The organism is Citrobacter sp. Igbk 16 (assembly GCF_028069755.1).
GTDB lineage: Bacteria > Pseudomonadota > Gammaproteobacteria > Enterobacterales > Enterobacteriaceae > Citrobacter.
Genome location: NZ_JANEWJ010000006.1, coordinates 113,925 through 154,833 on the forward strand (window position 1 = coordinate 113,925; position 40,909 = coordinate 154,833).

46 protein-coding genes are annotated in these 40,909 nt (G+C 49.6%); 16 read left to right on the plus strand and 30 right to left on the minus strand.

Features of this window, described 5'->3' with window-relative positions:
* Positions 1-133 precede the first annotated feature (133 nt).
* The 7 genes from NNO03_RS06510 to NNO03_RS06540 all read right to left on the minus strand — a co-directional run bounded on the left by NNO03_RS06510 (position 134) and on the right by NNO03_RS06540 (position 7,383).
* Positions 134-892: a DeoR/GlpR family DNA-binding transcription regulator gene (locus NNO03_RS06510; protein ID WP_137383429.1), complete on the minus strand. Its 759-nt coding sequence runs from the start codon at positions 890-892 to the stop codon at positions 134-136.
* Positions 893-1,031: 139 nt separating this feature from the next.
* Positions 1,032-2,015 (minus strand): aldo/keto reductase, encoded by a 984-nt coding sequence (locus NNO03_RS06515; RefSeq protein ID WP_137383430.1) that lies wholly within the window; start codon positions 2,013-2,015, stop codon positions 1,032-1,034.
* Between the two features lie 9 nt (positions 2,016-2,024).
* Complete coding sequence (locus NNO03_RS06520) at positions 2,025-2,972, minus strand: carbohydrate kinase family protein (RefSeq protein WP_271449115.1); 948 nt, start codon at positions 2,970-2,972, stop codon at positions 2,025-2,027.
* A gap of 4 nt (positions 2,973-2,976) precedes the next feature.
* Complete coding sequence (locus tag NNO03_RS06525) at positions 2,977-3,813, minus strand: ketose-bisphosphate aldolase (RefSeq protein ID WP_271449116.1); 837 nt, start codon at positions 3,811-3,813, stop codon at positions 2,977-2,979.
* 24 nt (positions 3,814-3,837) lie between these two features.
* Positions 3,838-4,881, minus strand: coding sequence for an NAD(P)-dependent alcohol dehydrogenase (locus NNO03_RS06530; protein ID WP_003832485.1), 1,044 nt, complete (start codon positions 4,879-4,881; stop codon positions 3,838-3,840).
* A gap of 18 nt (positions 4,882-4,899) precedes the next feature.
* A complete protein-coding gene (locus tag NNO03_RS06535) occupies positions 4,900-6,279 on the minus strand; it encodes an MFS transporter (RefSeq protein WP_271449117.1) in 1,380 nt (459 codons plus the stop codon).
* Between the two features lie 27 nt (positions 6,280-6,306).
* Positions 6,307-7,383 (minus strand): zinc-binding dehydrogenase, encoded by a 1,077-nt coding sequence (locus NNO03_RS06540; RefSeq protein WP_271449118.1) that lies wholly within the window; start codon positions 7,381-7,383, stop codon positions 6,307-6,309.
* A 296-nt stretch (positions 7,384-7,679) separates the two neighbouring features.
* On the opposite strand from NNO03_RS06540, the gene NNO03_RS06545 reads away from it, so the two are divergent.
* Together NNO03_RS06545 and yajD are read left to right on the plus strand one after the other, a co-directional pair.
* The gene (locus NNO03_RS06545) at positions 7,680-8,933 is read left to right on the plus strand and encodes a glycoside hydrolase family 18 protein (RefSeq protein WP_271449119.1); all 1,254 of its coding nucleotides are present in this window, start codon (positions 7,680-7,682) and stop codon (positions 8,931-8,933) included.
* A gap of 94 nt (positions 8,934-9,027) precedes the next feature.
* Positions 9,028-9,372, plus strand: a complete 345-nt coding sequence (gene yajD, locus NNO03_RS06550) for an HNH nuclease YajD (RefSeq protein WP_003832478.1) — start codon at positions 9,028-9,030, stop codon at positions 9,370-9,372.
* A gap of 44 nt (positions 9,373-9,416) precedes the next feature.
* On the opposite strand, the gene NNO03_RS06555 is transcribed toward yajD, so the two are convergent.
* Positions 9,417-9,692, minus strand: a complete 276-nt coding sequence (locus NNO03_RS06555) for a YeaC family protein (RefSeq protein WP_271441150.1) — start codon at positions 9,690-9,692, stop codon at positions 9,417-9,419.
* Between the two features lie 42 nt (positions 9,693-9,734).
* Positions 9,735-10,148: a peptide-methionine (R)-S-oxide reductase MsrB gene (gene msrB, locus NNO03_RS06560; RefSeq protein WP_040233651.1), complete on the minus strand. Its 414-nt coding sequence runs from the start codon at positions 10,146-10,148 to the stop codon at positions 9,735-9,737.
* A 341-nt stretch (positions 10,149-10,489) separates the two neighbouring features.
* Between msrB and gapA the strand changes: the two genes are divergently transcribed.
* Positions 10,490-11,485 carry a glyceraldehyde-3-phosphate dehydrogenase gene (gapA, locus tag NNO03_RS06565; RefSeq protein WP_003030697.1) on the plus strand — a complete coding sequence of 332 codons (996 nt, stop codon included), beginning with the start codon at positions 10,490-10,492 and terminating at the stop codon, positions 11,483-11,485.
* Between the two features lie 199 nt (positions 11,486-11,684).
* The gene (locus tag NNO03_RS06570) at positions 11,685-12,569 is read left to right on the plus strand and encodes a D-hexose-6-phosphate mutarotase (RefSeq protein WP_271449120.1); all 885 of its coding nucleotides are present in this window, start codon (positions 11,685-11,687) and stop codon (positions 12,567-12,569) included.
* An 81-nt stretch (positions 12,570-12,650) separates the two neighbouring features.
* On the opposite strand, the gene NNO03_RS06575 is transcribed toward NNO03_RS06570, so the two are convergent.
* The 4 genes from NNO03_RS06575 to NNO03_RS06590 form a co-directional block, all read right to left on the minus strand.
* Positions 12,651-13,505 carry an aldo/keto reductase gene (locus NNO03_RS06575; protein ID WP_271449121.1) on the minus strand — a complete coding sequence of 285 codons (855 nt, stop codon included), beginning with the start codon at positions 13,503-13,505 and terminating at the stop codon, positions 12,651-12,653.
* A gap of 178 nt (positions 13,506-13,683) precedes the next feature.
* Entirely contained in the window at positions 13,684-14,034 is a 351-nt protein-coding gene (locus NNO03_RS06580) for a hypothetical protein (protein ID WP_271449122.1), read from the minus strand.
* A 10-nt stretch (positions 14,035-14,044) separates the two neighbouring features.
* Positions 14,045-14,287, minus strand: a complete 243-nt coding sequence (locus NNO03_RS06585) for a hypothetical protein (protein ID WP_271441154.1) — start codon at positions 14,285-14,287, stop codon at positions 14,045-14,047.
* A gap of 581 nt (positions 14,288-14,868) precedes the next feature.
* Positions 14,869-15,615, minus strand: coding sequence for a MipA/OmpV family protein (locus tag NNO03_RS06590; protein WP_048212595.1), 747 nt, complete (start codon positions 15,613-15,615; stop codon positions 14,869-14,871).
* A gap of 433 nt (positions 15,616-16,048) precedes the next feature.
* On the opposite strand from NNO03_RS06590, the gene yeaG reads away from it, so the two are divergent.
* Together yeaG and NNO03_RS06600 are read left to right on the plus strand one after the other, a co-directional pair.
* Complete coding sequence (gene yeaG / locus NNO03_RS06595; protein ID WP_005120355.1) at positions 16,049-17,983, plus strand: protein kinase YeaG; 1,935 nt, start codon at positions 16,049-16,051, stop codon at positions 17,981-17,983.
* 122 nt (positions 17,984-18,105) lie between these two features.
* Positions 18,106-19,389, plus strand: a complete 1,284-nt coding sequence (locus NNO03_RS06600; protein ID WP_271449123.1) for a YeaH/YhbH family protein — start codon at positions 18,106-18,108, stop codon at positions 19,387-19,389.
* Positions 19,390-19,481: 92 nt separating this feature from the next.
* Here NNO03_RS06600 and NNO03_RS06605 read toward each other — a convergent pair whose 3' ends face one another.
* Together NNO03_RS06605 and NNO03_RS06610 are read right to left on the minus strand one after the other, a co-directional pair.
* Positions 19,482-19,892, minus strand: a complete 411-nt coding sequence (locus NNO03_RS06605) for a hemerythrin domain-containing protein (protein ID WP_271449124.1) — start codon at positions 19,890-19,892, stop codon at positions 19,482-19,484.
* Positions 19,893-19,905: 13 nt separating this feature from the next.
* Positions 19,906-20,676 carry a class I SAM-dependent methyltransferase gene (locus NNO03_RS06610; RefSeq protein WP_271449125.1) on the minus strand — a complete coding sequence of 257 codons (771 nt, stop codon included), beginning with the start codon at positions 20,674-20,676 and terminating at the stop codon, positions 19,906-19,908.
* 178 nt (positions 20,677-20,854) lie between these two features.
* On the opposite strand from NNO03_RS06610, the gene dgcJ reads away from it, so the two are divergent.
* From dgcJ to NNO03_RS06625, 3 genes are all read left to right on the plus strand, one after another.
* Positions 20,855-22,345 carry a diguanylate cyclase DgcJ gene (gene dgcJ / locus NNO03_RS06615; RefSeq protein WP_271449126.1) on the plus strand — a complete coding sequence of 497 codons (1,491 nt, stop codon included), beginning with the start codon at positions 20,855-20,857 and terminating at the stop codon, positions 22,343-22,345.
* A gap of 44 nt (positions 22,346-22,389) precedes the next feature.
* Positions 22,390-22,893 (plus strand): YbaK/prolyl-tRNA synthetase associated domain-containing protein, encoded by a 504-nt coding sequence (locus NNO03_RS06620; RefSeq protein WP_271441159.1) that lies wholly within the window; start codon positions 22,390-22,392, stop codon positions 22,891-22,893.
* 139 nt (positions 22,894-23,032) lie between these two features.
* A complete protein-coding gene (locus tag NNO03_RS06625; RefSeq protein WP_199146690.1) occupies positions 23,033-23,479 on the plus strand; it encodes a DUF441 domain-containing protein in 447 nt (148 codons plus the stop codon).
* Here the strand turns inward: NNO03_RS06625 and NNO03_RS06630 are convergent.
* Positions 23,436-24,254 carry a helix-turn-helix transcriptional regulator gene (locus tag NNO03_RS06630; RefSeq protein ID WP_271449127.1) on the minus strand — a complete coding sequence of 273 codons (819 nt, stop codon included), beginning with the start codon at positions 24,252-24,254 and terminating at the stop codon, positions 23,436-23,438. The genes NNO03_RS06625 and NNO03_RS06630 overlap by 44 nt on opposite strands.
* A gap of 99 nt (positions 24,255-24,353) precedes the next feature.
* On the opposite strand from NNO03_RS06630, the gene NNO03_RS06635 reads away from it, so the two are divergent.
* Complete coding sequence (locus NNO03_RS06635) at positions 24,354-25,541, plus strand: CynX/NimT family MFS transporter (protein ID WP_271449128.1); 1,188 nt, start codon at positions 24,354-24,356, stop codon at positions 25,539-25,541.
* A gap of 36 nt (positions 25,542-25,577) precedes the next feature.
* Here the strand turns inward: NNO03_RS06635 and NNO03_RS06640 are convergent, their stop codons facing one another.
* Complete coding sequence (locus tag NNO03_RS06640; RefSeq protein WP_271441163.1) at positions 25,578-26,285, minus strand: CTP synthase; 708 nt, start codon at positions 26,283-26,285, stop codon at positions 25,578-25,580.
* A 185-nt stretch (positions 26,286-26,470) separates the two neighbouring features.
* Between NNO03_RS06640 and NNO03_RS06645 the strand changes: the two genes are divergently transcribed.
* A complete protein-coding gene (locus NNO03_RS06645; RefSeq protein WP_202038860.1) occupies positions 26,471-26,818 on the plus strand; it encodes a DUF488 domain-containing protein in 348 nt (115 codons plus the stop codon).
* A 7-nt stretch (positions 26,819-26,825) separates the two neighbouring features.
* Here the strand turns inward: NNO03_RS06645 and NNO03_RS06650 are convergent, their stop codons facing one another.
* Positions 26,826-27,074 (minus strand): DUF333 domain-containing protein, encoded by a 249-nt coding sequence (locus NNO03_RS06650; protein ID WP_271441164.1) that lies wholly within the window; start codon positions 27,072-27,074, stop codon positions 26,826-26,828.
* A gap of 186 nt (positions 27,075-27,260) precedes the next feature.
* Here NNO03_RS06650 and NNO03_RS06655 point away from each other — a divergent pair, with 186 nt between their 5' ends.
* From NNO03_RS06655 to yoaJ, 3 genes are read left to right on the plus strand one after another with little or no spacing between them, the layout of a single operon-like run.
* Positions 27,261-28,286 (plus strand): sensor domain-containing diguanylate cyclase, encoded by a 1,026-nt coding sequence (locus tag NNO03_RS06655; RefSeq protein WP_271449129.1) that lies wholly within the window; start codon positions 27,261-27,263, stop codon positions 28,284-28,286.
* A 47-nt stretch (positions 28,287-28,333) separates the two neighbouring features.
* Positions 28,334-28,432 (plus strand): YoaK family small membrane protein, encoded by a 99-nt coding sequence (locus tag NNO03_RS06660; protein WP_086523648.1) that lies wholly within the window; start codon positions 28,334-28,336, stop codon positions 28,430-28,432.
* A 2-nt stretch (positions 28,433-28,434) separates the two neighbouring features.
* On the plus strand, positions 28,435-28,509 hold the full coding sequence (gene yoaJ, locus NNO03_RS06665) for a protein YoaJ (RefSeq protein WP_099530266.1): 75 nt from the start codon (positions 28,435-28,437) through the stop codon (positions 28,507-28,509).
* A gap of 49 nt (positions 28,510-28,558) precedes the next feature.
* Here yoaJ and NNO03_RS06670 read toward each other — a convergent pair whose 3' ends face one another.
* Entirely contained in the window at positions 28,559-28,807 is a 249-nt protein-coding gene (locus tag NNO03_RS06670) for a GlsB/YeaQ/YmgE family stress response membrane protein (protein ID WP_137382921.1), read from the minus strand.
* Between the two features lie 360 nt (positions 28,808-29,167).
* Here NNO03_RS06670 and fdhF point away from each other — a divergent pair, with 360 nt between their 5' ends.
* Positions 29,168-31,315 (plus strand): formate dehydrogenase subunit alpha, encoded by a 2,148-nt coding sequence (gene fdhF / locus NNO03_RS06675; protein WP_271449130.1) that lies wholly within the window; start codon positions 29,168-29,170, stop codon positions 31,313-31,315.
* A gap of 55 nt (positions 31,316-31,370) precedes the next feature.
* Here the strand turns inward: fdhF and NNO03_RS06680 are convergent, their stop codons facing one another.
* From NNO03_RS06680 to leuE, 4 genes are all read right to left on the minus strand, one after another.
* A complete protein-coding gene (locus NNO03_RS06680) occupies positions 31,371-32,015 on the minus strand; it encodes a hypothetical protein (protein ID WP_271449131.1) in 645 nt (214 codons plus the stop codon).
* A 228-nt stretch (positions 32,016-32,243) separates the two neighbouring features.
* Positions 32,244-32,426 (minus strand): DUF1869 domain-containing protein, encoded by a 183-nt coding sequence (locus NNO03_RS06685; protein WP_003030733.1) that lies wholly within the window; start codon positions 32,424-32,426, stop codon positions 32,244-32,246.
* A gap of 3 nt (positions 32,427-32,429) precedes the next feature.
* Positions 32,430-32,792 (minus strand): DUF1971 domain-containing protein YeaR, encoded by a 363-nt coding sequence (gene yeaR / locus NNO03_RS06690; RefSeq protein ID WP_045441926.1) that lies wholly within the window; start codon positions 32,790-32,792, stop codon positions 32,430-32,432.
* A gap of 174 nt (positions 32,793-32,966) precedes the next feature.
* Complete coding sequence (gene leuE, locus NNO03_RS06695; RefSeq protein ID WP_137382924.1) at positions 32,967-33,605, minus strand: leucine efflux protein LeuE; 639 nt, start codon at positions 33,603-33,605, stop codon at positions 32,967-32,969.
* Between the two features lie 246 nt (positions 33,606-33,851).
* On the opposite strand from leuE, the gene ycaC reads away from it, so the two are divergent.
* A complete protein-coding gene (ycaC, locus tag NNO03_RS06700; protein WP_005120379.1) occupies positions 33,852-34,478 on the plus strand; it encodes an isochorismate family cysteine hydrolase YcaC in 627 nt (208 codons plus the stop codon).
* A 70-nt stretch (positions 34,479-34,548) separates the two neighbouring features.
* Here the strand turns inward: ycaC and zinT are convergent, their stop codons facing one another.
* The 7 genes from zinT to NNO03_RS06735 form a co-directional block, all read right to left on the minus strand.
* On the minus strand, positions 34,549-35,193 hold the full coding sequence (gene zinT / locus NNO03_RS06705) for a metal-binding protein ZinT (RefSeq protein WP_271449141.1): 645 nt from the start codon (positions 35,191-35,193) through the stop codon (positions 34,549-34,551).
* 83 nt (positions 35,194-35,276) lie between these two features.
* Positions 35,277-35,792 carry a phospholipase D family protein gene (locus tag NNO03_RS06710; RefSeq protein WP_271449132.1) on the minus strand — a complete coding sequence of 172 codons (516 nt, stop codon included), beginning with the start codon at positions 35,790-35,792 and terminating at the stop codon, positions 35,277-35,279.
* A 20-nt stretch (positions 35,793-35,812) separates the two neighbouring features.
* Positions 35,813-36,418, minus strand: coding sequence for an ATP-binding cassette domain-containing protein (locus NNO03_RS06715; RefSeq protein ID WP_271441169.1), 606 nt, complete (start codon positions 36,416-36,418; stop codon positions 35,813-35,815).
* Entirely contained in the window at positions 36,402-37,196 is a 795-nt protein-coding gene (locus NNO03_RS06720) for an ATP-binding cassette domain-containing protein (protein WP_271449133.1), read from the minus strand. Before NNO03_RS06720 ends, NNO03_RS06715 begins: the two co-directional genes overlap by 17 nt.
* A complete protein-coding gene (locus tag NNO03_RS06725; RefSeq protein ID WP_271449134.1) occupies positions 37,190-38,002 on the minus strand; it encodes an ABC transporter permease in 813 nt (270 codons plus the stop codon). The genes NNO03_RS06720 and NNO03_RS06725 overlap by 7 nt, the downstream gene beginning before the upstream one ends.
* Positions 37,992-38,966 (minus strand): ABC transporter permease, encoded by a 975-nt coding sequence (locus NNO03_RS06730; protein WP_271441172.1) that lies wholly within the window; start codon positions 38,964-38,966, stop codon positions 37,992-37,994. The genes NNO03_RS06725 and NNO03_RS06730 overlap by 11 nt, the downstream gene beginning before the upstream one ends.
* A complete protein-coding gene (locus NNO03_RS06735) occupies positions 38,966-40,552 on the minus strand; it encodes an ABC transporter substrate-binding protein (RefSeq protein ID WP_271449135.1) in 1,587 nt (528 codons plus the stop codon). The genes NNO03_RS06730 and NNO03_RS06735 overlap by 1 nt, the downstream gene beginning before the upstream one ends.
* Positions 40,553-40,909: the final 357 nt, after the last annotated feature.

A 40,909-nucleotide genomic window follows, 5' to 3' on the forward strand; every position in this document is an offset into this window, starting at 1 on the left:
CTCAAATGCAGCAAAATATAATAAACTTGTTATGGCAATAGGCGACAGTGTAAATCTGTCGCATTTCCCATCATCATTTTTATTTGGCATTAACCGGATGCAATCTAAAAAATATCGACTACTTAGCCCTGCATTAGTACACAAGCTGGATATTATTTTTCTTGCAAAATTCAACCCACTCAGCACCCGGTGCTTTATCTGTTATAATGTAATTAATATGGCTAAGATCCACTAACTGGACAAATGCTTTACGATCAAACTTTGAGTGATCGACTAACAGAGCGACCTCTGCCGCCTGACGAATCATTGTTTTTTTGATCTCAGCTTCTGCTTCGTTTGAATCAAGCGCACCGCTTGTAATGTCCAGCCCTTTGCAGCTCATCACCATGATATCTACGTGATAGCGGCTGATAATCTCTTTGGTGATACGGCCCTGAAGTGACAGTGTATTCTTATTTAACTCTCCCCCAGTCGAAACCACATTAATCTCAGATTGCGCTAATTCATGAAACGCTTCCGCTGAGTTCGTCAGCAACGTCAGATCGTTTCTTTCCTTCAATAGCTTTAATAATTCCATCGCAGTACTGCTGGAGTCGGCAGCCATCGTGGTCTTATTTTTAATAAACGGTAACGCATTACGGGCAATGATCTGCTTCTCTTCGAAGAAAGATTTTGCACGCTTATAAAAATGAATATTGTCGGACAACGCGGTAGTATTGAGCACTGCACCGCCATATGTTCGGGTCAGAAAACCTTCATCTTCCAGTTTTTCAAGATCGCGGCGAATCGTTTCCTCAGTTACCTGAAAGATTGAACTTAAATTAGATACCGCCACTTTCTTATCATTAGCCACCATTTGCTTAATGGCCTGAATCCTGTCTTTTGCCGCCACGATGACACCTCTGTTTCCTGCAAAGTAATAATAAGACCCTAGTATCTCACAGGCTATGTTTATTTTCAAAAGAACATGTCTGAATCACAGATTTCAATACTCTTTTACACAGAAACAGAGGTCAATCCTATCTGCTGGCTTATTTGCTATCCAACGCCTCTGCCATTTGCCTCATCAATAATGAATCATCATCTGTCAGAGGAATGGTCAACGCCTCGACATTCTCGCGAACCTGTTCAGGCGCGGTTGCGCCGCTCAGTAAGGTAATTAAATCGCTTTGCTTTAAAATCCATGCCAAGGCCAGCGCGGGGATTGTGCAGCGGTATTTCTCGCACAGTGGCTGCCATTGCTCAAGCATGTCAATCACCCGCAGCATATTGTCCCGTTGGAACCAGACTTTGTTGGCCCGCGCACCGCTAGGGACATAATCTCGATCAATAGTCCCGGTCAGGAGTCCCTGCTCGAGTGGGGAATAAACCTGCACAACAATGCCATTCTGCTGGCATAACGGCAGCAGTTCAGTTTCCAGCGCGCGATCAAGAATGCTGTACTTGGCCTGCACGATATCCAGCTCGCCATACTTGAGGTACTCCCTGACATGCCCGGCATCCACGTTGGCGGCGCCGATAGACCGAATTTTCCCTTCTTTCTTTAGGGCGTTTAGCGTATTAACGGTTTCCGCTATCGGCGTAAAACAGGGTTCAACCGACTGCCAGTGGGTCATATAGATATCAATACTGTCGATACCCAATCTTTGCAGGCTGGCATCAACCTCTTCGCGAATAGACTCAGGCGAGAGGTTTTTATACAGCTGGCGATCACCTACTTTGTTAAACAGGCTGCCTGTTCGCTCCCATACGATGCCGCATTTGGTTTCAACCACGATCTCGCTGCGCGGCAGCTTTTTCAGCGCCTGCCCGACAATCACTTCGCTATTACCGAAGTTGTACCCCGGAGCGGTATCAATCAGATTAATGCCGCAACGGTGTGCTTCAAGAATGGTGTCGATACAAACCTGCAAATCAAGATCGCCATTCCATGCCGGACCGCCGCCGATGGCCCAGGTGCCCAGCCCCATACGGGAGAGCGTAATATCCGTAATGCCTAAAGGAATCATTTTCATCTGCCGCTATTACCCTTCATATTCGTCGAGAAGTTGTTCAACCAGCTTTCTGTTCTTCACGCCCGTCGTGGCGCCCACGCTGAGGACCGATATTGCTGCCGTTGCATTAGCAAATAACGCACACTCGCGCAGCGGTTTGCCTTCAAGCAGCGCGGAGATAAACCCCGAGGCGAAATTGTCTCCCGCGCCGATGGTGTCGATGGCGGTAATTCCTGACACCGCCGGGACCTCCATTTTCATATCGACACTTTTGATAAAACAGCCTCTCTTGCCGGTCTTAATGACTACCGTTTTCACGCCGCAGCCCAGAAAACTATCGGCTATTTCATCCAGCGTCTCTTTCCCGGTGAGCAGTTTTGCCTCCTCAAAATTGGGAAACAGATAATCCACGTAGCTCAGCGCTTCACGGATATCGTCCAGCGTTTCATTCAGCCGCGGTTTAATCATATCCGCGCAGATAATGAGCTTATGCGCTTTCGCCTGCGTGAAAATGGCCGTTAACGCCTGACCATCAAGCAGCGGACTGTTAAAAATACTCGCCAGCGACAGCAGCTTTGCCTGCGAGAAACGGTCAAAATCAACATCGTTAATATTCAGTTTCCACAGGCTGCCGTTGCGGTTGGTGACAAAGGTGCGTTCACCATCGGCTGTGACCAAACCCACGTTAATGGAAGTATCAATATCCGCATCCTGTTTCAGGCTCTGAATATCAATATTCTCCCGACGACAATGGTCGACAATAAAATGTCCCGCAGCATCGTCACCGACCCGGCTTATTAATGCAGTACGATGTCCGAGACGAGAAATAATCGTCGCTTCATTAATCGCATCGCCTCCCGTCGTCATCGCAATACGTTCTAAAGGATAAGAATCTACATCAAAGATATTTTTACTTACTGGCTGCAAGGGAATATCAACAATAGCCGCCCCGATACAAATAACCTCGATATTATCCATATTGTCATTCCGCTTTACCGTCAGAACCAAACAGTTTAATTTTCTCCAGCGCGCGCTCTTTTACCGCTTTGCGAACTTCACGCTCAACGTGCAGGAACGGCTGATTCTGGTTCTCCTGCACCGCCGCCATTGCCGCCTGGCACAGTTCGGTATGAATATTGATTTTCGAAATACCTAATGAAATGGCCTTTTTGATATCCGCATCGCTAATGCCGGACGCGCCGTGCAGCACCAGCGGAACGGATACCGCCTCGCGCACGCGTTTGACCACGTCGAAATTCAGTTTCGGCTCTGAAGTATAGACACCGTGCTGGTTACCAATCGCTACCGCCAGAGAATCGCAGCCGGTACGCTCGACAAATTCCGCCGCCTGGCTCGGGTCGGTATAGTGATAGCCCGCCAGCGCTTCTTCATAAACCGTTTCATTCCCCACGTGGCCCAGTTCAGCTTCAACCGGCACGCCCAGCGGATGGAAAAAATCCACAGCCTCTTTTGTCAGACGAATATTCTCTTCAAAATCAAAGGCAGAGGCATCGCGCATCAGCGAATTCATGCCGTGGGTCCAGGCGTTATGGATAATTTCCATGCTGCGCCCGTGGTCCCAATGGGTAATAACCGGCACCGAGGCTTTTTTCGCCATCGAAACCATCATATGCGAAAAATCTTCAAACGAGGTATTACCGACAAAACCGGTGCCGAAGGAGATAATCACCGGCGATTTAGATTCTTCCGCCGCATCGATCACCCCCATTAACATTTCCGCATTCCACACGTTAAAGTGGGCAATCGCATAATGTTTATTCTGGGCATCATTTTCCCAATATTTAATATCTGCCAGCATAGTTGTTTCTCCCTTTTCAATAAATTAATGGTTAACTTTAATAACGCCTTTGATAATTTCGCGTTTATTGTTGACTGACTCATCAAACGCGCGCTGAACATCTTCATAATCATAAATATGTGTCACCATCGACTTGACATCGAAACGCCCGGAGGAAATGGCTTCAATAGTGACCGGATAGCGGTTGGCGTAGCGAAAAACGGTCTGAATGGAGACTTCACGGTTAATTTTGAGGAAATTAATCGCCGAATCACCGGGAACCGTCCCAACGATCATGATTTTCCCGCCGCGCATCACCAGGTACGGAGCCTGCTTAACGGTGATCGCCGAGCCGGCAGTTTCAAAAACAATGTCAGCCCCCATATCGCCGGAGAACTGCTGACAGCGGGCAACGGTGTCCTCTTTCGCTCCGTTGATCACCGTCGTCGCACCAAGCTGCTCGGCCATGGCCAGACGTTTTTCCAAAACATCAACAACGGCGATGTCGGTAGCACCCAAACATTTACAGGCTTGCAGGGTCATTAAACCAATACAGCCCGCCCCCAGAATGACAATTTTCTTGCCCGGTTTAACGTCTGCCAGCATTGCGGCATGCATCCCTACCGCCGCAGGCTCTACCAGCGCGCCTTCCATGGTGTCCATGTTATCGGGCAGCTTGTAAGTGAAGCTCTCCGGATGGCACAGATAGTGGGTTAGCGCGCCGCGATAATTAGGCTGCGTGGCCATAAAGTCGACATCAGGACAGATGTTGTATTTGCCCTCCAGACAGTAGCGGCAGTGACCGCACGGCACGCCGGGTTCAATGTTCACCCGGTCGCCCGGTTTAAATTTACTGACGCGGTTTCCTACCGCCACCACCGTACCGGCACATTCATGTCCGAGGCCAATTTCCTGGTTTGGGTCTTTTGGCGGAATAAAGGGACCTGATTCGAAACCGTGAACATCTGAACCGCAAATACCTACATATTCAATTTTGATCAGTACTTCATGCTCTTTGGGTACCGGGATATCGGCGGCAATAATTTTCATCGTGCCCGGCGTTTTTAATATCGCTTTTGAATTTTTCATTTTATTTCCCCATCAATATTATTTGCTGGTAACTGCATCAATACCGAGGCTTTCGACAGAGACGCCTTTGGTTTCAATTCCGATGGTAGCAATGGCGACAGCGACAATAATGGAGACCGCACCCAGCAGGACAAACACCCCCGTTACGCCATAACCGTTAAGCAATACCGCGACCGCATAAGGCGCGGCGATACCGCTGATACGCCCTACCGCATTCGCCAGACCAGAACCGCGAAGTTTCGCTTCGGTCGGCCATATTTCCGGTACATACACCGCCGAAGCGTAGCAAACGTACATATAGACAAAAGTAATCAGGAAGAAGCCAATTAGCGTAATCAGCAGCATGCTGGTTTGCAGCGAGTAGATATATCCCAGCACGGCGATTAATACTAATAAGCCCACTCCCATGGTCTTTCTGGGAATTTTATCCATCACCAGCATGGCGATAAAAATCCCAAACGGCGCACCGAACATACTCATGGTATTTAAAACAATGGAATCTTTCAGGTTAATACCCTGAGTCATAAATATGGTCGGCAGCCAGTTAATTAAGGTGTACTGCACAACGTTCATGGCAATCAGGACAAAGGAACCTAAAATAACGCGCTTCAGTAACACACCCGTTAATAAGGCCGAATAAGGTACCGTGCGCGGGGCTTTGCCATCATCTTCAATTACCACAGGCGGCAGCGGCTTGCCGGTCTGCTGAACAACCCCTTCTTCAATGGCCCGCATCACCTTTTCAGCTTCAGCGTAGCGTCCGCGGGATTCCAGCCAGCGGGGCGACTCAGGGAACCAGCGCCAGGCAATAACGGTCGCCACCAGCGACAGTACGGCCGGGATCAGCAACTGCACGCGCCAGTTCCATTCGGCGCTGATTAACGGCGTCAGTCCCATCGCAATCAGCGAGCACAGCGGATAAGACCAATTACCGATAAACGAGACCCTACTGGACCAGGTACCGCGATTTCTGCCAGGCATATATTCGGTGAACCCGGCAAACAGAGTCACCAGCAGCGCACCTAATCCCACCCCCATCACAAAACGGCAGGCAATAAGGAAGGTCATATTTGGCGAAAACGCACCAACGATCATAGAAATAATATGAATCGCTTCATACAGGATAAAGGCATTTTTGCGCCCGGTTTTATCCCCGATAATTCCCCCGGCAAGCGCACCAAGAAACATTCCCGCCGTCGTAATGGCAGAAAACGTGGCGGTAGTGGAATTATCGGTCCAGCCGAGTTCTTTTAACTGCGCAAGAATTAATCCGCCAACGGCATTACTCCAACAAACCAGTAATCCAAAGGCAACCATCGCAAACATCGACGTGTGCCAACGGCAGTCAGGCAGCCTGTCCAACCTCGCGCCGCAGTACGGTTTTGCTATCTGTTCCATCCGGGAACCTTCCTTTAATAAATGAGGTTATTCATCAAAGTCGTAGGTCATGATGACCTTAATCGCGGTTTTATCGACCATGGCGTCAAACCCTTCGCGCCATTGCGACAGGCCGATACGGTGAGTGATCATCGGTTTAACTTTGATCGCGCCGCTGGCCAGCAGGCGGATGGCGTTGCGCCAGGACGTGGAGTCATAGGCCATATGACCAATGATGCTTTTGTTCCACGCGGTGATGTCGTTGATGGAGAAATCGAGAGGTTTAAAGCCCATGCCAACGCGGACGACTTCACCGTTTGGACGCAGCATTTCAATAGATTGTTTAAGGGCGATATTGGCACCGGAGCATTCGATGACCAGCCCCAGATTGTCTTTACCGCAGATTTCCTGGCAGCGCGCGACCACATCTTCGGTGGAACCGTTGACAACCGCAGTCGCCCCCAGCTCTTTGGCGATCGGGAAGCGTACGGCGACGTCCTCTTCCAGCCCGACCATCACGATATTGACGGCCCCCATAATGCGCGCCATCTGGACCGAAAAGAGTCCCAATGGACCGGTGCCGAAAACCACAACGTCCTGGCCGGGAAGGAATTTGGATTGCTGAGCGATAGATTTGTAGGCGTTACAGATAGGATCCAGCACCGCCGCTTCTTCATAATCAACGCCTTGTGGGATTTCCCACAGCGCATGGCGGTGAATTTTGAGGATTTCCCCCGGCACCAGGCAATATTTCGAGAACCCTCCGCCCCATGTGTTGTTGTCGAGACCTAAGTTCACTTTTTCTGTACAACACAGAAAATCGCCTTGTTCGCAGGCTGGGCAAACGCCGCAGACATGTCCACTATTGTCAGAAACCACCCGCTGACCGACTTTCCAGTCCTTAACTTTGTCGCCAACGCGGACAATTTTACCGGCGAACTCATGGCCGCGGATGGAGTTAAACTGATCGGATCCGCTATCAGCATTGTAGTGTTTCATGTCCGCGCCGCAGATAGCCGCCGCTTTGATTTCAATCACGATGTCATCCGGGCCACAAACCGGTTCCGGTACATCAATCATCTTATAGCCGCCAAAGGCCTTGCCAAATCTTGCCAGTGCTTTCATTGAATTTTCCTTTGTGTTTAGTTTTGCATCAGTGGTCATCATACTTATCCATATAATTTTTGAGGTCAACATCAAATCTTTACAACGCAGATAAAATTCTGTATTTCACAACTCAGATCACAAATAAGTGCAACGATGAACTGAAAAACAAAGGAACATGGCAGTCGCTTCGCTAAAGTGACGTGAACCCCTTCGCATTTTTCCTGTTATGAAACTGTTAACCTACAAGAGCTGTTTTTTTCGCCACGCCATTTCCGTGGCGTGTTTGCTTTTTTAATTGTCAAAGAGGAACTCCGATGAAACTTTTGCCTTTGTTGGCAGCATTACCCCTGCTCTGTGCCAGCGTTGTTTCCGCTAACTCACTGATGTCTGTCGGCTACTTCAACGGCGGCGGCGACGTCACTGCCGGTCCTGGCGGCGATATCGACAAACTGGATGTTCGCCAGATAACCCACCTGAACTACTCATTTGGCCTGATCTATAACAACGAGAAGGACGAAACCAATGACGCGCTAAAAGATGCCAGTAAGCTGCATCAAATTTGGCTTTCAGAAAAAGTGCAGTCTGATCTGCATAAGATCCCGGAATTGCGTAAACAGAACCCGAATCTTAAAGTTCTGCTTTCCGTTGGTGGTTGGGGGGCGCGTGGATTCTCAGGCGCTGCGGCCACAAAAGAATCCCGGGCGGTATTTATTCAGTCGGTGCAAGACATCATTGCGAAATATGGCCTGGATGGTATCGACCTCGACTGGGAGTATCCGGTAAACGGTGCATGGGGGTTAGTTGAAAGTAAACCGGCCGATCGTGCGAACTTTACTTCGCTGCTGAAGGAGTTACGTGCCGCAGTGGGGCATAAAAAACTGGTGACCATCGCAGTCGGTGCAAACGCTGAAAGCCCGAAAAGCTGGGTAGACGTCAAAGCCATTGCGCCATTACTCGATTACATCAATCTGATGACCTACGATATGGCTTACGGCACTCAGTACTTCAACTCAAACCTGTACGATTCGACGACGTGGCCAACGGTCGCCGAAGCGGATAAGTACAGCGCCGATTTTGTCGTCAATAACTACCTCGCAGCAGGGCTAAAGCCCGCTCAGATGAACCTGGGTATTGGGTTCTACGGTCGCGTGCCTAAACGCGCCGTTGAGCCAGGGATTGACTGGAGCAAACCCGACGCACAGAAAAATCCAGCCACTCAGCCCTATTTTGAGCCACAACACATTGCGCTGTTCAAATCACTGGGCGTTGATCTGAGCAAAGATACCTATGTGAAGTACAACGACATTGTGGCGAAGCTCATCAACGATCCACAAAAACGCTTTACCCAACACTGGGATGATGAAGCAAAAGTGCCGTGGTTGTCGGTGCAGTCTGCCGACGGAAAAGCACTTTTCGCCCTCTCCTACGAAAACCCGCGCTCTGTTGCCATCAAAGCGGACTACATCAAAAGCAAGGGACTGGGAGGCGCTATGTTCTGGGAGTATGGTGCGGATGATAAAAACCAGTTAGCGAAGCAGTTGGCCGATTCATTGGGTATCAAACACTGATCCCAACGCTTGCCACAATAGGTTATGATTATCGCAATCCGCTGCGCCATTCTCTGGCGCAGCTTTTCATCTTCTACTGGAGGCATGAGCTGGTATGGCTTTCATCCCTAAAAATTACGCCCGTCTGGAAGTCGGTTATCGGGAAAAGGCACTTAAGCTCTTTCCCTGGGTCTGTGGACGTTGTTCCCGCGAGTTCGTGTACTCAAATCTGCGCGAATTGACCGTACACCATATCGATCACGACCACTCTAACAACCCGGAAGATGGTAGCAACTGGGAGATGTTGTGCCTGTACTGCCACGATCATGAGCATTCCAAATATACGGAAGCGGACCAGTATGGTTCAACAGTGGTTGCCGGAGAAGACGCGCAGAAGGCCGTCGGCGAAGCGAAATATAATCCGTTTGCTGACCTTAAAGCGATGATGAACAAAAAGTAGTCTACTGCATATGCCCGGCATAAACGCTCACCGGGCATCTACCATCAGGATTTAAACGTCGCAATCGGCTCAGGCGTAATGCCAAACTCCACTTTTAGTTGCTGCTTACTCTTCATCACCATCTCACCGTTGGTATCGATAGTCATGTGTTGCGCATTCGTGTTGTTACGTGCCTGCCATAACATCACCAGTTGCAAACTGTTCTCTTTTTGTTCTGCGGTCAGCGCGACGCCATCCGGCCATTTTCCCAGTTCAACGGCTGTCGATAAGCGCTGATAAACTTCCGGCGTCATGCTGTCGATCATCTCATCAAGATTCATGTTAAATCCACTCTCCGTAGAATAATTAGCTGAATCGTTTCTTCAGCCTTTCGTTTGCTCACCGTTTTCGCCGTCTGTGAAGTTCAATGACGCTGAATTAACGCAGTAGCGCTCGCCTGTGGGCTGAGGCCCATCCGGAAAGACATGCCCCAGATGCGCATCACAGTTTCCACAGCGGATTTCAATGCGCTGCATGCCATGAGACGTGTCTTTTATGTAACGGATAGCCTCTTCGCTCACCGGCTCGTAAAAGCTAGGCCAGCCGCAGCCAGAATCGTATTTTGTCTCTGAACGAAACAAGGGATTATCGCAGATAAGACAGTGGTAGATGCCATCACGCTTATTGTGCAGCAAACGCCCGGTAAATGGCGGTTCTGTCCCATGATTTTGTGTCACGTAAAACTGCATTTCGGACAAATTTTTTTTCAGTTCTTCTGGGGAAGGTTGCTTAGCCATTTGCTCACATCTCGCTTTATCTAAACTCACATCGCGAGACAGATTCTAACAAAACATTAACACCGTAGTGCGAACTTTTGTTCTAAACTTGATCCGTGCGAAATGGCAGCCCAGGAATCGTGATCAACATCACGTTTTTATCTTGATTGCCCTTTAAAATTCGGGCCGCCGCCCCCATGTGGTTTCAAGCCCAAAGGAAGAGTGAGGCGAGTCAGTTGCGCAAAGCTTAAGCAGCAGTTTGATTTGTCGCAATGATTGACACGATTCCGCTTGACGCTGCGTAAGGTTTTTGTAATTTTACAGGCAACCTTTTATTCACTAACAAATAGCTGGTGGAATATATGACTATCAAAGTAGGTATCAACGGTTTTGGCCGTATCGGTCGCATTGTTTTCCGTGCTGCTCAAGAACGTTCTGACATCGAGATCGTTGCAATCAACGACCTGTTAGACGCTGACTACATGGCTTACATGCTGAAATATGACTCCACTCACGGCCGTTTCAACGGTACCGTTGAAGTGAAAGACGGTCATCTGATCGTAAACGGTAAAAAAATCCGTGTTACCGCTGAACGTGATCCGGCTAACCTGAAATGGGACGAAGTTGGTGTTGACGTAGTAGCTGAAGCTACTGGCCTGTTCCTGACAGATGAAACCGCTCGTAAGCACATCACTGCTGGCGCGAAAAAAGTTGTTCTGACTGGTCCTTCCAAAGACAACACTCCGATGTTTGTTAAAGGCGCTAACTTTGACAAATACGAAGGCCAGGACATCGTTTCTAACGCTTCCTGCACCACTAACTGCCTGGCTCCGCTGGCTAAAGTTATCAACGACAACTTCGGCATCATCGAAGGTCTGATGACGACTGTTCACGCGACCACCGCTACTCAGAAAACCGTTGATGGCCCGTCTCACAAAGACTGGCGCGGCGGCCGCGGCGCATCCCAGAACATCATCCCGTCCTCTACCGGTGCTGCTAAAGCTGTAGGTAAAGTACTGCCAGAACTGAATGGCAAACTGACTGGTATGGCGTTCCGCGTTCCGACCCCGAACGTATCTGTTGTTGACCTGACCGTTCGTCTGGAAAAAGCTGCTTCTTACGAAGAAATTAAGAAAGCAATCAAAGCTGCTTCCGAAGGCCCGATGAAAGGCGTTCTGGGTTACACCGAAGACGACGTTGTATCTACCGATTTCAACGGCGAAGTTTGCACTTCCGTGTTCGATGCTAAAGCAGGTATCGCTCTGAACGACAACTTCGTGAAACTGGTTTCCTGGTACGACAACGAAACTGGTTACTCCAACAAAGTTCTGGATCTGATTGCTCACATCTCCAAATAAGTTGAGATGAGACAGTAATCTGTAAGAGCGACTCAGGTCGCTCTTTTTTTTGCCCGAAGATACCCGTCATACTTCAAATTGCAGGTGTGTTGGCTACGCTCTCTCACCCGAATCACTTACTACAGTAAGCTCATCGGGGGTTCGTTCACTTGCCGCCGTCCTGCAACTCGAAATATTTAGGGTTAAAAAGGATTGCGTAATGATTAATAAAATTTTTGCACTTCCAGTAATCGAACAAATTACCCCTGTCCTCTCCCGCCGCCAGCTTGATGAGCTGGAGGTTATTGTTGTCGATCACCCTCAGGTTAAAGCCTCTTTCGCACTGCAGGGCGCGCACCTTCTGTCCTGGAAACCAAACAGCGAGGACGAAGTTCTCTGGTTAAGCAATAACACACCGTTTAAAACTGGCGTAGCGCTGCGGGGTGGCGTACCGATTTGTTGGCCGTGGTTTGGCCCGGCGACTCAGCAAGGTCTGCCTTCTCACGGCTTCGCGCGTAACCTGCCCTGGACGCTGAAGGCGCATAACGAAGATGACAACGGCGTGGTTCTGACGTTTGAGCTGCAAAGCAACGCTGAAACGCGTCAGCTTTGGCCACACGACTTTACCCTGCTTGCCCGTTTCAAAGTCGGCGCAACCTGTGAAATCGAGTTGGAAGCACACGGCGAGTTTGAAACTACCTCCGCACTGCATACCTACTTCAACGTGGGTGATATTGCCGCAGTGAAAGTCAGTGGTCTTGGCGACCGCCTGATCGATAAAGTGAACGATGCAAAAGAAGATATGCTGGCCGATGGTATCCAGACCTTCCCGGATCGTACTGACCGCGTTTATCTGAACCCGGAAGCATGCAGCGTCATCCATGATGGTTCGCTCAAGCGTAATATCGATGTCGTGCACCACCACCATCTGAACGTTGTGGGTTGGAACCCGGGTCCGGCGCTGTCGGTCAGCATGGGTGACATGCCGGACGATGGCTACAAAACGTTTGTTTGCGTAGAAACAGCATACGCAACCGCACCGCAGAAAACCACCGAAGAGAAACCTTCTCGTCTGGCGCAAACTATTCGTGTTGCGAAACGATAAGATTTTGCCTGTTGCCTGATGGCGACTTATCCGGCCTACCGACGCATTGCATAGGCCGGATAAGAGAAGTAAACATCGCTATCAGGCCATATCCAGCGCTGTTTTGCCTGCTGGAGCAGGCCAGGCCTTATCTAATAACCTTAACTCATCAGCAGAAAGCGTTATCTCTAACGCAGCCGCATTCTGTTCGACGTGCGCCACACTCGCCGCTTTTGGAATCGCGATCACACCCGGTTGACGAATGACCCATGCCAGCAGGATCTGGGCGGCACTGGCATCATGTGCACGTGCAATGTCGTTAATCACCGAATGAGTGAACAGACCACTGCGCAACCGTCCTGCCTGTGCCAACGGGCTATAGGCCATAACCGGTATCTGCTGTTGCTGACACCATGGCAGCAAGTCATATTCAATGCCGCGCGACGCTAAATGATATAGCACCTGGTTAGTGGCGCATTGCCGTCCACCCGCAACCTGCCATAGCGCCTGCATCTCGTCATAATCAAGATTTGAAACACCCCATCGACGAATTTTCCCCTGAGCGATGAGTTTTTCCATGGCGCTGACGGTTTCTTCATAAGTAAAGTCACCCGTCCAGTGCAGCAAATAGAGATCCAGATAGTCGGTTTTCAGCCGGCGCAGACTGCCTTCACAGGCAGCAATCGCTTTCTGGCCACCAGCATTCCATGGATAAACTTTTGAAACCAAAAATGCACCATCGCGCCGTCCCGCTAATGCTTCGCCAACAATCTCTTCTGCTGCACCATCAGCATACATTTCAGCCGTATCAATCAGGCGCAGCCCCAGATCCAGGCCAGCCTGCAACGCCGAGACTTCATCACAGCGACAGTGCGGCCTCTCCCCCATGTTCCATGTTCCCTGCCCTATAGCAGGAAGTGAAACCTGCTCGGTAAACATCACCTGTTTTACTGTCATAGTTCCCCCCCGAGTACATGCACCACAGTAAAGCAAAACACGGGTGATGTGTCCTGTGATGGTGCACAAATTGCACCATCTTCGTTTGGAGGGTTCGTCGTTAATCAGATGCAATAAAAAACCCGGGAACAGTATTTATTCCCGGGCTTAGACAGATAACTTGTTAGTTGTGCAGAGATTATTTTAAACGGCCTAAATATTTACCTTCTTGCATGGCGTTTATTTTTCCATTCTTATATACAATAACCGAAATCAAGCCTGCACTGTAGGTTTGCGCATCTGCATTATTTTCATCATTTGCTGCCGGGCTACCATTAATATAGGCAATGCCATCGGTGCCACGTTTAAAATCAACTCCCAGTTTCTTTACATGTATGGGTTTTACCGTACTGGCGTTAACCGGAGCATTCGCTTCGCTAACCATGGTTTTATGATCATGTTGTAACTGGCGGCGGTAAGCCTCGCTAATAGCATGAGCAGGTGCAACAGTTGATGCCACCAGCGCAGCGATAATAATTAATTTTCTCATGAGGAAAACCTTAATATTTATTGTGATTATGATGATGACTGGAGTTACCATCATTTGTGCTGTACAGGCTCTGTGCATTTTCCATAGCCTGTTTTTCCGCTGCAGCATTAATTGTAGCCTGACGATTCTGCTCAGCAACGTAGCATGCGTCCCGACTGACGCCCTTGTTCTCACAGTCATTCATGCGAGAGGCCTCGGTAGAACAACCCGCCAGAACCCCGCCCATCACAGCTATCATGATTAACTTTTTCATTATCTATACCAGGTTTATTCTCAAAAAACCTTCATCGCAGATTATATTTCTGCAAGGAAGAATTACTCTCGCTACTTTTTAAGTTTGAGTAATATCTGCAATAGAATATTTAATGTCAATTTTAATTTTTTCAGATAATTACCTAAAGAATGTAAAATAAAAATTAAACGCTTTGATTTTTACTTTTCACATGAAAGATGACTTTCATGGTTAAGTTAGACGCTCAAAATAATTGTCAGATATTTGCAACACCCCTTGCAAGGTTAATTGAGGTCCAGGCGTCATAACAAAACAGTGCATTTTCAGTATATTGCCGCAGTAGATTTTGTTAGTCGCTAACGACGATGGGTTCTGGGACACCTGTATTTCTTACTCTGGAAGAAAATCGATATCAAACTAATTAAATAATACGTTCCTTTTTGGTAACTACACCAGGTAAAACACGTTAATTATTCGTTACAGCAGCGCATAAGGCAGAATCAGCAGAAATCGTGAATTCTCATGCTTTAGATCAACATTCATTCCCGTCAGGCATAAAAAAGCCCGCATAACGCGGGCTCATGTTCAGCATTGGAAATGCATCAGAACTTATAGGTGATACCCGTTGAGATCAGACCCGTCCAGGATTTGTCTACCATCGGGCTGTCTGTCACTTCATCAGACAAACGGGTGTAACGCGCAGTGCCGTACACGCTCCAGTCGCCTAAGAAATTATAGTTGGCGCTGAGTTCAAGGTACGGGTTCCAGCTGCTTTCAGGATCGTAGCTGCGTAAACCACTGCGAGACGATTCGTGGCGCGATACACCATAGTAGTACTGGTTCTGGTTTTCGCTGTTCCACTCAACACCAATCCCCGGTGTCAGCGTCAGGCCTCCGTTGGTATAACGGTACAGCCATGCCAGATCCCATACGATACCATTACTGTTATCCAGTGCGTCTCCCGCGAGGCTGGTACGCAGGAAACCATATTGCGTGTTATGCACGTAAGAAAGCCCGGCCATCATGGTGCTCTTACGTTTATCAAGATTGCGCAGACGGCTATCGTCGCTGTCGCCCGGCTTGAAGTACAGTGGCGACCAGTACGCCATCACAGATAATTTATCTGTATTGTCATTCCACAGGTAGTAACCGCCGCCCAGACCACGGAACCAGAAGTTGTCGCTTTCATAGGTCACAACAGGGACCGGGTAAACGTCACTATCGTAGTTTTTGTAAGGGTGTTCAACCACACCAACGCCTGCGCCCAGCGTCAGGTTGCTTTCTGCTTGCGCGACGCTCGCGGACGTGGCAATGAGCACGCCAAGTGCCAGAAGTTTGAGTTTGGTCACAATCCATAATTCCTTATTCAAATGTTTAGCGACGAAAGTGTAACCGCCAATACGCTTCAGCCCAACTATTTTACGTATTACCTGCCCAATGTAACCCCCTAATTTCTCAACGAGTGATGACATTTTGCTTGCAGTACGGTGAACAGCACATGAATTCAGCCCCATTTCTTTACATAACATGTGCTTTTTTTGCTGATGAGTTATTGATATGCCATTGAAATTCATTTGCGCGTACAGGCAAGTTTTGCAAATGCCATCTACGCTTAAATTTAGAAGGTGTATCACCGAATACGTTGATCTCCTGACCATCGAAATGGCATGAGAGTTGCTTATTTCTTCAGCAGCGACGTCGTTCAGTTTACCTCTTCAGGGGCCTCTACTATTCATATGAACGGCTCTTAACATGTGCTAAAAAACGAAAGGACGGCATACCATGAATATATTCGATCACTATCGCCAGCGTTATGAAGCTGCCAAGGACGAAGAGTTCACGCTGCAGGAGTTTCTTACCACTTGTCGGCAAGATCGCAGTGCTTATGCCAACGCGGCAGAGCGGCTATTAATGGCTATTGGTGAGCCTGTCATGGTTGACACTGCCCACGAACCTCGACTTTCTCGACTCTTTTCGAATCGGGTGATTGCACGTTATCCCGCTTTTGAAGAGTTTTACGGCATGGAAGACGCAATTGAACAGATTGTTTCTTATCTGAAACATGCGGCTCAGGGGCTGGAAGAGAAGAAACAGATCCTGTATCTGCTGGGGCCGGTGGGAGGGGGAAAATCATCGCTTGCAGAGCGACTGAAGTCGCTGATGCAAAGAGTGCCCATTTATGTCCTCAGCGCCAATGGTGAACGTAGCCCGGTTAACGATCATCCGTTATGCCTGTTTAATCCGCAGGAAGATGCACAGATCCTGGAAAAAGAGTATGGGGTCCCGCGTCGCTATCTCGGTACGATCATGTCGCCGTGGGCTGCGAAGCGTTTGCATGATTTCGGCGGGGACATCACTAAATTCCGCGTCGTCAAAGTCTGGCCGTCCATTCTGGAGCAAATCGCCATCGCTAAAACGGAGCCTGGTGACGAAAACAACCAGGACATTTCCGCTCTGGTCGGGAAAGTGGATATTCGTAAACTCGAACACCATGCACAAAACGATCCTGATGCCTACGGCTACTCAGGTGCGTTGTGCCGCTCCAACCAGGGGATTATGGAATTCGTAGAGATGTTTAAAGCACCGATTAAAGTGCTGCATCCTCTGCTGACTGCAACCCAGGAAGGAAACTACAACGGGACAGAAGGTATCTCTGCCCTGCCGTTTAACGGGATTATTCTCGCCCACTCGAACGAATCTGAATGGGTGACGTTCCGTAACAACAAAAATAACGAAGCCTTCCTCGACCGTGTATACATCGTGAAGGTCCCGTATTGCTTACGTATCTCTGAAGAGATCAAGATCTACGAAAAACTGCTTAATCACAGTGAGTTGACCCACGCACCATGCGCGCCGGGCACGCTGGAAACGCTGTCGCGTTTCACCATTCTTTCGCGTCTGAAAGAACCTGAAAACTCGAGCATATATTCGAAGATGCGCGTTTATGACGGTGAAAGCCTGAAGGATACCGATCCTAAAGCAAAATCGTATCAGGAGTACCGGGATTACGCCGGAGTTGATGAGGGGATGAACGGTCTGTCCACGCGTTTCGCGTTTAAGATCCTCTCCCGCGTGTTCAACTTTGACCATGCCGAAGTCGCAGCAAACCCAGTGCATCTGTTCTATGTGCTTGAGCAGCAAATCGAGCGTGAGCAATTCCCGCAGGAGCAGGCTGAACGTTATCTTGAGTTCCTGAAGGGCTATCTGATCCCGAAATACGCCGAGTTTATTGGCAAAGAGATCCAGACGGCTTACCTTGAGTCCTATTCAGAATATGGACAGAACATTTTCGATCGTTATGTTACCTATGCGGATTTTTGGATTCAGGATCAGGAGTACCGCGACCCGGATACCGGTCAGCTGTTCGATCGCGAGTCACTGAACTCCGAACTGGAGAAAATTGAGAAACCGGCGGGTATCAGTAACCCGAAAGACTTCCGTAACGAGATCGTCAACTTTGTTCTGCGTGCCAGAGCAAACAACAGCGGTCGCAATCCAAACTGGACCAGTTACGAAAAACTGCGCACGGTTATTGAGAAGAAAATGTTCTCGAATACCGAAGAGTTGCTGCCGGTCATTTCGTTTAACGCTAAAACCTCGACTGACGAGCAGAAAAAGCACGACGATTTTGTCGACCGTATGATGGAAAAAGGCTATACGCGTAAACAGGTACGTTTACTGTGCGAATGGTATTTGCGCGTACGGAAATCGTCTTAACATAAGTGCCCGGTGGCGCATGCGCTTACCGGGCTTGCAAAATAATGTTCCGTAGGCCGGATAGCGCCAGCGCCATCCGGCACTTACAGACATGGCGAACAGTTGGCAGTACGGGGGGGCATATGACCTGGTTTATTGACCGGCGTCTTAACGGCAAGAACAAGAGCACGGTAAACCGCCAACGCTTCTTGCGCCGTTATAAATCGCAAATTAAACAGTCGATCTCCGAGGCCATTAACAAGCGTTCGGTGACCGACGTAGATAGCGGCGAATCTGTCTCTATTCCGACCGATGATATTAGCGAACCGATGTTTCATCAGGGGCGTGGTGGCCTGCGTCATCGCGTGCATCCGGGTAACGATCATTTTGTACAGAATGACCGTATCGAACGTCCGCAGGGGGGCGGCGGTGGTTCAGGAAGCGGACAAGGCCAGGCCAGTCAGGATGGAGAGGGTCAGGATGAGTTCGTCTTTCAGATATCTAAAGATGAATATCTTGATCTGCTGTTCGAAGATTTAGCACTGCCAAACCTGAAGCAGAATCAGCAGCGTCAGTTAACGGAGTTTAAAACGCACCGTGCAGGATTTACCTCCAACGGTGTGCCCGCCAACATCAGCGTGGTGCGCTCCTTGCAAAACTCACTGGCGCGCCGCACAGCAATGACGGCGGGTAAACGTCGTGAGCTGCATGCGCTTGAGGCCGATCTGGAAACCATCGCCAAAAGTGAACCCGCGCAGTTGCTGGAAGAAGAGCGATTACGCAAAGAAATTGCTGAATTACGGGCAAAAATTGAGCGCGTACCGTTTATTGATACCTTTGATTTGCGCTACAAGAATTATGAGAAACGACCCGATCCTTCCAGCCAGGCCGTGATGTTCTGCCTGATGGATGTCTCTGGCTCAATGGACCAGTCGACTAAAGATATGGCAAAACGGTTTTATATCCTGCTGTATCTGTTCTTAAGCCGCACTTACAAAAACGTGGAGGTTGTCTATATTCGCCATCATACTCAGGCAAAAGAGGTTGATGAACACGAGTTCTTCTACTCTCAGGAAACGGGGGGAACCATAGTTTCCAGCGCCCTGAAGTTAATGGATGAAGTGGTAAAAGATCGCTACAACCCTGCCCAGTGGAATATCTATGCCGCTCAGGCATCGGATGGCGATAACTGGGCGGATGACTCACCACTGTGTCATGAAATTTTGGCGAAAAAGCTGCTGCCGGTGGTGCGATATTATAGCTATATTGAAATCACCCGACGTGCACACCAGACCCTGTGGCGTGAGTATGAGCATCTGCAATCTACCTTTGATAACTTTGCGATGCAGCATATCCGCGACCAGGATGATATTTATCCGGTTTTCCGCGAGCTGTTCCATAAGCAAAGTACCTCCAGCAATAGTTAGCAATTAGTAACGTAAAAAGTCAGCCAGATTTTCATCTCTGGCTGATTTTTTCTTGCCGGGTGCGGTGCGTTCCGTTCATGCGTAAAATGGCGCTACATTCTCTCCACCAGCGGATAGAAGTCTTTATTTTCCCGTTGCATACGCTCATACACTTTACGCAAAACAATGTTGGCATCACGTCTGAACGCGTCATCGTTGCCCATCAACTTACTGGCAATATTCCAGCGGCGGGAGAAAACCTCATATTCACTAACGATGTCCGCCATTTCACGCTTAAATTGTGTGCTGACTTGCCGAAGTACGTTATTACCATCTTGCTCAATATGCGGATAAAGGAACTGATCTTCAGCAGATAAATGCGTTTTAATGATCGCGCTCATGCTCACAATCGCAGTAGCGATTTCCTGAGCATTGGCTGAGACGCCAGCGAGGCTTAACTTACGCAAGAATGATATTTTTTCCAGTATATCAACATGCTGACTTTTCATTTTATCAATATTCATCCGTTTATCCTTTTTATTTTCCTTTGATGGAACAGCAGGCAATGTAGTTTAGTTGGTGACGTTGCGAGTGGAAGAAACGAAACATTTTCAAGAATCGGCGACGATTTTCGTACGTTCGCATACCGTTAAACGCAATTTTAATCGCACCCTTTACTCCTTCGTCGCGAATTAATCCGCGCGGTGACATCAACGACATTTTGCCATTCTGTTGCAGGACCTGTTCAAACCCCGCACTCATCAACAGGTCACTCCATCCTTGTTTGGTCAGCGGACTGACGTTTGATTTCACCACCTGAACCAACTGATATTGTTCGCCTTCTTCCAGTTTTTGCGCTGTGAACATAATGTCGTGGGTCAACAAACGTCCACCGGGTTTCAGCACCCGATGATATTCCGCAATCAGTTTCGCTTTAACTTTGTCTGCATACATTGTCAGCATGGCTTCGTTAATCACGACGTCGAAGCTGTTATCCGCAAAAGGCAGAGTATTGGCGTTTGCCGCCATGACATGAATGTGATTTTCCAGTCCGTTGTGCGCCACATTACTTCTGGCCTTGTTCAGCGCATTTTTATCCATATCAATGGCATAGACCGTACATCCAAAGCGCTGTACCAGCTCAATGGCCGTTGTAGCCATATTGCAGGCAACTTCAAGGACCTGGCTGCCAGGCGTCAGTTGGGACTGCCGGAACAACCATTCTGTCGCTTCAACCCCACCTGGGCGCAGGCGGGTTTTTCCCAGGCTGGCTAAAAATGTATGGCCCGCTTTTTCAGTCGCGCTCATTCGCGGTCTCCTTTTTTATAAGTTGCATTATAAATACAACAATAGAGGTTAAAGGTGAAGAGCACGAATGATTTTTATTACAAATAATGCGCAATCCTGCAGGATTTTCCGTACTGTTAGAGTGGATGTATACCGTGTGATAGACTGATGTATCTGACTTACAGGGTTGTAAATCATTATGAAATTGCATCATAAAGCGCTCCGGCACTTTATCTCCGTAAGCGTTATTGTTTTGACATCTTCTTTTTTGGTTTATGAACTTGTTGCCAGCGATCGGGCAATGAGCGCGTATATGCGCTACATCATAGAGAAAGCAGATTCATCCTTTCTCTATGATAAATATACCAATCAGAGCATTGCCGCCCATATGATGCGCCAATTTTCATCCCCGAAAAAGCCCATCACAGTTGAACAACGAAAAGCGCTGTGCACCGCTTTTGAAACCGTCAACGGCATACATGGATTCAATCTCACTGCCCATGATTATCTTCCGTTACGCGGCACGTTACAGACCCACTCGCCGAGTTGTATTGAACAACTTGACGATATTTTTCTACTCCCCGCCTTCGATCAGGCCGTAAACGCAAATCGTGAACGGGTAGATTATGGTCAGGGATTAGGCACCATGGAATACAAGTTTCGCTATTACATTGACCTGAAAAACGACTACATCTATTTCTATAGTCTGGTAAATTCATATCAATTTGCCATGAATCACTGGTCTTTTTTACAGAAAGGTACACTGGGAATTAACCAGAGCGATATTGATGATATTTTTACTGGCCGAACCGTCATTTCCAGTATTTATCAGGACGATCTCACCCAGGAGAAAGTGATGAGCTTTTTGACCCCGGTCTACTATACCGGCAAGCTAAAAGGCGTTGTCATGGTGGATGTTAACAAAGACAATTTAAAGAACATATTTTATACCAACGACCGTCCCCTCGTCTGGCGCTATCTCAATGTGACTTTATCTGATATCAACTCAGGTGAAGAGATTATCATTCACCAAAGCGAGAGCGACTTGTTTCAGTATGTTCATTATATTAATGACATCCCAGGCGGAATGCGCATCACATTATCGCTTGATTTTATGTATTTTATTGTTGCTTCCTGGAAGATATTTGCCTTCTATTTACTGGCAACGGCACTGCTGCTGAACATGGTCAGAATGCATTTTCGTTTGTATCACAACGTCACACGCGAAAATATCAGTGATGCGATGACCGGGCTTTATAACCGTAAAATATTAACGCCCACGCTTGAGCAGCGTTTGCAGCAGTTGGTCAACGCCGGAACCTGCGTAACTTTTATTGCTATTGATTGCGATAAACTAAAGACAATTAATGACACGCTCGGGCACCAGGAAGGCGACCGCATTATCACCATTCTGGCCAAAGCTATTCAGGCCTCTATTCGCAAAAGTGACTATGCCATCCGTCTTGGCGGAGATGAGTTTTGTATTATCCTTGTCGATTATGCCCCTGAACTTACCCCCCAACTACTGGATCGTATTCGCGATAACTTACACACTATTGCTCCGGATACCTCCGTCAGTTTTTCCGCGGGGATTTATAACATGCAGCCAAACGACACCATTGATGACGCTTATAAGGCATCAGATGTACAGCTTTATCTGAACAAACAGAAAAAACACCACCGTGAGTGATACTGTATTCGTCAGGATGTTCATCGTAGTACCAGGAGTAAGAAATGACAGATGTAAATAAAGGCAACGTGACGCACCAACGTTTAATTTCGCTGTTGTCAGAACAAGGCGCAACGTATCGTGTACTCAGCCATGAGGCCGTTGGCAAATGTGAAGCTGTCTCGGAAATTCGCGGTACAGCGCTGGGTCAGGGGGCAAAAGCCCTCGTCTGTAAAGTAAAAGGCAACGGCGTTAATCAGCATGTGCTGGCCATTCTCCCGGCTGACCAACAGGCTGACCTGAACCAGCTTGCCGGACATATCGGCGGTTTACGCGCATCACTTGCCAGCCCGGCGGAAGTGGATGAACTGACCGGCTGCGTGTTTGGCGCTATCCCACCGTTTAGTTTCCATCCAAAACTCAAGCTGGTTGCCGATCCGCTGTTGTTTGAGCGCTTTACTGAAATTGCGTTCAATGCCGGACTGCTGGAAAAATCCGTGATCATGGACACCCAGGATTATTTGCGCATTGCACAACCTGAATTAATTCCATTCCATCGCGCACAATAGCAAGCCCGTAACATCAGTATCAAAACGCGATATTATGCGTTCGCCCAAAAATAATAATAATCAATAAAAAAGCCTGTTCCGTCACGCATTTACGCGTACAGTAAGCAGGCTTATTTTTTCTTTTGGCAAGGAAACTACGATGTTTGATGTCACACTGCTGATCCTGCTTGGACTGGCAGCTCTGGGCTTTGTCAGCCACAACACCACTGTCGCCGTTTCAATTCTGGTGCTGATAATCGTCCGTGTTACTCCGCTGAATACATTCTTCCCGTGGATTGAAAAGCAGGGGCTTACCGTTGGGATTATTATTCTGACGATCGGCGTCATGGCGCCCATCGCCAGCGGGACGCTGCCCCCCTCCACGCTTATTCACTCCTTTGTAAACTGGAAGTCTCTGGTCGCCATCGCCATCGGCGTTGTTGTCTCCTGGCTTGGCGGGCGCGGCGTCACGCTGATGGGTAGCCAACCTCAACTCGTCGCCGGTTTACTGGTGGGCACAGTATTGGGCGTTGCCCTCTTTCGCGGCGTGCCGGTGGGTCCGCTTATTGCGGCCGGTCTGGTGTCGCTGATTGTTGGGAAGCAGTAGCCAACCCTGCCAGATAGCGACCGGGTGTTTGACCCAGGCCTTTCTTGAACATGGTGATAAACGCGGTCGTTGAATCGTAACCGAGCATTTGTGCGACCTGCTGTACATTGTGCCCGTCGATCAGTGCCTGCAGCGCCAGGATCAGTTGCAACTGATGACGCCAACGGCGAAAACTTAGCCCCGTTTCTTTGACGACCAGACGGGCAAGATTACGCTCGCTCATGGCAAACACATTGGCCCACTGCCCCAGTGTTTGCCATTGCGCAGGCTCCCGCGCCATCGTCGCCACCATCTTGCGAATTTTCGGGTGATCGGATACCGGTAACTGCATTTGCTCCTGTGGCTGTTGCGGTAGTTCGTCAAACAACACCTGCGTTAACCGCTGGGTAGCTGGTTCACAGAGCTGGGCATCCGTTTTGCTCGCCAGCGCAAGAATAAGTTCCCGGCATAATGGCGCTATTTTCAGCGTACAACAGCGATCCGGCATCACTACTGCATAAGGTTCAATGAATAAAAAGCACAATTGCGCGCCAACGGTAACGTGGTTGCTGTGCGGGATTTCACCTGGTATCCACACCGCATATTGCGGCGGCACCATCCACATGGCGTTCTCAACTTCGCAAGTAATTGCGCCATGCAGCGCCAGAATTAACTGACCTTTGCGGTGTTGATGCAGTGGGCTGAAAAGTTCGTCTTCCTGAGCCTGAATACAAAAAGCCACGGCAGCATCGTGGTAAAGATCGGGTTGATACCCGTCCAGCCTCAGTCCAAACATAAGAATGTCCGATTTTAGCGATAAACTGTCATTTTAGCTTGATTCATCCACAGAGTAAAAACGCTAAGGTAACGCCTCGCCTGACGATATGAGAAAAAAATGACTAACTCCCCTTCTTCCCGCGGTAAAAACGGTGCGCTGTTAATTGCGGGTATCCTGATGATCGCGACCACACTACGCGTTACGTTTACCGGCGCAGCCCCTTTACTGGACGCGATTCGCACTGACTACGGTCTGACCACCGCCCAGACGGGACTCCTGACCACGCTACCACTGCTTGCTTTTGCGCTGGTGTCGCCTCTGGCGGCAACCGTCGCTCGCCGTTGGGGTATTGAGCGCAGTCTGTTAGCCGCCATGCTGCTGATCTGTATGGGTATTGCTATACGTTCACTCCCTTCATCCGGAGCCCTATTTGGCGGGACGGCAGTCATTGGCTGTGGCATAGCACTGGGAAATGTCCTTTTGCCGGGCCTCATTAAGCGTGATTTTTCACAGCATGTGGCAAAGCTCACCGGGGCGTATTCGTTAACGATGGGTGCTGCGGCAGCGCTGGGATCGGCAATGGTCGTGCCGCTGGCGTTACATGGCTTTGGCTGGCGCGGCGCGCTGATGATGTTAATGGTCTTTCCGCTGCTGGCGTTATTGATCTGGTTACCTCAGTGGCGCCAGACGGCCAATGCCAGCCTCAGCAATTCGCGAGCGTTGCACTCCCGCGCAATCTGGCGCTCCAGTCTCGCCTGGCAGGTCACGCTGTTTTTGGGCATCAACTCGCTTATTTATTACGTCATTATCGGCTGGCTACCCGCCATTATGATCAGTCACGGCTACAGTGAAGCACAGGCGGGGTCGCTGCATGGTTTGCTACAACTGGCGACCGCAGCGCCTGGGCTACTGATCCCCCTCGTTCTGTATCGGTTTAAAGATCAGCGTACTATCGCCGCACTGGTCTCAATAATGTGCGCTGTTGGCGCTGCCGGGTTTGCTGTCATGCCCGGCCAGGCGGCCCTGTGGACCGTGTTGTTTGGCTTTGGCTCCGGTGCCACGATGATCCTCGGCCTCACCTTCATCGGGCTACGTGCAAGCTCGGCGCATCAGGCCGCCGCACTATCAGGCATGGCGCAATCTGTCGGGTATTTACTGGCCGCATGTGGGCCGCCAATGATGGGGAAAATTCACGATCTTAACGATAGCTGGCAGATCCCGCTGGTTGGCGTTGCGCTGCTAGCCCTCGTCATGGCCGTGTTTGGCGTCTGTGCAGGACGCGAGAAAGAGATCGCCTGCGCGTAATACACCGGGCAGGCGAATAACCAACCGGCTCAGTTGTTATCCTCTGGCCGCGCGCAGCAGTGCCTGGACGAGGGGCACAGGCTTTCCTGCCAGCGCCCCTCGTTCGTGCTGAAAAAGCGTCCCGACATAAAACGGATGTGTCACCAGTTCAATAGCGCGAACGTCACCCGCGTCATCCCAGCCCGTCACTCGCAGATCGCCGCTTTCAAGCTCAGCGGCAAAACCTTCCGACACGCCATAGTTACAGTGATACCCCTCTGTAATGACATCCCGTCCGTAGGCTCTGGCGATCAGCGTATTCGCACGCAGTTCAATATCATCCGTCTTTTCGACCAACGAGCAGGTCAGCGGTGCAATCACCATACGACCCGTGGTCTCTGTTTCCGCATGCGCGGCATCACGCCAGCCCAGCACATTGCGAGCATACTCAAGAATGGCATGCTGAAAGCCGCCACAAGTGCCCAAAAATGGAATACTGTTTTCGCGTGCGTAACGTATTGCCGTCAGCGCGCCTTCCGGATGCTGGTAAGGACTGCCGGGGACCACCCAGATGGCATCATAGCCGACTAAATCTTCACCACTGCTAATATCAGATGTGGTGAGCCAGTCATAATCAGCCACTAATTCCAGAACGGCAGCAGCATCATCGATAGCAAGGGGAATAGCCTGGTGCGCCACAATATCGGGGCTGTAATCACCCACCAGCGCAATGCGAAGCGTATCTTTAACAGGGGAAATTTCCATTAACTTTCCTTATGTCCAGACAATGAGGGACAACATAAGGAGCCTCAGCCTACCGATTTTTTGTTGTTATCACAATCCCTTAAATTGAGAGTCTATATGGCCAAAATGCTATAATGGTCACGTTTTACGATCTTATTTAACCGTAATGAAGACGAGTTCAGTGGCTTAACGGAGCGGATTAAGAGATGAATATTCAGTGTAAACGCGTGTATGACCCGGCAGAAAAAAGTGATGGCTATCGTGTTCTGGTCGACAGACTGTGGCCACGCGGAGTGAAAAAAACCGATCTTGTTTTCAATGAGTGGGATAAAGCGCTGACGCCCTCGTCTGATTTACGTAAGGCATTCCACGCTGATGTCATCGATTTTGCCCATTTTTCCGAGCAATACCGCGCAGAACTTGCCCAGCAACAGCAGGAAGGCAAGCGACTCGCGGATATTGCCCGGCAACAGCCGTTAACGCTGCTGTATGCGGCGAAGGATACGCAGCAAAACCATGCGCAGGTTCTGGCTGAGTGGCTACGCCAATTGTGACAGCTGGCTATTTGCCCGTTGCCGGATGATCTCTGCGCCAAAGCGACCATTCATCAATAACTTCGCCACCGGGTAGTTTGCAATCTGACCTTACGCCTTGCGGTGTTTGCACCGCAATCAGCACGCCGCCCTTTTGCTCACAATATACGGATGCCGGGTTCGCCATGCCAATTTTCGGTGGTACTGGTGCTTCAGGTGATGTGGAACACCCCGCCAGCACCAACAGGCCGGGCACAACAATAGAGGCCAGTTTCATATTAACTCCTGTAATAAACGTTTCACTGGAAGAGTACCCCGACTCCCCACCTATCTCCATGTTTTACTACCGTGTTTCAATCTCATGTCTACATTTTGACCCGGATAGCGTGTTTCATCTTTCCCTCCGATGTTCTATTATGCGGGCAATACAGGACTTATCAGCATTCTGGAGTATTTGCCTCTCATGTCAGACATGATCCTCGCCCGAGTCTCACAATCATTAGCCACGGAGCAGTCTGTTGAGAGTCTGGTTCGGCAACTTCTGGAGATGCTGGAGGTCGTGACTGAGATGGAGTCGACCTATCTTACTAAGGTCGATTTAGATGCGCGTCTGCAGCATATTCTGTATGCGCGTAATAGTAAGCAAATGCAGATCCCCGAAGGGCTGTCGGTGCCGTGGGATGAGACTCTCTGCAAGCGCGCAATAGACGCAAACTGTCTGTATAGCGATAACGTTCCCGCGCGTTGGCCAGAATGTAGCGCCGCACGCGCACTGGAGATCACAACCTTTCTGAGTACTCCAGTCCACCTGCCCGATGGCACGTTCTATGGCACCCTCTGCGCCACCAGTCGTCAGCAACAGCCGCTAAGCGAACGAGGTGAGCAGGTATTGCATCTGTTCGCGGGCCTGATTGCGCAGTCTATTCAGAAAGAATCGCTGGTTGCTCAATTACGTGAAGCGAATGCTGCGCTGATAGCCCACTCCTACACTGACGTTCTGACCGGGCTACCTAACCGTCGGGCAATATTTGAAAATATCGAAACCCTCTTCTCGCTGGCTCGCCACCTCAGACACAAAATTATTGTCGCCTATATTGATTTAGATGATTTCAAACTGATCAACGATCGTTTTGGGCACGAAGTCGGTGACCAGTTTTTGATCCAAATTGGCCAGCGTTTACGCCGTGGATGCAGTGAGAATGATATTCTTGGTCGCCTGGGCGGTGATGAATTTTTAGTCGCCAGCCTGTCAGTGAAAAACGAAATGTCGCCGTGTGTTCGTTTGCAAAGCGTGAGAAACCACTTACAGCAGCTCATTTGCGGTGACTATGACCTGGGTGGAATCTGTTTGTATTATCCGGGAGCCAGTCTGGGCGTTGTGGAAATAGACCCGCTGGAGACAGACGTCAACTGTGCGCTTCATCTTGCAGACAGTGCGATGTATCAGGATAAGAAACGTCAGGATAAAACCGCTTTTGTCGTACATTAAGCCCTGTTATGCTTAATCGTCTTTAAATTATTCTGGCAGATAAGCGTATGCGACTCGGTATTATTTTTCCCGTTATTATTTTCATTTCCGCTGTCGTTTTCCTGTCCTGGTTCTTTATTGGCGGCTACGCCTCACCAGGAGCATAACGATGAAAAAAACAACGCTTATTATGATTGGCGTGGCCATTATTGTCGTGCTGGGAACGGAGCTGGGCTGGTGGTAACCCAAAATAAAGGCCACATAGATGTGGCCTGTATTGTCTGTTTCGTTACTTAGCTTTTGATTTTTCTGTAGATAAACAACACTACAATCGCGCCAATAATTGCCACAACAAAGCTGCCGAAGTTGAAACCATCAACTTTACCAAATCCAAAGAATGTACTGATCCACCCGCCCACGACGGCACCAACAACCCCTAAGATAATGGTCATAAAGAAACCGCCGCCATCTTTACCCGGCATGATCCATTTTGCCAAAATCCCCGCGATAAGACCAAAAATCACCCATGAAATAATACCCATTATTTTCCTCGCTTATGTTTTTACGTGAACGATTTACTCGTTGTATAAAAGCATAGCATAGCGCCGAAAAATTAAAATTTGTGATCAGGGTCACTTTGATTTTTCATCTTTTTCTGATGTTTCATGAGGTTAAACTACGCAAAAACGGGAATATTTACTGACGCTTGTCGTCATTAGTGTCGAATCGTCAGTCATTATTCTGCTATTTTTGCTTTCGCTCCCTGCTATTGCTGAATTATCAATTCTGGCACAGTTTATGCTTTAACAACCCGTCGCTACGACAAATCGTAGTCCGCGAAAACTCTCGCGAGACTCCGTCTACAATTCGCGCTATTTCAGCATTTAACAGGTCTGTTATTGATGAAAAAAATCACCAGTGTTTGCCCATACTGTGGGGCCGGGTGCAAGCTCAAGCTTGTTGTTGAAAATAACAAAATCATCCGCGCTGAAGCCGCTGAGGGTGTAACGAACCAAAACCAGCTATGCCTGAAAGGCTACTATGGCTGGGACTTTCTGAACGACACTCGCCTTTTGACTCCCCGTCTGACCCGACCAATGATCCGCTATGAAAAAGGTGGGAAATTCACTCCCGTCAGTTGGGATGAAGCCATCCGCTACACCGCAAAACGCTTATCCGATATCAAAAATACCTATGGTCCTCGCGCCATCATGACGACGGGTTCGTCTCGTGGAACCGGGAATGAGACCAACTACGTGATGCAAAAATTCGCACGTGGCGTACTCAACACCAACAATGTCGATTGCTGCGCCCGCGTCTGCCACGGTCCATCTGTCGCCGGGTTGCAGGAAACGCTGGGCAATGGTGCAATGAGTAACTCAATTAGCGACATTGAAAACTCAAAATGCCTGCTCATCTTTGGCTATAATTGCGCCGATTCCCACCCGATTGTGGCTCGCCGGGTGATCAAAGCTCGCCAGAACGGGGCAAAAATCATTGTCTGCGATCCCCGCCGCATTGAAACGGCCCGAATTGCAGACCAGCATCTGCAGTTGAAAAACGGATGTAACATGGCGCTGGTCAACGCGTTTGGCCATGTGCTTATCGAAGAGCAGCTTTATGATCACGAGTATGTGCAAAAACATGCCGAAGGTCTCGAAACCTACTGGGAAACCGTCAAGGATTACGCGCCCGAAGCCGTTGAACATTTAACGGGTGTGCCTGCACAGCAGGTTCGTCAGGCGATGCGTACTTTCGCTTCCGCCCCCTCGGCAACCGTGATGTGGGGAATGGGCGTGACCCAGTTTGGCCAGGCGGTTGACGTTGTTCGTGGTCTGTCGAGCCTGGCATTGCTGACCGGAAACCTGGGGCGTCCAAATGTCGGCGTTGGCCCGGTGCGCGGGCAAAATAACGTGCAGGGCGCGTGTGATATGGGCGTACTGCCGAACCAGTTCCCGGGCTATCAGGACGTTACCGATTTCGCCGTGAGAGAGAAGTTTGCCAACGCCTGGGGTATTGACGTCAATCTGATGGACGATAAGGTCGGCACCCGGATCACTGAAGTCCCCCATCTGGCCATCGAAGGTAAAGTCAAAGCCTACTACATCATGGGTGAAGATCCGCTGCAAACCGAGGCCGATCTGGGCCTGGTCCGTGAAGGCTTTAACGCGCTCGATTTTATCGTGGTACAAGACATCTTCATGACCAAGACGGCAGAAATGGCTGACGTTCTCCTGCCCGCAACATCGTGGGGCGAACATGGCGGCGTCTTTACCTGCGCCGACCGCGGATTCCAGCGGTTTGAACAGGCGATTGAGCCTACGGGGGATGTCAAACGCGACTGGGAAATCATCAGTCTGTTGGCCACCGCAATGGGTTATCCGATGCAGTATCAAAATAACCAGCAAATCTGGGATGAGATGCGCGAGCTATGTCCGCTCTTCTACGGTGTGACATACGAAAAAATGGGTGACATGGGCCACGTTCAGTGGCCATGTCCGGAGCTTGATCACCCAGGCACGCCGTATCTGTATGCACACAGCCAGTTTGATACCGCCAATGGCAAAGGTAAATTGTTTGCCGCACAGTGGCGTGCTCCTGCAGAAGTACCTGATGAAAAGTACCCGATGGTGTTATGCACCGTGCGCGAAGTCGGCCACTATTCGTGCCGCTCGATGACCGGCAACTGTGCAGCATTGCAGGCCCTGGCCGATGAGCCGGGCTATGTTCAGATCAGTACGCGTGATGCGGAAAACCTCGGTATCCGTCATCGCGATCTGGTTTGGGTGAGCTCGCGTCGTGGCAAGGTTATCAGTCGGGCTGATGTCTCTGAACGCATCAATCCCGGAACCGTGTACATGACCTATCAATGGTGGATTGGCGCCTGTAATGAGTTGACCCAGGATAATCTGGACCCCATCTCGAAAACCCCGGAAACCAAATATTGCGCCGTCAATGTTGAGCACATCACCGATCAAGGTTGGGCGGAGAACTATGCCGCGAAATCTTACAGCGAGATGAAATCACGTCTGTGTGAGGCTATCGCGTAAGTAACCTGCACATTTGCCTGAGTCGTACCTCCAGGCTCAGGCAAATGCCATTGCGTTACTTCGCCAACTGCGGATCGTTAAACCGAATAGCCATATCTTCTGCCTGCTTATCCCGCGCCATAAAGTTAAAACTCATCAGAAATAGCCCAACCATAAACGGCAATTCGTACAGTTCTTCAATCAGATCGCCATATTGTGCGTTGTGAAGAAAGACGGGAGCCAGCAGACGATGGTGCTCGACCGTGTCGGAGATCAAAAATGCACAACTGGTGATCGCCAACAACCAGAGCGGTAGCGGCTCATTGCGCAAGCGATTGACGATCTCCCGGCGCAGGTTCGCTGAAATCACTACCGGCAAGATAATCATGGCAATTAATACAACAGAGATAGCCCTGAATAACAACCTGGGCTGATCGGGAAAATAATCGCGCCCCCAACTGGTGCTTCGTCCCAGCAAAACTAACCACCACAGCGCGGCCCACAGCCAAAATTGCTTCTCGCCATCAGGACGCGAAAAAGGCCGGATGTAGCAGAAAGTAAACATGGCACCAAAAAACAACCAAAGCGCCTGACCATTTTCAATCCATCTGACGACGCCGCCGTTGAGCAAGGGGAGATTCAAGTTGGCAGTAAACGGGATCACCGCAGTGACCAGCCCCAGCAGGAGTGTTGGGAATGTTAATCGGGTATCAAGTTTCATAAGCACGATGTTCTGTTAAATGAAAGACAGCCGATCATAACCCCAGCGAATTTTAAGCCATTAGCAATCTATGCGATCTTCTTAAGGTTTTCTTAAGAAAACTTTTTTACAGAAAATGAGCGCACAAACTACGCATCATGAATAAAAAAAACCGCATCGAGCCGTCAACGCGCGATGCGGTTTTAATTTTAAAATGAATGCAATCAAGCAATAGCAGAGATGAAAACCCTACCAGCCGCAGACTTCGTGCTCATTCTCGGTATCGTATGAACGAACCGTATTGACCAGGTCTTTAACTACTTCAGCGGCCACATCCGGAATCAACAATGTCATCGGCGCTTCAGTTTCATAATCGACAGACACGCCATTGCTGTTATTGGTGACTGTAACGGTGTAGGTTGCTTTACCCATAATTTACTCCTTGCCGGTACGCACAACTTTTCGTTGATTTGCACTCTCCATCAACACTTCTGGCGCCACGAAAAAGTCGATATTAAAGTAGGTGTCGTCGGTCATCACTTCGATGTTATGCCATTTCTCCGGTGGAAAAACGCCGAACTGACCGGCTTCGATAATCATCACCTCTTCAGGTTCCGGGCTGTGTTCATCTGCAAATCCGAGATATTTGACCGCCCCCTGCATCACAGAAAGTCGAGGATAAACCCCGGCACGGGTACCCTTATCAAGGTGGCGTTCGAAAATTCCGGCAGGTGCAGTTTCTTTGTTCCAGAACGGCGTTGAGCGTGTATGAATATGATTCTGTGGAATTTGAAGCATTTTTCTTCCCTTTTCCAGTCGACAACCAGCGAGTCTTATTGAATCGCTGCTGTAAACAGGGTACGCCTCAAAATATATATTTAAAATACCATTTATTGGTTATAACCATCCCATCTTTCGATGAAGGAAACAGCTTAATACTGAAAGCCCGCCGTCAACAGCGGGCCAATAGCGTTACGACTGAAGCGTCGCCAGACGCGCGGCAAAACCGACAAAGATCAAGCCAATGAGGGAATTCCCAACTTTAGCCAGTTTTTTCTTCGTACGAATATACTGTGTCACAAACGCACCGGAGAAAATAAGGAAGCTCAGATAGAAAAAGCTCACTATTTCAAGCGTCATCGCCAAAATAAAGAACGACAACCCTGAGTGAGTCGCGTTGACATCAATAAACTGTACGAAAAACGAAACATAAAACAGAATGGCTTTAGGATTCGTCAGACTCAGAATTAATGCACGTTTGAAAATTGCGCCAAACGGAACTTCGTCTGGCGCCGCATCGCTGGCCTTCGATTTCAGTGTGGCATACAGGATCTTCGCACCGAGATACAGCAGATAAAACGCGCCGAGATAACGAACGATATTGAACAATACGGGCGTCGTTTTGATAAGCGCAGCTACGCCGGCATAGGCCAGAAACATCAATACGGCATCACCGATAAACACACCGCTTGCTGCCAGATAACCACCCTTCACTCCACGACCGACGCTGTTCTTCAGCACAAATATCGTATTTGGCCCCGGAACCAGCACGATAAAAATAGCCCCCACCAGATACGTCCAGTAATTCAGAACTCCATACTCTGCGAACACGTTAACCTCTTCCTGAAAAAACACATGCACTTGCTGCGAGACAATATGCTAACGAATGCGCCAGGGGATGGAAAGAGAAGCTTTAGAATATAGCATTCTGTTTCAGTCCGGTTGCAACAGCATTATTCGTTCCAGATTTGCAACGATGAAACCCACTTTTGCGCCTACCCAATGCCCCGTTTAGCCACTAATGTTTATCAGTAGATTCAGCCCGCAAGGCACCCTCTCATCACATGGAGAAAGAAAATGACTATTGCTTACAAACGTCTTGATAAAGATCAGGCTGCCGTACTACTGGTCGATCACCAAACGGGTTTACTTTCACTGGTCCGTGACATCGATCCAGACAAGTTTAAAAACAACGTTCTGGCATTAGGCGATCTGGCGAAATATTTCAAACTCCCGACTATTCTGACCACCAGCTTTGAAACGGGTCCTAACGGTCCATTAGTTCCTGAACTGAAAGAGCTGTTCCCGGACGCCCCTTACATCGCACGTCCTGGTCAGATTAATGCCTGGGACAACGAAGATTTTGTTAACGCGATCAAAGCAACAGGCAAAAAGCAACTAATTATCGCCGGGGTAGTAACCGAAGTCTGCGTCGCATTCCCTGCGCTTTCTGCCATTGAAGCCGGTTTCGACGTGTTTGTGGTCACCGATGCATCCGGTACGTTTAATCCACTGACCCGTGATTCCGCGTGGAATCGTATGTCATCTGCTGGCGTACAATTAATGACGTGGTTCGGTCTGGCCTGTGAATTACACCGCGACTGGCGCAACGATATTGAAGGGCTGGGAACGTTGTTCTCCAACCATATTCCTGACTATCGTAACCTGATGACCAGCTACAACACGCTGACATCCGGGAAATAATATTCCTGTCAGTGTAATACACAGAAACCCGCCAACATCGGCGGGTTTCATTGAACAGTTTCAGTCAGGATTAGTGGTGCAGCATTTCATCCACCACCTCTTCTCCCTTGAGCTGATAAGGGTAATAGGTTGGCCAGTTATCCATCTCTTCAAGCAGGGCAGCCTGCGAGGTATTCCCCATAAAGATATGGAAGTGGCTCGACTTACGTGGCGCAATAATGTGATCGCTGAATTGCACGTATTTCGGCGCGTCGCTGCCAGCGTCTTTACACTCGAACAGGTAACGCACACCTTTCTTACCTGACGTATAGTTCAAAATTTTATATCCGGCATAATCATACTTACACGATGCCACCTTTTTACCGGTATGAAACTCCATTACGCCGTTTTCAATACCAATAGTGTCAACATCGGTCGCGTAACCCTCACGGTAATAGGCTTTAATCTGCTCTGCCGTTTTGCTCTTGTCTTTCTCCGCTTTCTTTTTGAATACCGGATCCAGTTCGCCACTCACCAGATACGGATAGACAGACTGCCACATGCCATCCCAGTCGGCTAGCGTACGGTTCTGCACATTTTTGTCATCAAAAACGCCTTCAGCCGCCTTTTGTTCTATTTCGGTCATTGGTGCACCATGGGAATGGTGACCATGCGCCAGTACCTGACTACTAACAAAAAGCATCCCCAGAGCGACTGCCAATTTTTCCACATGCATAGCCAAAATTTCACCCTCAAATCATTTGCGAGTGAAATGTTATAATATAACATTGCGGTTTAATCAATATCGTTTTACGTCACTCAATCATGCTGGCGGGCAATTTTCCAACGGCTGTCAAAATGGGCCTGGTACTGCGCCACAACACCAGGCTCTCCACGGATCACCAACACGTTTTCTGAATTCGCAAATTCGGCGGATTTGGCAAAATTAAACGAGCCGGTCTCCAGCGTGTCACCATCAATAATCATGGTCTTGTCGTGTTGTAGGTGATAGTGGTCATCCAACTCGATAGCGATACCGTTGGCCGTCGCAAACGCGATCGCTTTCTGACTGACTTTCCCCTGATTACGTTTTTTATCGATCACTGCCCGGACAACAACGCCTCTTTTTTCTGCATCTACCAGCGCCTGAACAATATCCGCAGACTGAAAGGAATACGCCATCATGTCGATGGTGTGCCGCGCATGATGAATAGTGTCGAGAACTAAACCCCGCGCCGAACCTTCCGGTGAAAAACCTACCTGAACAGAGGCATTTGCCATCGGCACCGCGGCCCACAACAGGGCCGCGACCATAGCCATCGATTTTATCTTCATGTTATTGACCAGTGAGTGGTTTAATCTGAGGAGTTATCCGGACAGCGTAGCGTTCGCGTGCAAATCTGATCAAGCAATGCCTGTTGATGGCTGATAATCAGCATACCTAACGGACGGCGCTGACACTCTTCAAGCAGCAGCACCCAGATATCCCGTTGGATAGAGGGATCGAGTTGCGCAGTTATTTCATCGGCAATCAGAAAACGCGTACGCGGGTCGAGCGCCCGCAGTATGGCAATTCGAGCCAACTCACCACCCGAAAGTTGTCCGGGACGACGCGTTAGCCACTCCGGCTTAATATGCAGTCGGGCAAGCATTTCTGCATCTGGCCGCCAGGCATCATGAACCGCATCACCGGTACTCCGTCTGGGGTTAAAGGTTAATTCAGGATGCTGCGGCACGAGCTGCACCGGGCAATATTGATGGCGCGGCAACGGTTGGTTATCAACCAGAACGTCACCGGATGTCGGCTTTTGCCACCCCGCAAGCACACGTCCCAGTGTTGTTTTTCCGGTTCCACTGGGTGCGCAAATCCCAATACGTTCCCCTGGCGAAAGCGAGAACGAGAGATTTTGCCACAGTATTTTGCCTCCCTGACGAATGAACACATCACGACAGCACAGCATACCGCTCTCCAAAAAGTTGATTTCTTTCGGGCAGCGCTCGCCATTGCCGTTGCAGATGTTCACTAATTTCACCACGCAAAAGCTGTTCCCGGCTGACATTATCCGACACCGTTCCGTGATGCAGCGCGACAATGCGATCTGCGTGACGTGCCGCCAGAGTGAGATCATGTGTCACCCATAAAACACCTGCTCCCTGCTCACACAGGCCGCGTAGCTGTTCCAGCAGCTGATTTGCCAGAGGCGCATCAAGCCAGGCGGTAATCTCATCGGCAAGAATATAACGCGCCTGGCTGAGCGCGGCATGACACGCCAGAATGCGTTTGGCCATCCCTCCCGAAAGCTGACGCGGGAAAGACTCTAACACGGTGATATCCAGATGATGACGTTCGAGCAAACGTTCAATTTGCCCTGTATTCCACGCCTGACCGGAAAGCTGGCTGGCTCTTCGTAAATGCTTTTCAATAGACAGCAGTGGATTCAGCGCCTGCACACCTTGCGGAACATAACTAAACGTATTGCCACGGCATGCCCTGATGTCATTGTTATCCAGCATTTTTCCATCAAGGGTGATATTGCCATGAAAGCGCAAATTTTCCGGCAATAGATCAAGTAGGCATTGCAGCAGCAGGCTCTTACCCTCACCGCTGCCCCCCACTAACGCCACCATCTGGCCTGGCGCAACATCAAAGGAGACATCCTGCAGCAACGAGGACCATTTTTTTGCGCCGTACCAGCGATAACGCGCCACTTCCAGCGAAATCTGCTGCAAACTCAACATGTATCACCTCTCAACCATAAACGCTGTACCGCCCGGGCAAGTTGATCAAATAGCATCACAAGGAGAAATAGCATCAGCCCAGGAAACAGCACCAGCCACCAGTCCCCATGACTGATAAACCGCAACGCATCTGCCAGCAACAGTCCCAGCGAAGGTTCGTGGGGTGCCAGCCCGAAGCCAAGGAAACTTAACGCGGCACTGTGCAATACCGCATGAGGGAACATCAGCAACGTTCCTGTCAGCCACTGGGGCAACAGCGCGGGTAAATAATGATGCCGCCAGCAGTAAACGTGGCCATGTCCCAGTCGCCAGGTGAGTGTCAGATAATCACTGTGGGCCACGCGTTCCGCTTCAGCACGTAAAATCAATGCCAGCCGCGGCCAGTGTGTGAGCGCAACTGCCATAATCACCCCGCTTTTCCCGCCGCCTAACGTAAAACAGATCAAAATCAGCAGCAGCAGGTGCGGCATGGACAGCATCGCATCGGTGATCAGACGCATGACGACATCCAGGCGTGGATGCAAACGAGAAATCGCCGCCATCAGTAACGCAATGAACCCGCTGCACAGGGCCGCGCCAATACCGATTTGCAGACTGGTAAGCGCCCCCTGAAAGCAACGAACCCACAAATCGCGCCCCAGATTGTCGGTACCAAACCAGTACAGCGCATCAGGCGGAAGATGACGGGCAAGAAGATTCACGCTCAACGGATTATCCAATGTGGCCGCACCATATACTGCAATAAATAACAGGCCACTCACGGACAGCAGAAGACGAACAAGCGTCGGCGTCGGGTTATAGAGCATCAGGTCGCTCCAGCGCACGATTCAGAACATGGACAAACCAGGCAGAGAGAGAGTTACCCATAAACACCAGCACGGTACTGAACAAGACAATTCCCATCAGTAACGGCAAGTCACCGCGTAATCCGGCATCGATGGTAGCCTGCCCCAGTCCCGGATAGGCAAAAACCTTTTCAGCCAGCAACGCACCGCCCAACAGTTCGCCCAACGAGGCAAACTGTAGACATAGCGCTGGCGTGATGGCGTGTCGCAGAACCTGGTGTCGCAACAGCGACCATCCCTTGTCACCCTGCGAACGCGCAAAGCGGACAAATTCGCTTTTCATCACGCTGGCGATACTTTCCCGCGTGTGCAACGTAATTTGCCCCAGCCCCAGCAGACTAAGTGCACAAACAGGGAGAACCAGATGGCGCAGACGTTCAGTCAGCGTTGCCATATCACTGTTATTTCCCGGTTCCCACGCACAACAGACCGGGAACAGCGGCCAGCGCACCGCAAATACCGCCAGCAACAGCATGCCAATCCAAAAGGTCGGTAAGGAAGAAAGCAGATAGCTAAGTCGGCAGATGGCTTTATCCGGCCAACGGTTCAGGTAGCGACCAGCAACAAACCCCATTGTCGTTCCCAATAAACCGGAAACCAACCACGCACCGCTAAGCAGCGCAAACGAGGTCGCAAACCGCTCCTTAATCACGCTGGCAACAGGGGCATTAAACAGCATCGAGTAACCAAGATCGCCCTGTAGCACGCGTAAGAACCAGTGGAAAAAACGCTCCCACAGAGGTTGATCCAGGCCCCAACGTGCAGCAATACGTGCATATTGCTCCGGCGGAACATGCAGCAAATCGTTGCCAATATAGGCACGGATGGGATCGACCGGAGAAAAGCTGAGCAAGATGAAAGTGCCAGCCGCGACCAGCACTAACAACACTATCAGCCGTAATACATGGCCTAAAACAGACTTCATCAACGGCAGGTCCAGGTCCATTCATCAAGATTGTTGAGCAATGACCAGCTACCGTGAATTTCCGGTGCACCTTTGCCCAGATCAATGCACGGATTTGCCAGATAGGTGTGCTGAATATTCAGCAGCCATGCCCATGCGGCATCCCCTTGTACGCCTGCGCCTTGTTTGCCATCCCACTCAACCTGTTGCCAGAAAGGTAACGCTTTTTGCCAGTCTGGTGCATCAATGGCCTGCTTGAGATGTTGCTCGACCACCGGATTGCTGTAGTAGCCCGGGTTGTAATACTCCACACCCGCCGCCTGCCCGCTGTAGTGATGGAAAAGCTCCATCGGATCCAGACTCCCCCAGCCGAACAGCGTAGGATTAGCATGCATATGGCGTTCAACGGTTTCCCAGCTACCCGACTGCAGCGACACTGCAATGCCTACCGGCTCCAGCATGGCGCGCACGGCCTCGGCTAAATCACGACGGGTACTGTCGCCGCTGGCATACCACAACGTCAGACGCGCCTCTTTACCGTCTTTCACCCGTACACCGTCTTTGCCCACTTTCCAGCCTGCCTGATCCAGAATCGTGCGGGCTTTTTCAGCGTCACCATCTTTGAATGCCACCGAAGTCCCCTGCCATGGCAATCCCTGAACCGCGCTATACGCGGGGATTGCATGACCTTCCATAACCTGCCCGGCAAGCTGCTTACGGTCAATGGCGTAATTGATCGCACGCCTGATAGCAATATCGGCTGTAATATCGTTCCCAACCGGATAACCATTAGCATCTTTCTTCCCAGCCGGAACCATTGGGAAAACAATACCGCGGTTTTCTACACTGTCGCGAACCCACAGTTTTAAATTCTGCTGTGCCGGTGCTACCGCCATCGACGGCGCAATACGTACCAGTCCCAGTTGACCACTACGCGCTGCGGCGTATGCGTTATCCTCATCGAGGAATACAAATACTAACCGGTTGAAATCATTCTTCTTACCGGCATACCACGGGTTTGCTTCCACAATCAGTTGCTGCCCCGGTTGAAAGCTCACCAGGCGGTAAGGACCTGCGCCAATCGGATTTTTGGCAAATGTTTTTTCGTCATACTGTTTTGCCGGAACAATACCTAACGAACCGAGCACGTTCACAAAAGTGCTCTGCGGATGACTAAGCGTAATTTCTGCCGTGCGGTTGTCTATCACGCGGGCATGGGTGAAATTTCCCATGTCAATTTTTCCACCACTTTTTGCGGCTTTGTTATAGGTGAAGACCACATCTTCAGCCGTTAGCGGTGAACCATCAGAGAATTTGAGATCGGGCTTAAGCGTCAGCGTCCAGGTTTTGCCGTCGGCACTGGTCACCACTTTTTCCGTCAGCAGGTTCCCCCAGCTCATATCCGCATTTTGCTTTAACACAGGTGCATGCAACAGCAGATAGCTGCCATGACTCCAGCCCAACATCGGGTCAAATCCCTCCGTCGGCTCGGGCCCAATGGCCAGTTTTAGCGTCTGGCCTTCGTCTGCATTTTGCGCAGCGAAGAGTGGCGAGGTTAATGCGAGAGTCAGTGCGCACGTCAGCAGTGCCAGCTTGCCTTTAATCATTCTCTTATCCAGATTTACGTTATTTTTATCTTGTTTAACGAACAATTTACGTTAGACGGTCTCCTGGGGAAGGGATTATGGCGGACAGTAATGCCGAAAAAAATGATACAGCGCAGAAAAGTATGACGATTTTTAAAAAACATCATACGACTTTCTAATACCCGGCGCTTTCACGTTTCACTTCGCTGAAGTGGTTAAGCAAAATCACCGTATTTATTCGGCGTTATATTAAATAAGAAGCAATAGTTGCAGGGAAAACTATTCACCCACTTCGGTTTTTGCCTACCTCAAATTCATGACAATTTATGTATATTTATTAAAGAAAGACACAGTAAGTGACAAGTTATGTAAATATAT

Coding starts and splice junctions, on each gene's coding strand:
- NNO03_RS06600 (WP_271449123.1), top strand. CDS start 18,106: ATGACCTGGTTTATTGACCGGCGTCTTAACGGCAAGAACAAGAGCACG.
- yeaG (WP_005120355.1), top strand. CDS start 16,049: ATGAATATATTCGATCACTATCGCCAGCGTTATGAAGCTGCCAAGGAC.
- NNO03_RS06535 (WP_271449117.1), bottom strand. CDS start 6,279: ATGGAACAGATAGCAAAACCGTACTGCGGCGCGAGGTTGGACAGGCTG.
- NNO03_RS06610 (WP_271449125.1), bottom strand. CDS start 20,676: ATGAGCGCGACTGAAAAAGCGGGCCATACATTTTTAGCCAGCCTGGGA.
- NNO03_RS06605 (WP_271449124.1), bottom strand. CDS start 19,892: ATGAATATTGATAAAATGAAAAGTCAGCATGTTGATATACTGGAAAAA.
- NNO03_RS06640 (WP_271441163.1), bottom strand. CDS start 26,285: ATGGAAATTTCCCCTGTTAAAGATACGCTTCGCATTGCGCTGGTGGGT.
- NNO03_RS06645 (WP_202038860.1), top strand. CDS start 26,471: ATGAATATTCAGTGTAAACGCGTGTATGACCCGGCAGAAAAAAGTGAT.
- NNO03_RS06685 (WP_003030733.1), bottom strand. CDS start 32,426: ATGGGTAAAGCAACCTACACCGTTACAGTCACCAATAACAGCAATGGC.
- NNO03_RS06720 (WP_271449133.1), bottom strand. CDS start 37,196: ATGTTGAGTTTGCAGCAGATTTCGCTGGAAGTGGCGCGTTATCGCTGG.
- NNO03_RS06525 (WP_271449116.1), bottom strand. CDS start 3,813: ATGCTGGCAGATATTAAATATTGGGAAAATGATGCCCAGAATAAACAT.
- NNO03_RS06725 (WP_271449134.1), bottom strand. CDS start 38,002: ATGCTCTATAACCCGACGCCGACGCTTGTTCGTCTTCTGCTGTCCGTG.
- NNO03_RS06620 (WP_271441159.1), top strand. CDS start 22,390: ATGACAGATGTAAATAAAGGCAACGTGACGCACCAACGTTTAATTTCG.
- NNO03_RS06625 (WP_199146690.1), top strand. CDS start 23,033: ATGTTTGATGTCACACTGCTGATCCTGCTTGGACTGGCAGCTCTGGGC.
- NNO03_RS06670 (WP_137382921.1), bottom strand. CDS start 28,807: ATGGGTATTATTTCATGGGTGATTTTTGGTCTTATCGCGGGGATTTTG.
- NNO03_RS06575 (WP_271449121.1), bottom strand. CDS start 13,505: ATGACAGTAAAACAGGTGATGTTTACCGAGCAGGTTTCACTTCCTGCT.
- NNO03_RS06680 (WP_271449131.1), bottom strand. CDS start 32,015: ATGAAACTTGATACCCGATTAACATTCCCAACACTCCTGCTGGGGCTG.
- NNO03_RS06540 (WP_271449118.1), bottom strand. CDS start 7,383: ATGAAAGCACTGGCAAGATTTGGCAAGGCCTTTGGCGGCTATAAGATG.
- NNO03_RS06730 (WP_271441172.1), bottom strand. CDS start 38,966: ATGAAGTCTGTTTTAGGCCATGTATTACGGCTGATAGTGTTGTTAGTG.
- yajD (WP_003832478.1), top strand. CDS start 9,028: ATGGCTTTCATCCCTAAAAATTACGCCCGTCTGGAAGTCGGTTATCGG.
- NNO03_RS06660 (WP_086523648.1), top strand. CDS start 28,334: ATGCGACTCGGTATTATTTTTCCCGTTATTATTTTCATTTCCGCTGTC.
- NNO03_RS06655 (WP_271449129.1), top strand. CDS start 27,261: ATGTCAGACATGATCCTCGCCCGAGTCTCACAATCATTAGCCACGGAG.
- NNO03_RS06635 (WP_271449128.1), top strand. CDS start 24,354: ATGACTAACTCCCCTTCTTCCCGCGGTAAAAACGGTGCGCTGTTAATT.
- NNO03_RS06520 (WP_271449115.1), bottom strand. CDS start 2,972: ATGGATAATATCGAGGTTATTTGTATCGGGGCGGCTATTGTTGATATT.
- msrB (WP_040233651.1), bottom strand. CDS start 10,148: ATGGCTAAGCAACCTTCCCCAGAAGAACTGAAAAAAAATTTGTCCGAA.
- NNO03_RS06515 (WP_137383430.1), bottom strand. CDS start 2,015: ATGAAAATGATTCCTTTAGGCATTACGGATATTACGCTCTCCCGTATG.
- NNO03_RS06585 (WP_271441154.1), bottom strand. CDS start 14,287: ATGAAAAAGTTAATCATGATAGCTGTGATGGGCGGGGTTCTGGCGGGT.
- NNO03_RS06710 (WP_271449132.1), bottom strand. CDS start 35,792: ATGAAGATAAAATCGATGGCTATGGTCGCGGCCCTGTTGTGGGCCGCG.
- NNO03_RS06650 (WP_271441164.1), bottom strand. CDS start 27,074: ATGAAACTGGCCTCTATTGTTGTGCCCGGCCTGTTGGTGCTGGCGGGG.
- NNO03_RS06735 (WP_271449135.1), bottom strand. CDS start 40,552: ATGATTAAAGGCAAGCTGGCACTGCTGACGTGCGCACTGACTCTCGCA.
- NNO03_RS06580 (WP_271449122.1), bottom strand. CDS start 14,034: ATGAGAAAATTAATTATTATCGCTGCGCTGGTGGCATCAACTGTTGCA.
- NNO03_RS06555 (WP_271441150.1), bottom strand. CDS start 9,692: ATGAATCTTGATGAGATGATCGACAGCATGACGCCGGAAGTTTATCAG.
- NNO03_RS06570 (WP_271449120.1), top strand. CDS start 11,685: ATGATTAATAAAATTTTTGCACTTCCAGTAATCGAACAAATTACCCCT.
- gapA (WP_003030697.1), top strand. CDS start 10,490: ATGACTATCAAAGTAGGTATCAACGGTTTTGGCCGTATCGGTCGCATT.
- NNO03_RS06715 (WP_271441169.1), bottom strand. CDS start 36,418: ATGCTGTGCTGTCGTGATGTGTTCATTCGTCAGGGAGGCAAAATACTG.
- NNO03_RS06545 (WP_271449119.1), top strand. CDS start 7,680: ATGAAACTTTTGCCTTTGTTGGCAGCATTACCCCTGCTCTGTGCCAGC.
- yeaR (WP_045441926.1), bottom strand. CDS start 32,792: ATGCTTCAAATTCCACAGAATCATATTCATACACGCTCAACGCCGTTC.
- dgcJ (WP_271449126.1), top strand. CDS start 20,855: ATGAAATTGCATCATAAAGCGCTCCGGCACTTTATCTCCGTAAGCGTT.
- ycaC (WP_005120379.1), top strand. CDS start 33,852: ATGACTATTGCTTACAAACGTCTTGATAAAGATCAGGCTGCCGTACTA.
- fdhF (WP_271449130.1), top strand. CDS start 29,168: ATGAAAAAAATCACCAGTGTTTGCCCATACTGTGGGGCCGGGTGCAAG.
- NNO03_RS06630 (WP_271449127.1), bottom strand. CDS start 24,254: ATGTTTGGACTGAGGCTGGACGGGTATCAACCCGATCTTTACCACGAT.
- zinT (WP_271449141.1), bottom strand. CDS start 35,193: ATGCATGTGGAAAAATTGGCAGTCGCTCTGGGGATGCTTTTTGTTAGT.
- NNO03_RS06530 (WP_003832485.1), bottom strand. CDS start 4,881: ATGAAAAATTCAAAAGCGATATTAAAAACGCCGGGCACGATGAAAATT.